The organism is Cryobacterium sp. TMB1-7, from assembly GCF_004402435.1.
Lineage (GTDB): Bacteria > Actinomycetota > Actinomycetes > Actinomycetales > Microbacteriaceae > Cryobacterium > Cryobacterium zongtaii.
Genome location: NZ_SOFZ01000015.1, coordinates 1 through 41,567 on the forward strand (window position 1 = coordinate 1; position 41,567 = coordinate 41,567).

The following is a 41,567-nucleotide window of genomic DNA, read 5'->3' on the forward strand; positions in this document are numbered from 1 at the left end:
ACACGTTACCGCCGGTCCACACCACCAAGCCATTGGCCGTCAACTCACCATGCAGCCGAGCGATATCCGCCCGCACACGCGCGATCGCGACCTCGATCTGCGGGCCGAAGGTGCTCATACCGACACCGCGGCAGCTGCAGGGTTGCCGATTCCGGAGGCGTAAGACTCGTCTGCAGCTGCGGCCTGTGCGGCGCGCTGCGCGGTGGACGTGCTCACAGAATCGACTCCCTTGTCTGAGGTGCTACGGGTGAAACTCCAAATGTGAACGGTCACATTGCTGACCTCATGTTAGTCGCATCTGGGAAACATCTGTCAAGTTCGGATTATCACCTTTGGGTAACAGCCTTGATCAGGGGCCCGACCTGGCGCCAGATGGTGCCGGTCAGAACGCCGGCGGGCCCGTGGACGCCCGCACGACGAGCTCGGGGATGATGGCGCCGCGGCGCTCTGGGGAGACGGCGCTGATGTCGTCGAGCAGCAGCGCCATGCAGCGTCGACCGAGTTCGGGGAAGTCTTGCCGCACCGTCGTGAGCGGCGGCCAGAAATGTGCCGCTTCCGGAATATCATCGAAGCCGACCACGCTGACATCGCCCGGGATGCTCAGTCCGGCATCCCTGATGGCATGCATCAGACCGAGCGCCATCTGGTCGTTCGACGAGAAGATGGCGGTGAAATCGCGCACCCGCAACAGCTCGCGGCCGGCGTAGTAGCCGAAGTCGGCGGTCCAGTCGCCCAGGATGGGCGCCGTGGTCGGCACATCCATCGCCCCCATCTCGTCGAGGAAGCCGCGCATGCGGGCCTCGGCCTCGATCCAGTCCTGCGGACCGGCCAGATGGTAGATATTGCGATGACCCAGGTCGATGAGGTGCCGGGTCGCGGCCCGGGCACCGGAGATCTGGTCGAAAGACAGGCCGTGTTCATTCAGCTTCCCGGTGGACTGCAAGGTCACGTATGGCACGGCGATGGAGAGCTGTTCGAGGACGTCGAAGACCCGCATCTGCGGGGCGATGACGACGATTCCCTCCACGGACTGCAGCATCAGGTGGTCAAGGGCGGCCTCGATGGTGTCCGGGTCGACGGAGGTGAGATTGGCGGTGTTGACGTAGTAGCCGGCTTCGCGGGCGGCATCCTGGATGGCGGCGATGCTGCTGGCCGGTCCGTATTGCGAACTCGACGCCGCGAGTACCCCGATGGTGCGCGACGTGCCGCGGGACAGGGCACGGGCCGCCCGGTTGGGGCGGTACTGCAGGTCCTCCATGACCTGCTGCACGCGGGCCTTGGTCGAATCACGGATGCTCGGGTGGTTGTTGAGCACTCTGGAGACCGTCTGGTGCGACACGCCGGCAAGGCGCGCGACATCCCGGATGCTGGGTGCGCGACTCTTGGGCAGATCAGCTGGCACGGGAGGAGGCCTCGTTCGAATGTGCACGGTCACAATTGTGGACGCACCCCAATTATGCACGCGACGCGCCTTGACGAAGTGCACGATGTGACGGTCACATGCCCCAGCAATGGAGCCATGTGACAGTCACAAGGGCACCTTGTCGCGGAAGCGCACTCGACTCAGGCGCTCTCGCGCACCACCAGATCGGTGGGCAGTACGATGGCGGCGGGCCGTTCACCATCGATGACTCGCAGCAGCAAACGCACCATTTCCTCGCTGATCCTCTCGAACGGCTGGTGCATCGTGGTCAGACCCGGAATGGTCATGGTCGCCACTGGGGCGTCGTCGAAGCCGCCGACGGCGACGTCGTCAGGTACCCGGCGGCCGGACGCCAGCAACACGTCGATGGCGCCGGCCGCCATCATGTCATTCGCCGCGAAGACGGCGTCGAGGTCGGGCTGGCTCTCCAGGAGCTCGGTCATCGCCAGCGCCCCACTGACCCGGCTGTAGTCGCCGCGGGCCACGAAACTCGGGTCGAAGGCCGCCCCGAGTTCGTCGGCATATGCCTCGAACCGACGCATGCCTCCAGAGGTATCTTCCGGTCCGGCGATGGTCGCGATACGGGAACGGCCGAGCCCGTGCAGATAGCGGACCATTTCCCTGGCTCCCTCGTAGTCGTCCGCGGCGACGTAACCCATCTTCCTCTCAAAGCCCAGCGGCACGCCGCAGGCGATGGCCGGCACGTTCGCGGCGATGATCTCGGAGATCAGGCCGCGCCGGCCGCTGTGCGAGGACACGAGCAGCACCCCGTCGACGTGACCGGCGGTGATGAACTCGGTCGCCCGGCGCTGTTCGTCCTCGTTACCGGCCATGATCAGCACGAGCGAGATGTCGTGTTCGGACAGCGCCTTCGACGCCCCGCGCATCAGCACCGCGAAGTTCGGGTCTTCGAAGAGGCGGTCGTGTGATTCGGTGAGCAGGAACGCCACCGAATTCGCCCGGCTGGTGGCGAGGCTGCGGGCGTGCGGGTTGACCCGGTAACCGGTCTTCTTGATCGCGCTGTTGACAGAGGCCAGCGAATCCGGACTCACCCAGTGGCCGCCGTTGAGCACCCTGGACACCGTGCCCCTGGACACGCCGGCAGCGGCGGCCACATCATCGATGGTCGGCCGGCGCTTGGCGGGTGGCGGGGTCACGAGTGAAGCCTAGCGACCGTCAGGCCTTGACCGCACCGGCCGCGAGGTCAACCTTCCAGTAGCGCTGCAGAACGAGGAACAGGATGATCAGGGGGATGATCGACAGCAGCGCGCCGGTGATCACGAGGGTGTACATCGACGGTGCGGATGCGCCCTGGTTGAGCAGGCCGCTCAAGCCGACGGTCACCGGGAACAGTTTGTCGTCGCCGAGCATGATGTAGGGCAGCATGAAGTTGTTCCAGACCGCCACGAACTGGAACAGGAAGATCGTCACCAGGCCCGGGCCCATCATCGGCAGGGCGATGCGGTTGAAGATGTACAGCTCGCCGGCGCCCTCGGTGCGGGAGGCCTCGATGACCTCGGTGGGTACGGAGGCGGCGGCGTAGATGCGAGCCAGGTAGATGCCGTACGGGCTGATGATCTGGGGCAGCAGCACCGACCACATGGTGTTGGTCAGGCCCACCTCGGCCAGCAGGAAGTACTGCGGGATGGCCAGGATGACGCCGGGAACCAGCACGCCCATCAGAAGGATCGAGAAGACGACCTTCTTGCCGGGGAATTCGAACTTGGCCAGCACATAGCCGGAGATCGCCGAGATCCAGGTGGAGGCCAGGGCGCCGACGCCCGCGTAGATCGCGGTGTTGAGCACCCAGCGCCAGAACAGGCCGTCGCGGTACTGGCTGAGCTGCACGATGTTGTCCCACAGGTGGGTGCTCGGCAGCAGCGTGAAGGTGGAGAACAGTTCGGAGCTGTCCTTGCTCGACGCCATCAGGACCCAGAAGACCGGGAACAGGCAGTAGATCGCACCGATGATGAGGATGCCGGTGGACACCGGGCTGGCCTTCTGCCGGAAGGTGCGGGCCGAGGCCCGCTCGGCCTTGCGCTGGGCGCGGTCGGGCCGGGTGGGCGTGAGTGTGGTTGTCATGGGTCAGTCCTCCTGGCCGAAGGCGCGTTTCTGCACGACGCGCAGGAACAGGAATGAGAAGGCGAAGGTCACCAGGGCGATGACGATCGAGGTGGCGGCGGCGGAGTAGATGTCGTCGCGGGTGAACGCATCCCGGTAGACCAGCATCAGCGGCGACCAACTGGTGGACAGCGAGTTGGTGAGCGGGCGGAGCGTGGTGGGCTCGGCGAACACCTGCAGGGTGGCGACCATCGAGAACAGCGCGGTCATCACGATCGCCGGGGCGATGATGGGGACCTTGATTCGCAGCGCGATCTGGATCTCGCTGGCTCCGTCCAGTTTGGCGGCTTCGTAGATGTCGGACGGTACCGACTTGAGGGAGGTATACATCACGATCATGTTGAATCCCACGCCGCCCCAGAGGGCGATGTTGGCGATCGCGAAGGTGACCCCGCCGGAGGAGAGCAGCGAGGGCACGTCCCAGCCGAGCTTGTCGAAGACGAAGTAGAACGGGCTCACGGCGGGGAGGTAGAGGAAGCCCCAGAGCAGGGAGCTGATCACGGCCGGAACGGCGTACGGCAGGAAGATGGCGGTGCGGGAGAAGCCGGCGGCGCGGGTGCGGCGGGAATCCAGCAGCAGGGCGAAGAGCAGCGCGAGGCCCAGCATCAGTGGGATCAGGATGAAGCCGTAGACCAGCACTCGTCCGACGCTGGCGCCGAATTCGGTGTTCGTGAGGGTCGTGACGTAGTTGTCGATGCCGGCGAAGACCGTGCTGCGAGCGCCGGAGCCGAGGCCGAGGCCGGACACCTTGGTCTTCTGGAAGCTCAGGAAGAGCGTGTAGACGATGGGCGCGGCCATGAAGGCCACGAACAGGATGATGCCGGGGGCCAGCATGGCGTAGGGCACGAGCACCCTCGAACGAAAGGTGCCGCGTCCCCGGCGAACCGTCGGGGTGCTGCTCCGGGTGGCCACGGGGGCCTCTGTCACTGTCACGGGTTGTCCTCAATCGACACGATCTGGGGTGGTGATGGATGGTGGAGGGAGTCCGCCGGCCGGTGGGCCGGCGGACTCTCCGGGGCGAGACGCGACGGTACCCGACCGCGTCTATTCGACCGCGTCTATTCGACCGTGAAGCCGCTCTTCTTCATGTCGTCGGTGGTGATCTTCTGCATGGCAGTGACGGCATCGAGGAAGGCGCTCTGGGTTTTGGCGTCGGCCGCCTTCGCGAACTCGTCGTTGTAGGCGCTGTAGGCCACGTTCACGTTCGGTCCGTAGGTGAACGGGCTCACGGTGTCGGCCACCTCCGCGGCGACCTCGTAGAAGTCCGGCTGGTTGCTGAAGAACTCCGGCGGGGAGGTCAGCGCGGCCTTGGCCTGTTCGGCGTCGGCGGGGTAGATCCCGGCCGTGGTGACCAGGGCCTGGACGGCTTCGGCGTCGGTGTTCAGCCAGGTGGCGAACTTGGCGGCCTCCTCCGGGTGGTCGGACTGCGTGGTGACGGCCGTGGACGATCCGCCCCAGTTGCCCGTCGCGGGCGCGTCGACATCCCACTGCGGCATCGGCGCGGCCTTCCAGAGGCCGGCGGTGTCTGCAGCGTTGCCGCCGAGCACGCCGGGTGCCCAGACGGCGCTCAGCCAGCCCACCTGTTCGCCGTTGTTCAGGCCGGCGTTCCACTCGGGCGTGTACATGGGCTTGTTGTCGATGACGCCCTCTTCGACGAGGCCGCCCCAGTAACCGGCAACGGTCTCGGTGGGGGTTTCGGCGATGTCGACGCTCCAGGCCTCACCGTCGATGCCCCACCAGGAGGCACCGGCCTGCTGGGCCATGCCCGTGAACCAGCCGGCGTCATTGGACGAGAAGGTGCCCAGGTACTTGGCCGGGTCAGCAGCGTGCACGGCGCGGGCGACGGCGGCGTATTCGTCCCAGGTGGTGGGCACGGCCAGGCCGAGCTGCTCGAGGATGTCGGCCCGGTAGAAGAACATCATCGGTCCGCTGTCCTGGGGGATCGCGTAAATCGCGTCGGATCCGAGCGTGACGGAGTCCCAGACGCCGTCGGCAAAGGCATCCTGGACGTCGCCGGCGCCGTACTCGGACAGGTCGGCGAGAGCGTCGGAGGAGACCAGGGTGGGGATCTTCTGGTACTCGGCCTGGATCAGGTCGGGTGCACCGCTGCCGGCCTTGATGGCCGTGAGCAGTTTGGTGATGGCGGGGTCGCCGCCGTCCTGCTTCTGCACGGTGACCTGGATGTCGGGGTTCTCCGCGTTCCAGATGTCAACGACCTCTTCGAGGTTCGGGGCCCAGGCCCAGTAGTTCAGTTCGACGGGGCCGTCGTCACCCCCGCCCGTGTTTGCCGAACAACCTGACATGAGCAGTGCGGCGGCCGTGGCCATGGCCACTGCCCCTACCCGAATTGACGTGCGCATTCGTCCTCCTTGATGAAAGCTGGGTGCTGTGTGGTGGCGCCCAGCTGTCGTATCGAGAAAACTCGGGCTCGACTGGGAGCGGTACTAGTAATTCACACATTTCTAGCCGTGTCAACATGCGGTCTTGATCTGGATTCTGCCAATCGGCTGTGCTAGAACTGGGAGCGCACACAGTTGAAGGAGCCTTAGACCAATGTCGATCCACACCCCATTCCCCGCCAGAGCGCCCGCGACAGACCGGTGGTTGAAGGGCACGACCGGGCTTCGTTACGGTGGCGACTACAACCCGGAGCAGTGGCCCCGCGAGACCTGGCTGGAAGACATCAAGCTGATGAAGCAGGCCGGGATCAACCTGGTCAGCATCGCGATCTTCGCCTGGGGCATCCTGGAGCCACGCGAGGGCGAATACGACTTCAGCAAGCTCGACGACATCTTCGGCCTGCTGCACGAGGCCGGCATCGACATCGACCTCGCCACGCCCACCGCGGCCCCGCCGGCCTGGTTCTGGAAGAAATACCCGGACTCCCGGCCGGTCACCCGGGACGGCATCACCCTGGGCAACGGTTCCCGCGGCATGGTCAGCCCGTCGAGCCCCGACTACCGCCGGGCCGCCGCGGCCATCACCGAGCAGCTCGCCCGCCGGTATGCGAACCACCCCGCCCTTGTGCTCTGGCACGTGCACAACGAGTACGGTGCGCCCATCAGCGACTCCTACGACGACCACTCCGTCGCCGCCTTCAGGGTCTGGCTGCAGAAGCGTTACGGCACCCTTGACACCCTCAATGAGAAGTGGGGCACCACCTTCTGGGGACAGGTGTACGGCGAGTGGGACGAGATCGACGCGCCCCGCCAGTCGGCCTCGGTGAGCAACCAGGCGCAGCGCCTGGACTTCCACCGGTTCACCTCCGACGCGTTGCTCGAGTGCTACATCAACGAGCGCGATGTCATCCGCCGGTTCACCCCGGACATCCCCGTGACCACCAACTTCATGGCCACCAATTGCCTCTCCCCCGACTACTGGAAGTGGGCCAGGGAGGTGGACATCGTCGCCAACGACCACTACCTGGTGGCCGAACGCGCCGACAACCATGTGTTGCTGGCCATGGATGCCGACCTGTCCCGGTCGCTGGCCGGCGGCGCCCCGTGGATCCTGATGGAGCACTCCACCGGCGCCGTCAACTGGCAGCCCCGCAACATCGCCAAGCGTGCCGGCGAGATGGCCCGCAACTCACTCTCCCACCTGGCCCGCGGCGCCGACGGCATCCTGTTCTTCCAGTTCCGGGCCTCCAGGTTCGGCGTTGAGAAGTTCCACTCCGCGATGCTGCCGCACGCCGGAGCCGAGACCCGGGTCTGGCGCGAGGTCGTCGCCCTGGGCGAAACCCTCGGGTCCCTCGAGGCCGTGCGCGGCTCCCGCGTGCAGGCTCGCGTCGCGCTGCTCTGGGACACCGAGTCGTTCTGGGCACAGGACTTCGAATGGCGCCCGAGCGCCGAACTGGGCCACCGCGAACGCCTCGAGGCCTTCTACACGGCGCTGTGGAACCGCAACGTGTCGGTGGACTTCGCGCATCCGCGCGACGACCTCACCGGCTACGACCTCGTTATCGCGCCCAGCCTCTACCTCGCCGGTCCGGCGGCCTCGGAGAACCTCACCGGCTACGTGCGGGACGGCGGCCACCTGGTCGTCTCCTACTTCTCCGGCATCGTCGACGAGAACGACACCGTCTACCCGGGAGCCGCGCCCGGCGCGCTCCGGGAGGTGCTCGGCCTGACCATCCCGGAGTTCCTGCCCCTGCACGAGAACGAGACCGTCACCCTCAGCGATTCCCGCACTGGAACCGCCTGGACCGACGACATCGAGGTCTCCACCGCTGAGGTGCTGGCCCGGTACGTGGACGGCCCGGCCGCCGGCGGACCGGCCCTCACCCGCAACGCGTTCGGTGCGGGGTCGGCCTGGTACATCTCGACCAAGCTCACCGGAACCGACCTGGACTCCCTGCTGCTGGACGTTCTCAACACCGCCGGCATCGAGGCGGCCCGCGGCATCGACGGCGTCGAGACCATCATCCGGTCCACCGACACCGACGAGTTCCTGTTTGTGATCAACCACACGGATGCCGACCAGTCCTGGCCGGCCTCCGGCACCGAGTTACTCACCCAGGCCACGGTCGACGGCACCGTCCTGGTACCGGCCGGACTCACCCGCGTGGTGCACAGCGTCCGATAGCGGCTAACTGTTCCCCGTGCGGACAACTGTTCCCGGCGCACCGGGCGCACGTGTCCGCACGGGGAACAGTTGCAGGGTCAGGGCAGCCGGGCGAACGCCCGCACCGGGAAGGTGCCGAAGTCCCGCACCCGCGGTGGCACGGCGGTGAATCGGGCTCCCCGGTCGGGGAGCCCGCCGAGCCCGGTGAGGTGCTCGACCACGGGGATCCCCGCGGCCAGCAGAAGTGAGTGCGCCGGCCGCTCCCCGCCGGACTCGGTGTCGTCGATGTTGAGGGAATCGATTCCCACCAGGGTCGCGCCGGCGGCCACCAACGCCCTGGCGCCGTCCCCGGTGAGGAACGGCGCACTGCTCGCGTAAGCTGCCGTGCCAAAGTGGCGGTCCCACCCTGTGTGCAGCAGAACGGCGGTTCCACCGAGGTTCAGGCCGTCGAAGGCAGCCGCCGGGATCCCTCGCTCCGACGCCTGCTCGCAGCGGAACACGTGTGCGGGCAGGTCGGCGAGAGCCTCGAGCGGCAGCCCGGCCAGGTCGACCCCGCCCTCGTACCGGTGGAACGGGCTGTCGAGGTACGTTCCGGTGTTGCCGATCATCGTGATGGTGTCCATGGCGAACTCGGTGCCCTCCGCGTAACGGCTGCGCGAATCCGCCCTGGTGAGGTGCGGTGTGATCACCGGCGCCGGCAGTCCGGGGTAGGTCACCAGCCCCGCGCTGATCTCGTGGCTGAGGTCGACGAAGCTGGAGGCGGAAGCCGGCATAGGAGTTCTCTCTGATCGGTCACGGGGAGGGGAAAAAGACCTGGTTGGGAGTAAAACCGCTCCCTTGGGTCCAGTGTGCCCGATCCGCGCGGCCCCGCCAATGGCAGAACTGACATGGTTCATCGACTTCCCGCCACCCCGGAGTGACCGCGTGCTGCCACAGCACCACCCGGCGCCGGCCTCAGGCGCTGGGCAGGGCCTGAGCGAGGTCGGCCAGCAGGTCGTCGATGTCTTCGATGCCCACCGACAGGCGCACGATGTTGGTGGCCACTTCGAGCTCGGTTCCGCGCACCGAGGCGTGGGTCATCTCGGACGGGTAGTTCACCAGCGATTCGACGCCGCCGAGCGATTCGGCCAGCTGGAACAGGTGCATCGACTCGGCGAACCGCCGGGCCGCGGTTTCGCCGCCGCGGAACGCCAGGGAGAGCATGCCGCCGAAGGCACTCATCTGTGCCTTGGCCAGCTCGTGGCCGGGGTGGCTTTCCAGGCCCGGGTAGTAGACCTTCTCGATGGCGGGGTGGGTCTGGAGGTACCGGGCGATGGTGAGTGCGTTGCTGCTGTGCCGGTCCATCCGCACCGCGAGGGTCTTGATGCCGCGCACGGTGAGCCAGGCGTCCAGCGGCGCGGACACCGGGCCGGCCGCGAACTGGATGAACTTGACCTTCTCGGCGAGCTCGTCATCGTTGATGACCAGGCCGCCGCCGATGACGTCGGAGTGTCCGCCGAGGTACTTGGTGGTGGAGTGCACGACGACGTCGGCGCCGAGGGCGAGGGGCTGCTGCAGGGCGGGGGACGCGAAGGTGTTGTCCACGACCACGAGCACGCCGTGGCGGTGGCCGATCTCGACGAGGCCGGCGATGTCGCTGATCTTCATCAGCGGGTTGCTCGGCGTCTCCACCCAGAGGATCTTCGTTTCGCCGGGGAGGATCGCGGCCTCGACAGCGGTCAGGTCGCTCATCTCCACCGTCGTGTTGCGCACACCCCAGGCGCCGTGCACCCGGTTGATCAGCCGGTGCGTGCCGCCGTAGACGTCGTTGCCGAGCACCACGTGATCACCCGGAACGAGGACCGCGCGCAGCAGGCTGTCCTCGGCGGCGAGGCCGCTGGCGAACGACAGCCCGTGCCGGCCGCCTTCGAGTGCGGCGAGCATGGTTTCCAGTGACGTGCGGGTGGGGTTGCCGCCGCGGCTGTACTCGTAGCCGCCGCGCAGTCCCCCGATGCCGTCCTGCACGTAGGTGGAGGTCTGGTAGATCGGCGGGATGACGGCGCCGGTGGTCGGGTCGAATTCCTGACCGGCGTGGATGGCGATGGTGTTGAACTTCTGGTTCTCGGACTGGCTCATGGTGTTATCGCTTTCAGACGCTGAGGTAGGTGAGGAGGTCGTGCCGGGTGATCACGCCGAGCGGCTTGCCGCCGTCGGTGACGAGCAGCGCATCGTGTTCGGCGAACGCGGCGCGCGCCGAACCGACGGGCTCGTTCACGCCGATCAGTGGCAGGGCGTCGCCCACGATCGAGCCGACCTTGTCGGTGAGCTGGGCTTCGCCGGAGAACACCCGGCCCATCAGGCTGCGCTCGTCGAGCGCACCGACAACCTCGCCCATCACGACGGGCGGCTTGGCCGTCAGTACGAGCAGCTGTGACACGCTCGCCGAGGTCATGGTCTCGATGGCGTCGCGCACGGTGTCGTTCGGGTGCACATAGACGAACGCCGGAAGGGTGCCGGTCTTGGAGTGCAGCAGGTCGGCGACGGTGTGACCGGCGGGCGCATTCGAGAAGCCGTAACTCCGCATCCAGCCGTCGTTGAAGATCTTGCCCAGGTAGCCGCGGCCGCCGTCCGGCAGCAGCACGACCACGACGGCGTCGGCGGGCAGGTCCTTCGCGGCCCGCAGCGCCGCGACGACCGCCATGCCACTGGAGCCGCCGACCAGGATGCCCTCTTCGAGGGCGAGACGGCGGGTCATGGCGAAGGAGTCGGCGTCGGAGACCGCGATGATCTCGTGCGGAACGGCCGGGTCGTACGCGCCAGGCCAGAAGTCCTCGCCGACGCCCTCGACGAGGTAGGGCCGACCGGTGCCGCCGGAGTAGACCGACCCCTCGGGGTCGGCGCCGATGATGCGCACGGCTTCGTTCGACACCTCCCGCAGGTAGCGGCCGGTTCCGGTGATGGTGCCGCCGGTGCCGACGCCGGCGACGAAGTGGGTGACCGTTCCGTCGGTGTCGCGCCAGATCTCCGGGCCGGTGGACTCGTAGTGGCTGAGCGGGCCGTTCGGGTTGGCGTATTGGTTGGGCTTGAAGGCGCCGGGGATCTCGCGGGCGAGGCGGTCCGACACGCTGTAATACGACTCGGGGTCGTCGGGGGCAACGGATGTCGGTGTCACGACGATCTCGGCGCCGTAGGCGGTGAGAACGTTGCGCTTGTCCTCGCCCACCTTGTCCGGCAGCACGAATACGCACTTGTAGCCGCGTTGCTGGGCCACCAGGGCCAGGCCGACGCCGGTGTTACCGGAGGTCGGCTCGACGATGGTGCCGCCCGGCAGCAGTTGCCCGTCACGCTCGGCGGCGTCGATGATGCGGGTCGCGATGCGGTCCTTCGCGGACCCGCCGGGGTTGAGATATTCGAGCTTGACCAGAACGGTGGCGGACACGCCCTCCGTGACCTTGTGCAGCTTGACCAGCGGCGTGTTGCCGATGAGGTCGAGAATGGTGTCGGCGATTTTCATGATGGGATCCTTACGTCGATCGACGTGTCGCGGGACGATGCAGGCGTGGCCGCTGGCCTGGGTGGGCGGTCCTGGTACCGAGAGTGTGAGTGTGCGGGTCGGCTAGCGAAAGCAGCAACAGGGACACGACGTCAGGGTGATCACTCCTTCACTCTAGTCGCCGCCCGGGAGTCGCGGCCAGCCTGTGAAGCATCTGTGAGATCACAAACCGAGGAAGCCCACGCACCGGTGCATGCGTTCGAATAAGTGCACAGCAAACGAAAGAGGCCCCTCGTGACCCCTGCCCCGCCCACCGGCACATCCGGATCTTCGTCGCCCAAGCCCGGCGTCAAGCAGCAACGGGCGGCGCAGCGCGCCCAGAAGCTCGAGCAGTACCACCGCGATCAAAAACGCAGCGCCCGCAACCGGCGCATCGGCCTGATCAGCGGGATCACCGTGGCCGTCGCGGTCATCGGCCTGCTGATCACCTCGATCGTGCTGACCCCGCAGAGCGCGAGCTACTCCGCCGGTGGCGACGGTGCCGACATCGACGGTGTGGAAACGTTCGAGAACGCCTCGTTGCACGTGGAGACCCCCGTCTCGTACCCGCAGACTCCGCCCGCCGGCGGCGACCACAATCCCACTTGGCTGAATTGCGGCGTCTACACCGAACCAGTGCCGAACGAGAACGCCGTGCACTCCCTCGAGCACGGTGCCCTCTGGGTGACCTACGACCCCGCCATGTCCGATGACGAGCTGGCCACGCTCAAGCAGGCGCTCCCGTCCACCTACGTGATCCTCTCGCCGTTCGACGGCTTGCCCGCCCCCATCGTGGTGAGCGGCTGGAACGTGCAGCTGCAGGTCGACTCGGCCGACGATGAGCGCATCGCCGCGTTCTTCGAAGAGCACTGGAAGAGCAACAACGTTCCCGAACCCGGCGCGCTCTGCACCGGCGCCTACGATGCCCCCGGAAAGGCGTAGCTCGGCCCGGCGTGCCGCGCTGGTCGTCACGGCCGCGATTGCGGCCGTCGCGATCGGCCTGGTCGGCTTCTCCGTCGGCCGGTTGAGCACCATCGACAATCCCACGCCCACATCGACCAGCGCCGAGGCCGGTTTTGCGCGCGACATGCAGGTGCACCACCTGCAGGGGGTCGAATTGGCCATGATCATCCGCGACCGCACCGAGGCGGCGGATGTGCGCCTGCTCGGCTACGACATCGCCACTACCCAGGCGCAGCAGGCCGGCCAGCTCTACGGCTGGCTCACCGAGTGGGACCTGTCCCAGGCTGGCCCCGAACCCTCGATGACCTGGATGACCCGGCCCGGCCGTTCGGACACCTCTCACGCGCACCCCGAGGGAACCCACACCCCGGGCGCCCCGATGCCCGGGCTCGCCACCGACGAGCAGATCGCCGGCCTCACCGCGTCGACGGGAGTCGACGCCGAGCGCCGGTTCCTCACCCTGATGATCGCCCACCACTTGGGCGCCGTCGAAATGGCCGAGTCGGTGCAAGATCGCGCCAACAACACCTCGGTGCTCGGTTTTGCGAACTCGGTGATCATCTCCCAGGAGGCCGAGATCACCCTCATGGAGTCCATGCTCGCCGACCGCGAGCCGTGACCTCAGCACCAGAAACTCGAGGTTTTCTGGGCCTATCTCACAGTTCGCGAGCCTGCACGGGGGTCTGCTCGGCGTAGAGGGATGCGTAGGTGCCACCCTCGGCGAGCAACTCCTGGTGGGTGCCGGCCTCGACGACGCGACCGTGGTCGATGACGAAGATCACGTCGGCGGTCACAATCGTCGACAAGCGGTGGGCGATGGCGATGGTCGTGCGCCCCCGGGAAGCGGTATCGAGGGCGGCCTGCACCACCCGCTCGGAGATCGCGTCCAGGGCGCTGGTCGCCTCGTCGAGGATCAGCACCTCAGGGTCCTTCAGCAGCACCCGGGCGATGGCCACCCGCTGCTTCTCGCCGCCGGAGAGCCGGTAGCCCCGCTCGCCGACCACGGTGTCATAGCCGTCCGGGAAAGACGCGATGGTGTTGTGGATGTTCGCGGCCCGCGCGGCGATCTCGAGCTCGGCATCCGTGGCCTCGGGTTTGGCGTACCGGAGGTTCTCGGCGATGGTCGCGTGGAAGAGGTAGGTTTCCTGGCTCACGATGCCGATGTGGGAGACCAGCGACTCCTGCTCGAGGTCACGCACGTCGACCCCGGAGAACAGCACCCGGCCGCCCGTCGCCTCGTAGAAGCGCGGGATCAGGTACGACACCGTGGTCTTGCCCGCGCCGCTGGGCCCGACGAAGGCGGCGAACGCGCCGGGTTCGATCGTGAACGAGACCGCGTCGAGGGTCGGCCGGGCGTCGGCGTCGGCATCCGGGTAGGCGAAGGTGACGGCGTCGAACTGCACCCGACCGGTGACTGCGGGCACCGGGCGGGCTCCGGGAGCGTCGCTGATGGCGGGGGTGAGGTCGAGGTATTGGAAGATGCGCGCGAAGAGTGCGCTGGAGGTCTGCAGGTCCAGGGCCACCCGCATCAGCCCCAGCAAAGGGAAGAGCAGCCGCGCCTGCACCGTGGTGAAGGCCACGACGGTGCCCGCGGTGATGTCGGTGGCGCCGTTCGTGAGGAGGAGGCCGGCCACCAAGTAGACGATGGCCGGGATGCTGGACAGGAAGATGCTGACCATGGCGAAGAACCACTGGCCGCTCATCTGCTGGCTGACCTGCAGGTGCACCTGGTTGTCGTTCTCGTGCGCGTACCGGGCGATCTCGGCCTTTTGCCGGGTGAAGCTCTTGGACAGCAGGATGCCGGACACGCTCAGGGTCTCCTGGGTGATCGCCGTCATGTCGGAGAGGGACTCCTGGGTCTTGCCCGCGATGCGGGCCCGGACCCGGCCCACCCGGCGCTGTGCGAAGACCAGGATCGGCATCAGGATCACGGCCACGATCGTCAGCTGCCAGTTGAGCAGCAGCATTGCCACGAACGCGGCGATCACCGTGACGGCGTTGCCGAGCACACTGGAGACGGTGTTGGTGAGCACGCTCGCCACCCCGCCGACATCGTTCTGCAGCCTGGACTGGATCACGCCGGTCTTGGTGCGGGTGAAGAAGCTCAGCTCCATCGCCTGCAGGTGGGTGAACAGCCGCACCCGCAGTTCACCCATCACCGAGTTGCCCACGGTTGCGGTGAGCCAGGTCTGCCAGACGCCCAGCAGAGCGGTGGTGAGATAGGCCGCGATCATCAGCGCCACCAGCACGGTCAGCCGCTGCAGGTCCGGGCCGCCAGAGGGCGGGAACAGACCCTCGTCGAACGCGCGCTGGATCAGCAGCGGCGGAAGCACCGACAGTGCCGCAGATATCAGCACCAGGATGACGGTGACGGTGAGCTTCCGGGCGTGCGGGGCGAACAGCGCCCTGATGCGGCCGAACAGGTTGGGAATCTCGGGCGCTTCGGCGTTCTGCGCCTTCTGGGCGGCCGGGTCGTCACCGCTGACGCGGTTGCGGCGGCCACGAAACTCTTCAGGGGGACGTCCGCCCGTGCCGTGCGATCCGCTCATGGTCTCACTCTAAGACAGCGGACCGGCCCCGGAAATCCGGGACCGGTCCGTCACAGCCGAGTCCAGTGCCGGCCCGGCCAGGTGAGGAAGTTAGCCCTTCGTGGAACCGGCCAGCAGGCCGCGCACGAAGTAGCGCTGCAGGCTGAAGAAGACGATCAGCGGAACCAGGATCGAGATGAACGCGCCCGCTGTGAGCAGGTGCCAGTCCTGGCCCCGGCTACCGGTGATCTCGGCCAGCAGCTTGGTCATCGGTGCCACCGCGCCATCCGCGAAGATCAGCGCCACGAGCAGGTCGTTCCAGACCCAGAGGAACTGGAAGATGGCGAAGGACGCGATCGCGGGCATGGTCAGCGGCAGCACGATCCGGAAGAAGATCTGCCCGTGACCGGCGCCGTCGACCCGCGCCGCCTCGATGACGTCGGCGGGGATCTCAGACACGAAGTTGTGCAGCAGATAGATGGCCAGCGGCAGAGCGAACATCGTGTGTGCGATCCACACCTGCGAATAGCCGCCGGCGTCACTGATCGAGGAGACCACCGGGAAGCCGAAGATCTCACCCCGTGAGAAGAACTGCAGAAGCGGCACCAGGGCCATCTGCAGCGGAACGATCTGCAGCGCGAAAACCGCGATGAACAGCACGTTCTTGCCGCGGAAGTTGATCCACGCGAACGCGTAGGCCGCGAGACTGGCGATGATCAGGGGCAGCAGCGTGGCCGGCAGGGTGATCGCGATCGAGTTGATGAACGCGCCGGCCAGGTTCAGCTGGCTGTTACCGGCCTGGAGCACCTCGCTGTAGTTGTCGAGGGTGAGGCCCCAGTTCGAGAAGAGCGTCCACCATCCGGTGGTGCGCACCTCCTGGGCCGGGCGGAACGAGGAGACGAAGAGACCGAAGGTGGGCACCGTCCAGAGCACAGCGATCACGAGTGCCGCGATCGTGGCGCCCCGGCTGGTCAACCGCTTCTTGGTGCGCTTGGCCGCGGTGAACTCCCCGCGGCGTTCGCCGCGGCGGAGCTGGTTTTTGGTGTTCTTGTCGACGGGGAGCTCCACCGGAAGAATCGCGCTCATCGGATTTCCCTCTGCTTCTGAATCTGGCGGGCGTTGTAGACGACGATCGGAAGGACGAGCAGGAACAGGATCACGGCGAAGGCGGCGGACCGGCCCTGCTCGAAGTTCTTGAACTGCGTGTACATCTCGTTCGCGATGACGCTCGTGTCGTTGGAGCCTGCCGTCATGGTCCGGACGATGTCGAAGACCTTGAGGGAGGCGATGGAGATCGTCGTCAGGACAACGATGAGGGCGCTGCGGATGCCGGGAACCGTGACGTTGGTGAACTTCTGCCACGCGTTGGTGCCGTCGAGTTCGGCGGCCTCCAGCTGCTCGGCCGGCACACCCTTGATGGCCGCGGAGAGCACCACCATGGCGAATCCGGTTTGCACCCAGATCAGCACGACGATCAGGAAGACCGTGTTCCAGGGTGCGACGGCGAGGAAGTCGACGGGGTTGCCGCCGAGCCACACCACGATCTGGTTGAGCAGGCCGATCTGATTCTGGTCGGCCGGACGCGCCGTGTAGATGAAGCGCCAGATGATGGACGCCCCGACGAAGGAGATGGCCATGGGCATGAAGACCATGATCTTGAAGTACTTCTCACCGCGGCTCTTGTCGATGAAGACCGCGTAGGCCAGGCCGGCGATCGTCGATACGAGCGGGGTGATGAGCACCCAGACGATCGTGTTGAGTACGGTGCGGATGGCCTCGGGCTGCGTGAACACCCAGATGAAGTTGTCGAAGCCGATGAACTCGGTTCCCCGCGAGTTCATGAACGCCTGCACCGTGGTCTGGATGGTCGGAATGACGAGGCCGACGATCAGGAGCAGGATGGCCGGCGCGAGAAAGCCGAAGAGTTGGAAGAGGTAGCCGGCGCCGGAGCGCGAGCGGTAGTCGACGATGAAGAAGACCCCACCGAGGACGGCAGCCGCGGCGATGGCCCACCAGTACGATCCGGCAGCGACCAGGATCAGCAGGGGTGCGGCGATGCAGACGGCGAGACGGATGACGGTGTAAACGGTGCCCGATCGCGGGGCTATTTCGACGAAGAACAGGATCGCGGCCACCAGGGCCACGAACGCGAGAATGATGATGGGGACTTGAACCAGGGGCGGCAAGTCAGCCAGCCAGGCAAGGAATGCCGACATGTGAAACCTCTCGAGTACGACTGCGGACTCACAGTGTTTTGCTGGTGGGGCGGAATACCACCGCCCCGGTACACCAGTAGGGGGTGCGGGTCGCCCTCCTCAGAGGACGACCCGCACGGTTGGGCTGTTAGACGAGCCGGTTGTCGAACCAGACTAGTTGGAGGGCCAGCCGGCTTCGATGCTCGTGAGCACCTCACCCGTCGGGGCTCCATTGATCCAGTTGACCATTCCCTTCCAGAAGGTGCCGGCGCCAACGGAGCCGGGCATCAGGTCGGAGGCGTCAAAGCGGAAAGTGGTTTCCGAGTCCTGAAGGATCTTGATGGCTTCCTGCAGGATCGGGCTCTGCGCGTTGGCCGGGTCGAGACCCGAGTTGGCGCTGATGACCCCGCCGAGGCTGACGCGGCTGTTCGCCCAGTCATCGCTGGAGAGGTACGTCTGCACGGCCTGGGTGTCTGCGTCGTCCGAGAACGCTCCGACAATCTCGCCACCACCGGTGACTGCCTGGCTGCCGGCCTCCTGGGCCGGGGTGATGAAGGCCCACACGTCACCGTCGGGACCGACCTCGCCGCCGGCATCCGTGATGAAGCCGTCGAAGAAGGAGGCCTGGTGGTGCAGGGCGCAGGTGCCCTCGGCGAGCGGCGTGGCTACGTCACCGAACGCGATGCTGTTGATCGAGCTCACATCGCCGAAGGTGGCGTTGACGTAGGACGGGTTCAGCAGGATCTCGCCGACGGAGTCGAATGCGGATGCAATCGCCGGGTCCGTGAACGGAATCTCGTTGGCAACCCACTTGTCGTAGGTCTCAGCGCCGGCCTCACGCAGAACGAGGTCCTCGACCCAGTCCGTGCCCGGCCAACCGGTTGCGTCACCAGAGCCGAATCCGGCGCACCACGGGGCGCTGCCGGTCTTCTCCTGGATGGTCTTCGTCACGGCGAGGAGCTCGTCCCAGGTCTCGGGAACTTCGACACCCCACTCGGTGAACTTGGCCGGGGAATACCAGACGAAGCCCTTGACGCTGGCCATCAGCGGAGCGCCGTAGAACGTGTCGCCGACGGTGCCGTATGCCTTCCAGTCGGACGACCAGAACTCGTCGACGTTGTCTTCAACGGACGAGGGGGCCGGCTTGAGGAAGTCGCGACTGGCGAGGTCGGCCATCAGGCCGGGCTGCGGGAAGATCGCGAGGTCTGGAGCGCTGCCGCCCTGAGCACGGATGGCGATCTGAGCTTCGAATTCCTTCGACGCCTCGTACTGGATGTCGATGTCGTTCTCTTCTTCCCAAGCCTTCCAGGACTCTTCGAGAAGCTCGGCCTCGGTGTCAGCGATGGTGCCGTAGACGGTGACGACACCGTCACCCTCGGCTCCGGCTTCGGCGCTCGTGCTGCCGGGACCACCGGAACAGCCGGCCAATGTCAGCCCGGCAATCGCGACCATGGCGATGGGTGCTGTGATTCGGCGGTGGAATGACCGCATTCTTCCTCCTCGTTGAGTGGTTGCGGTGCGCCGGGATCCCCCGGACAAACACCAAGGTGCTGCAGGAACTGCTCGTCGTGCTGGAAACGGTTGCACAAGGAACCGGTTCCACACCACAAAGTACGGCACGGATTCGTTCGACACAAGCCCAATATGGTTACAGATTGACAAAGATCGCGCTCTCATGCCAACGACGCTTCAAACCGGTCACACTTCGGTGTCGAATTTCTGGAACCGATTCCAGCCCGGCCGCCGAGGAGATATGGTGGCCAGAGCGGTTCCAACGACGGGGAGGCTGGCATGAGCGCGATCGCGGATGTAGCACGCATGGCCGGCGTCGCCAAGGCCACGGCCTCCCGGGCGCTCAGCGGCCGGGGCTACGTGTCGGACGAAACGCGTCAGAAGGTGGTCGACGCCGCCGCCCTGATCGGCTACGTCGCCTCGCCCAATGCGGCCAGCCTGGTGACCGGCCGGACCAAGAGCATCGGCGTGATCATTCCCTTCATCAGCCGCTGGTTTTTCTCCGAGATCCTGGAGAGCCTCGAGCAGTCCCTGCTCGCCGAGGGCTACGACATGACGCTCTACAACCTCCCCGCACATTCGGCCGAACGGGAGCGGGTCTTCGATTTCTTCCTCGCCCGCAAGCGGTTCGACGGTGTCATCTCCGTGGGCGTCGAGCTCAGCGATGCCGAGGTGGAGCTCCTGCACCGGCTGGGCCGTCCTCTGGTGGGCATCGGCGGTGAGATCCCCGGTGTGCATACCATCGCGATCGACGACATCGCGGCCGCGCGCCTGGCCACCGAACACCTGATCAGCCTCGGGCACACCGACATCCGTCATGTCGGCGGTGATCAGGTGGACCAGATGGACTTTGCCGTGCACACCAAACGGCTCACCGGTTTCAACTCGGCCATGCACGCCGCCGGCCTGTCCAGGGATGGCCGCTTCGCCCCCTGCGCCTTCACGGTTCCCGGGGGGTACGAGACCGGCCTGGCGTTGTTCGGTAATCCGCACCGGCGGCCGACGGCGGTCTTCGCGGCGAGCGACGAGATCGCGTTCGGCCTCATTGTCGCGGCCAGGGAGCTCGGCATCCTGATCCCGTCCGAGCTCTCGGTGATCGGCATCGACGGCCATCCGTATGCCGAGATGTTCCGGCTCACCACCATCGAACAGCACCCGCGCAACCAGGCCAGGATGGCCGTTGAGTCCCTTCTGGGTGCGCTCGAGCAGCCGTCGGCGCCGGTCACACCCGGGCTCACCAGGGCGCCGACCAACCTGGTCATGCGCTCCAGCACCAGCGCACCCCGGTGACCCGGTGACCCGGCTCCGCAACTGTTGCCCGTGCGCAACAGTTGGGGTGGTCGCCCCAGACCGTCAGCGGCGCGGGTTAGCCTCGAGGGGATGATTTCCGACCCTTCAGACGACGCCAGCGCCGGCACGGACCGGGATGCCACCCCCCGGGCATCCACCCGGTACGCACCCCGGCGCCCGTTCGACCTGGCGGCCACCATGGCCCCGCACAGTCGCGGTCGCGGCGACCCCACCGCCCGCGCCGATGCCGCCGGGCTCTGGCGCACCCAACGCACCCCGCTCGGACCGGCGACCCTGCTGCTTCGGCAGGCCGCCGACGGCGGCGTCGACGCCAAGGCCTGGGGACCGGGCGCCGAGTGGTGCATCGCCCAGGTACCCGCCCTGCTGGGCGACGGCGACGACTGGACCGGACTCGACCTCGGCGGCCACGGTGTTCTTGCCGAGGTCCGCCGCCGTAACCCCGGCGTCTGGCTGGGCAGCTCCGGGCTGGTCTTCGAGGCGCTGATCCCGGCAATCATCGAGCAGAAGGTCACCACTCTCGAGGCCCACCGTGCCTGGTACCGGCTCATCCGCCAGCACGGCGAGGCGGCCCCGGGCCCCGCACCAGCGGGGATGATGGTCTCCCCCGGACCGGAACGCTGGCGCCTGGTGCCGTCGTGGGACTGGCACCGGGCCGGCGTCGATCCGCGCCGCTCACGCACGGCCGTTTCTGTTGCGGCCGTGGCGGCATCCCTCGACCGGCCCATCGACGCCGTCACGGCCTCACGACGGCTGCAGTCCCTGCCCGGCGTCGGCCGCTGGACCGCCGCGGAGGTGACCCAGCGCTCGCACGGTGACCCCGATTCGGTGAGCGTGGGCGACTACCATCTGGCCGCACAGGTGGGCTGGGCCCTGACCGGATCCCCCGTCGACGACGACGGCATGCTCGAACTGCTCGATCCCTTCGCGGGACACCGCCAGCGTGTGGTGCGCCTCATCCTGGGCAGCGGCTACCGCGCCCCGCGCCGCGGCCCGCGCATGACCATCCAGGACCACCGCTCGCACTAACCGGGCCGGCCGCACACGCTGAATGGGCGGTCACCGGGGCTCGGAGGCCGGGCGGGGCGGCGCCGCCATCCGGTCCGGCGGCGCTACGCGGTGCGGTGCGGCCATCCGCTCGCCGACCTCCACCCTGTCGCGCAGGATGGCGACGGCGCGTTCGAGGGTGCCGACATCGTCGATGGGCAAGTCGGCGAAGTAGGGCAGCAGGGCGGCGACCAGCTCGGTCCGCCAGGCGATCAGAGCCGCGACACCCGCCGGGGTGCTGGCGATGAGGCTGGCCCTGGCATCGTCGGGGTCGCCGGCGCGTTCGACCCAGCCTCGGTCGACGAGGCTGCCCACCAGCTTGGTGGCGGTGGGCTGCGAGACCCGGCTGCGCTCGGCCAGGTCGCCCAGGCGGATCGGGCCGCTGGAGAGCAGCACGCTGAGGGTGCGCCACAGAGCGGGCGATTCCGTGCCGCGCGCTGCGCGGGCCGCGACGCGGGTGAGCCGGTGGTTGACGGACACGAGGTCCCCGAGGATGTCAGGAAGTGCTGCGGGCATCCCCCCACCATATACAGGCCGAATCGCCCGCGACCCGTGAGGAAAGCCCCAGAAACTCGAGAGTTTTGGTGCTTTTCTCACGGTTCGCGGGTTAACGGCAGCGGGCGCCGCATCCAATGGATGCGACGCCCGTGCGAGCAACTAACCCCTTGCGGGGCGAGATTACTTGAGGGTGACGGTGGCGCCAGCGGCCTCGAGAGAAGCCTTTGCCTTCTCGGCAGCTTCCTTCGCAACGCCCTCGAGGACGGCCTTCGGCGCGCCATCGACAACGGCCTTGGCCTCGCCGAGGCCCAGGCTGGTGAGCTCGCGCACAACCTTGATGACCTGGATCTTCTTGTCGCCAACGGCGTCGAGGATGACGTCGAACGCGCTCTGCTCTTCGACCTCTTCGGCAGCGGCGGCGGGGCCAGCGGCTCCGGCGACGGCGACGGGTGCAGCCGCGGTGACCTCGAAGGTCTCCTCGAATGCCTTGACGAACTCGGAGAGCTCGATGAGGGTGAGGCCCTTGAACTGCTCGAGCAGCTCTTCAGTGGAAAGCTTTGCCATGATTTTTCTCCTATTAGTTTCTTAGTTACTCACCGCGGTACAGGCAGATGCCTAGTTCGCGGACTCCTGCTTTTCACGCAGCGCTTCGATGGTGCGAACAGCCTTCGACAGCGGTGCGTTGAACAGATATGCGGCTCCGAACAGCGAGGCCTTGAAGGCGCCGGCAAGCTTGCCGAGCAGAACTTCACGGGACTCGAGGTCGGCGAGCTTGCCTACCTCTGCGGCGGTCAGGGGGTTACCGTCGAAGTAACCGCCCTTGACAACCAGGAGAGGGTTTGCCTTGGTAAAGGCACGCAGCTTCTTCGCGACGGCGACAGGGTCACCGTGTACGAAAGCGATAGCGGACGGACCAACGAGCTCCTCGTCGAAAGACGTGATGCCGGCGTTGTTGGCCGCGATCTTGGTGAGCGTGTTCTTTACCACGGCGTACGTGGCGTCCTCACTGATGGACGTGCGCAGCTCCTTGAGCTTCGCAACAGTGAGTCCGCGGTACTCGGTGAGCAGAACGGCGGTCGAGCTCTGGAATTTCTCCTGCAGCTCGGCGACCGTTGCTTCCTTGTTCGCCATGGCGCTCCTCTAAATATTCATGTGCCGGTAGCCCGGGGCGCAGACATGAAAAAAGCTCCAGCGCAAGCGCCGGAGCTGAGGCCAGTTTGACTGGCTAACTTCGAACACCTGCGCGGGCCGTTCACGTGAATGAACCTTCGATCGCTTTTCCATTTCTGGGCAGCGACAACCGGCGGTCTTTGGCTGTTCCCCACCATACGGGATCCCCCTGGCGGTGCGCAAATCGGGCCAACGCCCACCCGGCTTCGCAAACTAGTTGACAAAGGTCCACTATGTATTTATAGTTGACATCTGTCAATTATCTAGCTGGAGATTCATGTCACGCCGTTCTCGCACCACCACTCCCCCGAACCGGGCCATCACGGCCGACGGTTCCATGACCAAGCGCCAGGTTCTCGAGGCCCTGTCCGGCCTGCTGCTGGGCATGTTCGTGTCGATCCTCGCCGGAACCGTGGTCAGCACCTCGCTGCCGATCATCATCTCCGACCTGAAGGGTGACCAGTCCGCATACACCTGGGTCATCACCGCCACCCTGCTCGCCACCACGGTGTCCACGCCCATCTGGGGCAAGTTCGCCGACCTCTTCAACCGCAAGTTGCTCATCCAGCTGGCCCTGGCCACCTTCGTGATCGGCTCGGCACTGGCCGGCTTCTCGCAGGACACCGGAACCCTCATCGGCTTCCGCGTGCTGCAGGGCCTCGGCGCCGGCGGTCTCGCCGCGCTCAGCCAGATCATCATGGCCGACATCATCAGCCCCCGGGACCGCGGCAAGTACGCCGGCCTGTTCGGCGGCGTCATGGCCCTCGGCACCGTCGGCGGCCCGCTGCTCGGCGGCGTGGTAACGGATGCCTTCGGCTGGCGCTGGAACTTCTTCATCGCCCTGCCCGTCGCCATCGTGGCCATCGTGCTCCTGCAGCGCACCCTGCACCTGCCCCCGCGGGTCAAGCGCGTGGTGAAGATCGACTACCTCGGTGCCGTGCTGATCGCCGGCGGCGTCTCGCTGCTGATGATCTGGGTCACCCTGGCCGGCAACAACTTCGAGTGGGCATCCGTCACCTCCTTCGTCATGGTCGCCGCCGCCGCGCTGCTGCTCATCGCCGCCGTGATCGTCGAGTTCACGGTGCCGGAGCCGATCATCCCGCTGACGCTGTTCAAGAACCGCACCTTCACCCTCGCCACCGTCGCCAGCATCTCGGTGGGCGTGTCGATGTTCGGCACCTCCGTCTTCCTCAGCCAGTACATGCAGCTGGCCCGCGGGGCCACGCCCACCCAGTCCGGCCTGCTCACCATCCCGATGATGGGCGGCCTGCTCATCTCGTCCACGTTGTTCGGCACCCTGATCAGCCGCACCGGCAAGTGGAAGGCCGTCATGGTCTCTGGATCGGTCCTCGTCGTCGCCGGACTCCTGCTGCTCGGCAGCCTGCAGTACGACACCAACCTGATCCTGGTCGGTATCTTCATGTTCGTGCTCGGCGCGGGCCTGGGCATGGTCATGCAGAACCTGGTCCTGGTCGTTCAGAACTCGATCGAGGTCACCAACCTGGGTGTGGCCACCAGCGCTGTCACGTTCTTCCGCAGCCTCGGCGGCACGATCGGTGTCTCGGTTCTCGGCTCGGTGCTCGGCACCGTCGTGGCCCAGAACATCAAGGACGGCATCGGCACCCTCGCGCCGGCCGACCAGGCCATCGCGGTGAAGACGCTGGGCTCCGGCGTCATCCCGCACGTCAACACCCTGCCTGACGCCATCCGCGTCGTCGTCGAGTCGGCCTACGGGACCGGCGTCGGCACGGTCTTCCTGCTCGGTGTGCCGCTTGCCGTGATCACCCTGGTGATGGTCGCGCTGATGCCCAACGCGTCGCTCGGTACCCAGACCGCCATCGCCCTGACCAAGGCCCAGGCGACGAAGAAGGCACCCGAAAACCTCGAGGACAACGACCTGCGCGAACTCGAAGACGCCGAGGACATGCTGATCGAAGTGGGCGCTGCCGCCGCCGGCCTCACCCCGGTGGGCCTGGCCCACCCGACCGGCTCGATCCGCGTGCAGCCCGGCACCGACCCGTCGGAAAACCCGAGCACCGGTCGCTAGTGTGATGGTCATGACCGACCACGGCGAGCTTCCCCCGGTCCCCGAGCCCGGCGTCACGGCCGCCCTGTCCCCCGACACCGCGACCGAGGCCGCCGAGGCCTTGGCCGACGTCGAGGAGCAGATGATGCAATTGGCGGCCTATGTGCGCGGCGCCCTGCGCGATTCGGCCCTGCGCATCGACCCGGCGCTGCAACCGTTCGGCCTCAAGATCCTGCGCACCCTGCGACGCTGCGGACCCACGCACGCCAGCGCGCTGGCCGAGTTGCTCGAGGTGGACCGCAGTGTGATCAGCCGTCAGGCCCGGCTGCTCGAGGACCTCGGCCTGCTCGAGCTGGCCGCGGACCCGGCCGACGGGCGCGCCAGGTTCCTCGCGGCAACCCCGTTGGCGATGGAGAAGATGGCGGCCGTGCCGGGAGGCGACAAGAGCCTGCTGCACGGCCGGCTGACCGCGTGGCCCGAAGCCGACCTGCAGCAGTTCGCCCTGCTGCTGAAACGGCTGAACTCCCCCGACGGCGCACGGTAGGTCAGGCCAGGGGCAGCGCCACGCGGAAGCTGGTGCGCCCCGGCCGACTGTCCACCGTGACTTCGCCGTCGTGGGCCAGAACCACGGCCTGCACGATGGCCAAGCCGAGACCGGTACTGCCGCCGGTGCCGCGGAACCTGGAGCTGTCGCCGCGGGCGAACCTCTCGAACAGGGTCTCCTGCAGGTTCTCCGGGATGCCGGGACCGTCGTCGGTCACGGTGACCACGGCGTCTGGCCCCTCGACGCTGAGCGCCACCTGCACCCGGGTGCCCGCGTCGGTGTGCACGCGGGCGTTGGCCAGCAGGTTGGCGAAAACCTGGTGCAGGCGCGGACCGTCGCCGGCCACCAGCACGGGCTCTTCGGGCAGGTCGAGGTCCCAGCGGTGGTCCCGGCCGGCCGCATGGGCGTCGCTGACCACGTCGACGAGCAGCATGGTGAGGTCCACGGGTTCCCGTTCCAGCTCGCGACCCTCGTCCAGGCGGGCGAGCAGCAGCAGGTCTTCGACGAGACCGGTCATCCGCACCGACTCCGACTCGATGCGCCCGAGAGCGTGGATGGCGTCGGGCGGCAGTTCCTGGCCGCTGCGCCGGGTGAGCTCGGAGTAACCGCGGATCGACGCGAGCGGGGTGCGCAGTTCGTGGCTGGCATCCGCCACGAACTGGCGCACCTTGTTCTCGCTGGCCTGCCGGGTTTCCAGTGCGATATCGACGTGGTCGAGCATCCGGTTGAGCGCTGAGCCCACCCGGCCGACCTCGGTGCGGGGGTCGGTGTCTGCGGCCGGAACCCTGTCGACGAGCAGCACCTCGCCGCGGTCCAGCGGCAGTTCGGAGACCCGGGTGGCCGTGGCCGTCACCCGTTGCAGCGGACGCAGGGCCAGACGCACGATCGCGGTCGCGAGGAATGCCACCAGCACAATGCCGGCCAGCGACACGATCGCGATGATGAGCGCCAGCTGGGTGGCCGTTCCGGTCACGCTGGCGACCGGCAGGCCCACCAGGTACAGGGCACCGGAGCGCGCCGTTTCGGCCAGTACCCGGTACTCGCCGACGTCGCCGCCGAGGTTCACGCTGAACGGAACGGACGTGCCGCCCTTCTGCACGGCGGTATCGAGTTCGGTGATGAGCTGGGTGACCTGGTCGCTACTCAGCGCCACGACGGCACCGGTGTCATCGGTGTAGCCGGCTGTGACGGTCGTGCCGTCGTAGACCAGCGCGAGGGTGCCAGGGGGTTGGGAGGGCCCATTCAGAACATCACTGGCCGTGGGCGTGGCGAGGGTGAAGTCGCCGTTCGGCCGGCGGTCGAAGAAGACGCTGGAGCGTTCCGCGGCGCCCTTGACCTGCTGGTCGAGGCCGTCCATCAGGTTGGCGCTGAGGATGGCCACGCTCACCACCCCGATGACCAGGCTGACAAGGGCAAGCAGTCCCACCACGGCCACAACCAGTCGGCGGCGCAGGGTCCAGGGCGCCCGGCCGCTGCGGGTCGGGATGATGGGGGTGTCGCCGACGGGTGCTCCGGGTTTCATCAGGCGATCTTCAGCATGTAACCGGCGCCGCGCACGGTATGGATCATCGGTTCGCGACCGGCGTCCACCTTCTTGCGCAAATAGGAAATGTAGATCTCCACCACCGACGACTTGCCGCCGAAGTCGTAACTCCAGACCCTGTCGAGGATCTGGGCCTTGCTGAGCACCCGGCGCGGGTTGCGCATCAGGAAACGCAGCAGTTCGAACTCGGTCGCGGTCAGCTCGATCTGTTCGCCCGCGCGGAACACCTCGTAGCTGTCCTCGTCGAGGGTGAGGTCGCCCACCGTGATGCGGGGATCGCTGGAGTCGGAGACGGCCATCGTGGAGCGCCGGATGAGGCCGCGGAGCCTGGCGACGACCTCTTCCAGGCTGAACGGCTTGGTGACGTAGTCGTCGCCGCCGGCGGTGAGACCGGCGATGCGGTCGTCGAGCGAGTCCTTGGCGGTGAGAAAGAGCACCGGCGTTTGATAGCCATCCGCCCGCAGCCGCTGGAGCACCTGCAGACCATCGATGTCGGGCAGCATGATGTCGAGCACGATGGCGTCCGGCCGGAACTCCCGCGCCAGGGTGAGCGCGGCCCGGCCCTCCCCGGCCGTGCGCACCTCCCAGCCCTCGTAGCGGAGGGCCATCGAGAGCAGGTCGGTGAGGGTGGGTTCGTCGTCGACGACGAGCACCCGGATCGGGGAGCCGTCGGCCTTGCGAAGGCGTGGTCCGTGGGCCGGCTGCTCGTTGGTTCGGGTGCTCATGCTCCGAAGTATCCCCGCCTTTCCTATGAACCGGCTATGCGCCGCCCACGACGATCCTGAGAGAGCGGGACCCTGCGGACTCCTGGGCTAATTCATAGGCAGGCCATAGTGCAGCCATAACCGGGCTCCTTAGCTTCGAAGGCAACGGCGGGAACCTCCCTGCCGCCGGACTGGAGAATCGATGTTTGTCACGTATCTGCGACGAGAGCTGGCGGGTCGCCGCAAGCAAACCGCCATCGTCGCCATCGGCATGGCCCTCGCCATCGCCCTGGTCATTATCGTCAACGCAGTGTCGAGCGGAGTACAGCTGGCACAGTCCACCGTGCTGGCCTCGGTCTACGGCGTCGGCACCGACATCACCGTCAGCCAGACCCCGGCCGCGCCCACCGAGGGCGAAGCAGGCGCCGGCGGGCCGGCGAACTTCGACTTCGGCGCGGATGCCGGCGCCACCGCCGACGGGACCACCACCGTCAGCCAGTCCAGGCTCTCCGTCGACCGGGGCACCACCGCGTTCGACGCCACGGCGCTGGACACCGTCGGCGGCATCGACAACGTCTCCGCCGCCGCCGCGACCCTGTCGCTGAGCAACACCACCTTCGACGGCGCCCTGCCCGATTTCTCCGCCGGGACACCGCAGACCGGGGACGACGCGGCCGGCGGAACCCCGCCCAGCGGTGGACCCGACGGTGCCGGCGGCAGCTCCTTCAGCGTCGATTCCTTCACAGTGCTGGGCCTGGACCCGGCCGCTGAGGCCGTCGGGCCCCTCTCGGCCGTGAGCCTCACGGACGGACGCAGCCTGGAGACCACCGACGCCGGCACCAATGTCGCCGTCCTCGACGCCGACTACGCCACCACCGCCGAACTCGTCGTGGGCGACACCGTCGCCATCGCCGACACCGACTTCACCGTGGTCGGCCTGGTCACGGCCTCCTCGGCGGATGCCGCCACGGCCTCCAACGTCTACATCCCGCTCGACGTCGCCCAGACCCTGTCCGGCCTGACCGATCAGGTCACCGACATCTACGTGCAGGCCGCGTCCTCCACCGACATCGAGCAGATCCAGGCCGACGTCGAGACCGCCCTGCCGGAGGCCACGGTGCAGACCCAGTCCGACCTCGCCTCGAGCGTGTCAGGGTCGCTCTCCAGCGCCGCCGACCTGGTGAAGAACCTCGGCCTTTGGCTGTCGCTCATCGTGCTCGCGGCGGCGTTCCTGATCGCCATCCTGTTCACGATCTCCGGCGTCACCCGGCGCACTCGGGAGTTCGGCACCCTCAAGGCGATCGGCTGGTCGAACGGCCGGATCGTGCGCCAGGTGGCCGGTGAATCCCTGGTTCAGGGCCTGATCGGCGGCGTCGTCGGCATCGCGGTCGGCCTGGCCGGCATCCTGGTGATCAACCTCGCGGCCCCCACGCTCACCGCGGGCGCGGCCACCGCCGACCCGGCATCCGCCATGGGCGGCCCCGGCGGCAGTGCCGGCGGATTCGGTCAGGCCATGGTGGAAGCGACCACCTCCGACATCGTTCTGCAGGTGCCGGTGACCCTGTCGGTCATCCTCATCGCCGTCGGCCTCGCCGTGCTCGGCGGTCTGCTCGCCGGCGCGATCGGCGGCTGGCGCGCCTCGCGCCTGAGCCCCTCCGAGGCACTGCGCAGCATCGCGTGACCCCCTCCGTCGAATTCATCACCAGAAGTGAGCTCCCATGTATGAACTGACCAATGTCACCAAGAAATACGACCAGGGCAAGCGCTCGGTCACGGCCCTGAACAAGGTCACCCTGTCCATTCCGGATGGACAGATGGTCGCCATCCAAGGGCCGACCGGCGGCGGAAAGTCCACGCTGCTGCAAATACTGGGCGCCCTCGACCGGCCCACCGAGGGCACCATCGAGTTGGGCAGTGCGGATCTGTCCAAGCTCGGCCAGGGGCCGTTGGGGCAAATCCGGGCGCGCGAGATCGGCTTCGTGTTCCAGGGGTTCAACCTGATCCCCACCCTGACCGCGCAGGAGAACGTGGAGACCGCGCTGGCGCCGCTCGGGGTTCCCACGGCGGAGCGCATCTCGCGGGCCGCGGCGGCGCTCGACTCCGTCGGGCTCGGCGAGCGCGGCAGCCACCTGCCCGCGGAGCTCTCCGGCGGCCAGCAGCAGCGCGTCGCGATCGCCCGCGCCCTGGTCAAGGAGCCCACGGTGCTGCTGGCCGATGAGCCCACCGGGAACCTCGACGAGCAGACCCGTGACGAGATCATGGACTTGCTCGAGGGCCTGTGGCGGGCGAAGGGGCTGACCCTGATCGTGGTCACCCACGATTCGGCTGTCGCGAAGCGTGCGCAGAGGCGCCTCTTGATCAAGCAGGGTGTGGTCAAGGACCTCGGCTGAGGTCCGTGCCGAGCGATCGCGCTGAGTCGGCGGATGCCATCTGGAATCCGCCGGCTCGGCGTCAGGCCGGTGGGACCACCGTCGGGCGCCCGTCGACCCAGTCAAGCTGCAGAACGCTCATCCCCCGGTAGACGTAGGCCGGATCCCAGGAGTGCAACACGATCTGGTCACCACCGGGCTGGTCCGGGCCCGGGGAGACCACGTCCTGACCGCCAGGGCCGAGATAGCGGTCGCCGGAACTCTCCGTACTGAAGAGCGGTTCGGCACCGTTCGTGTAGGGCCCCTGGAGTGTCGGCGCCGTGGCGAAACCCATGGCGTAACTGTCATCGGCGTAACTGTTCGCCGAGTAGAAGAGCACGTACTCGTCGTCATGACGGATCAGGATCGGGGCCTCCACCACGGTGCCGTGCCACTCCTCCGACTGCTTGATGAGCCTGGTCGGTTCGCCGGTCAGTGTGCGGCCGTCGGGCGAGAGCGGTGACAGCTGCAGCCAGGTATCCAGGGAGCAACAGTTGCCGTCGTTCTTCCAGAGCAGCCATCTGCTCCCGTCCGCATCGACGAATGCGCCGGCGTCGATCGCGCCTCCCTCGCCGGTCGGGCAGATCAACGGCAGCGTCGATGTTGCCACGAACGGGCCGGTAGCCGATGCGGCGCTGGCGACGCCGATGCACTGCAGGCCTGAGGCCCTGTCGGCGGCGGTGAAGTAGAGCAGGAAGGTGCCATCCGGACCAGAGGTCACCTCCGGCGCCCAGGTCCTCCCGGTGTCGGCCCAGTCCGGGAGGTCAGGCAGAACGTCGCCATCCTGCACCTCCCACGACTGGAGATCGGTGGAGGTGGCGAATTGGACATTTGCGGTGAGCGAATTGGTGGCGTACGCGTAGTAGGTGTCACCGACCAGCAGCACATCCGGGTCGGGAAAATCCTGGTCTATCGCGAAGGCTGCCGGCACGTCGGTTGCGGCGGCATCCAGAGACCCGGCCGGCCCACAACCGCCGAGGAACGCCACCGCCGCACACACGAGGACAGAGGCGCCGGCCCGCCGCAGACTCACCCCTTCACGCCCGAGCTGGCGACACTTTCAACGATTTGCTTCTGGGCCAGCGAGAACAGCACAAGCACCGGGACCGAAGCGATGACCGCGCCGGCCATGACGATACTGAAGTGGGTGGAATAGGCGCCCTGCAATTGGGACAGGCCGGGCTGCAGGGTGAGGTTCTCCGGGCTCAGCAGAACGTAGATGGGCCACAGGAAGTCATTCCAGTTGCCGAGAAAGGTCAGAATTGCCAGCGTCGACAACGCGGGCTTGGCCAGCGGCAGCACGATCTGGAGGAAGATCCTGATATCCCCGGCCCCGTCGATACGCGCGGCTTCCTCGATCTCGGTCGGCAGCCCGACGAAGAACTGGCGCAGGAAGAAGATGCCGAAGGCACCCGCCGCGCCGGGGACGGAGACAGCCCACAGGGTGTCGAGCCAACCGAGGTTCTGCACGATCAGGTAATTGGGAATGAGGAAGATCACCGGCGGCACCAGGAGGGTGCCGATGATGAGCCCGAAGATGAACTTCTTTCCCGTGAATTCCAGCCGCGCGAGCGCGTAGGCGCCCATCGAGGCGGTCACCAGCACGATCACGGTCTGCAGCGTGGCCGCGACGAGGCTATTGAGCAGCCAGCGGAAGATCGGCTGTTGGCCGCTGGCCAGAGTCCCGTACGCGTCGACTGAAAACGGGTTCGGAAGGATTGAATACGGATTCGAGATGACATCGGTGTCGGTCTTGAATGAGGTGATCACGATCCAGACGAGGGGCAGGATGATCGTGAGGGCGACGACGATCAGCGCGGCGTAGAGGGCACCACGCCGAAGGCGTGCGGGTCCCGACACCCGTCGCGGAGTGAGAGTAGTCATCGATGATCCTTAGGGTTTGTCCCGCTGAAGGCGGAAGTTGATCACGCTGATGATCGCCAGGAAGGCGAAGAGCACGTAGCTCATGGCCGCCGCCGCCGCCATGTTGTTCTGCGAGAGCCCCTGGTCCGAGATGTACATGATCGCCGTGCGGGTCTGGTTGGCCGGCCCGCCCTTGGTGAGCAGGTAGGACTGCCCGAACATGTTCGCGGACGCCAGGATCGTGGTGGTGCTGACGAAGAGCATCACCGGCCGCAGTCCAGGCAGGGTGACGTTCCAGAACTTGCGGATCGCCCCCGCCCCGTCGAGCGCGGCCGCTTCGTAGAGGTCGGTGTTGATGCCCTTGAGACCGGCGAGCAGGATGACGGCGTTGAACCCCAGAGTCCACCAGACGGTCACGCCCACCAGCGAGACCCACGCCCACGGCACGTCGACGGTCCAGGGGATGTCGGAGGGGAGACCGATCAGGCCGAGGAGGTGGTTGATCATGCCCGACTGCGTGTCGAGCATGTACTTCCAGATCACTCCGATCACCGCGACACCCAGAACGAACGGTGCGAAGAAGATCGCCCGGAACACGGTTCCGCCGGCAATTTTCTGGTTGAGCAGCAGCGCCACACCGAGGGGGATCACGAGCAGGAAGGGAACGCTCGCCACCGTGAAGATCCCGGTGGCACCCAGGCTCTGCCAGAAATCGCCGAAGAAGACCGAACCCGGCGTGACGAGATCGATGTAATTCTGCAGCCCGATGAACGACTGCTCGGTCTTATAGGGGCTCCAGTCGGTGACGCTGATCCAGACTCCGAAGACCGCGGGACCGACCACGAAGGTAGCGAAGAGAACGAGGAACGGAGCCAGGAAGGCATAGGCCGTCCAGGTTCGCCTGCGGGTCCCCGACCCCCCGGCGCTCGCGCGCCGAGGGGCAGGGGTCGGGGTCGCCACGGCGGTCGGGGGGAGGGGCGCCAGACTAGTCACCGTACTTCGCCTCGTTCTGCTTCAGGATCGCGTCGGCCTGCTTGGCCGCGTCGTCGAGAGCATCCGCGGGTGATTTCTTGCCGGTCAGCGCCTCGTTGAGCGCGGTGGTGATGAGCGCGTTCGCGGCGGTGATGCCCGGCGCACTGGTCTCGTAGTGCGCGTAGGGAAGCTCATCGATGAAGGTCGCGAGGTTGGGGTACGCCTCGATCAGGGCGGGGTCGTTACGAACGTCATTTGCTGCGGGCAGCTCACCGGTTTCGGCCCAACCGCTGGAGTTCTCGTTCATCCACTTGACGAAGGTCGCTGCCGCGGAGGTCTTGTTGGCGTCCTGGCCCTTGTTGTTCAGGAACATCCAGTGGGTCGAGCTCGACCAGACGGCCTTCTCGGTTCCGATCTGGGGAACCGGTGCCGCTGTCCAGTCCAGCGCGTCGAACGCCTCATTGGTCGTTTGCCAGACGCCATTCCAGTTGTAAGCGGTCTGCCCGGAGAGCAGGCCCTTGATGTTGCCGTCCTGGGCCACATTCGCGGGGCTGTAGCCCTGGTCGATCAGGTCGGTCATGTGAGTGAGGGCCTGCACGCCGGCCTCGGAGTTGAAGGTCGCCTTGGTCACATCGTCGTTGTACAGGTCGCCACCGAACTGCCAGAGCAGGGACTGGAACTCGAAGGTGCCGGTGAAGACGTAGCCGTCGACCCACTCGCCCTGGATGCCTGCTGCCTTGAGTGTCTCGAGTGCGGCCATGTAGCCGTCCTTGTCGGCGGGTACCGTCGCGGGGTCGATTCCGGCGGATTTCAGGACATCGTTGTTGACGTAGAGGCCAAGCGGCGTCACGCTCCAGGGAATCCCGTACTGACTGCCGGAGTATGCGCCGGCGTCCATCAGGCCCTCGGGGAAGTCATCGGCGGAGTAGCCGAGATCGTCGATGATGGCGTCGGCCTCAAGGAGGAGGCCCTGCGCCGCGTAGGTGGCGACATCGTCACCGTGGGCGACGGCCACGTCGGGGCCCTTGCCCGCCTTGATGGCCAGCGGCATCTTCTTCGAGATGTCCCCCCACTCCATGGGAACGTTCTTGACCACGATGTTCGGGTGCTCAGAGTTGAACTCTTCGACGAGTTTCGGTACGAGAACGGGGGCGGCGCCGCCCGTCCACCCATTCCAGAAGCTGATCGTCACGTCGGGACCGGTGTAGTCCGCGCCGGACACGGCTCCACCACCGGCGCTCGTGCCTCCAGTGCTGCAACCGGCGAGGGCAACCCCCATTCCAACCGCCAAGGTTGCGGCAATCGCGCGACGCGCGAATCCTTCCTTCATGGTGCTCTCCTTTGAGTAGTCGCCGACTCGCGGCGATGAATGAGTCGGATCAGGTGCCCGGCCGGTGCCGGACCGGGTGATGTGTTCATTCCGGCACGGCTTCAGAAAGCGGATGATGCGACGGGATAAATTTACAGCGCTAGAAAGTCATCCGTCAAGCTTCCTTCGCATCACGAAGCAGACGGGCACGAAGGCTAGAGTCATGGATGAAACCCTCACGCGCCCCCGCAGCGCCGACCCAAGGAGCAGCAATGGCCGGAGTGCGACTCCAGGACGTCGCCGTTCACGCCGGCGTGTCGATGAAGACAGTGTCGAACGTCGTGCACGACCATCCCCACGTTTCCGCGGCGATGCGGGAGCGGGTTCAACGCGCCATCGATGATCTGGGCTACCGGCCGAACGCCCTCGGCCGACGCCTGGCCACGGGACGCACGGGCCTCATCGCACTCGCGTTCGCCGATGTGCGCCTGGCCTACTTCTCCGAGCTGGCGAGTCTGGTCTCAGCGGCAGCCGCCTCGACGGGCGCCGGCTACCGACTGCTCCTCGAGGAGACATCCGGCACCATCGCCGGCGAGCGGGCCGTCCTCTCGTCGAGTGAGGCCGGCCTCGTCGACGGCATGCTCTTCCAACCCTCGATGATGACGTCCACCGAAGTGGCCCAGCGCCGCAGCGACATACCCATGGTGCTGCTGGGCGAGGGCGCGGCGCCGATCGGTGTCGACCACGTAATGATCGACAACGTCGCCGCCGCCAACCGGGCCACGCGCCACCTCAGCGCCCTCGGACGGACCCGAATTGCCTTCGTGGGTCACGAGGAGAGCGGCCAATCCGCTACGTCCACGCAGCGACTCATCGGATACCAGCAGGGGATCGAGGAATCGGGGCTGGTCCTGGATATGTCCCTGCTCATCCCCACCCGGGCCATCGCTCCAGCCGAGGCCGCCCGTGCCGTCGGAGCAGCCCTGGATCGCGGTCTGCGATTTGACGGCCTGGTGTGCCGGGACGACCTCGCAGCGATCGGCGCCTTGCGCGCTCTCCAGGAACGCGGCATCCGGATTCCCGACGACGTGGCCGTCGTGGGCTGGGACGACATCTCCTTCGCAGCCGTCACCTTCCCGAGCCTCACCACGATCGCCCCGGACATGCCCGCGCTGGCCCGCGTCGCCCTCGAAATGCTGGAAGAGCGCATCATGGGCTACACCGGCCTGGGGCGCCATCGCCTGGTGGATTTCGACCTCGTCATTCGGGAAAGCGCGCCAGCAGTACCCCACGGTTGAACCGACCGGGCCGGCTGCGACGGCATCAATTCAATTTGCGGATTTACAGCGCTGCAAATTCAGTGCATGATGGAGGACATGAGTAGCACCGTCGATCTCGCGCCCGCCGTCTTTCGCGCCAGCCAGCAGGACGGGCGCTACCCGCGCCCCCAGCTCGTCCGCCCCGCTTGGACCGAACTGTCCGGGGACTGGGGCTTCGCCTTCGACGACGCCGACATCGGTTTGGCAGCCCGTTGGTTCGCCGACGCGCGATTCGATCGAACCATTCAGGTTCCGTTCCCCTTCGAGTCCGCCGCCTCGGGCATTCACGACACCGGGTTCCACCCGGTGGCCTGGTATTCGCGGTCCTTCGACGACAACGATCTGGCGCGGGCCGGCTTCTTCACGGGCCAGCGTCTGCACGTGCACTTCGGCGCGGTCGACTATCGCGCCAGCGTTTGGGTCGACGGAACGTTTCTCGGTCAGCACGAGGGTGGGCACACCCCCTTCTCCTTCGACATCACCGACGCGGTCGTGGCCGGTGTGGCCGAACACTCCATAGTGGTCAGGGCTGAGGATGATCCCCTCGACGTGACTCAGCCGCGCGGCAAACAGGATTGGCGCGTCGAACCGCACTCAATCTGGTATCACCGCACCAGCGGCATCTGGCAGCCGGTCTGGCTCGAGTCCACGAACCCCTTGGCCGTCACTCTCGTGCACTGGATACCGGACCTGCCGAATGCGACGGTTCGTGTTCGGATCGATGTCAGTCGACGGCCCACGGCCGGCACGACGGTGTCCTTCAGCCTGAGTGTCGACGGTGATCCCCTGACCCAGGCGACGGTAGCCGTCACCGCGACGACCCAGGTCTTCACCATCGCGCTCCCGGCTCAGGTGAACGGTCAAGCCTACGAAGAGCTGCTGTGGACCCCAGAGTCGCCACGGCTGATTGATGCCACTTTGACGGTACGCACCGGTTCCTCAACGAACACGCAGGGGACGGCTGTGGATGTCGTACATTCCTATTTCGGCCTTCGCTCGGCGGCGATCGCTCGCGGCCGGTTCCTTCTGAACGACCGGCCCTACTATGTGAGGTCTGTTCTGCAACAGGGATACTGGCCCCAGTCGCATCTCGCCAGCCCCTCGCCGGAGGCCCTGCGCCGGGACGTCGAGCTCATCAAGGAACTCGGTTTCAACGCGACTCGTGTGCACCAGAAGATCGAGGACCCCCGTTTCCTCTATTGGACGGACCGGCTCGGCCTCCTCGTCTGGGGCGAGACCCCCGGCGCCTTCGAATTCGGCGCCACGGCCGTGCGGCGGATGTTGGCGGAGTGGACCGAAGTCGTGGAACGGGACCTCTCGCATCCCTCTCTCGTGACGTGGGTGCCGCTGAACGAGAGCTGGGGCGTGCAGCACATCGCCCATGACCCCGCGCAGCAGAACTACGCGCGGGCACTCGTCGCGCTCACCCGCACACTGGATCCGTCCCGCCCGGTGATCTCCAACGACGGTTGGGAGCACATCGACTCCGACATCCTCTCGGTGCACGACTATGAATCGATCGGCGACACCCTCCGCGAGCGTTACAGTGACGACGACGCAAAACGCAGGCTTCTCAGCGACCTCGGGCCCGCGGGGCGCCGTCTCCTTCTCGCCGGCCAGGAGATCGGTGAGCGGCCCGTCATGCTCACCGAATTCGGCGGCATCTCCTTCGCCACCCACTATGCGGACAGTGACGCCTGGGGCTACTCGAGCGCCCAGACCGCGGACGATTTCCTCGAGCGTCTGGACGCCGTCGTGGCGGCAATCCACTCCAGTTCGTTCCTGGCCGGGTTCTGCTACACCCAACTGACCGACACCCTCCAGGAAACCAACGGACTGCTCGACGACAACCGCAGGCCCAAGGTGCCCATGCACCTGCTTCGCGCCATCATCACGCAGACCGCACCCGACGGGCCCCCGCTCGGTTAGCGGGCCGCCTGGCCGCAGGTGCTCGAGAGTACGACAGAACGCCTCGGACGATTCCTCGTCCGGGGCGTTCTCGGGGGTTGTGCCGGGTTATGCGCGGCGGAACCGGCGGGCCAGCAGCAGGCCGGCGCCAAGGAGCATCGCGAGGACGCTCGCCGCAACGGCCGGAACGCTCCAGGTCGAGACGCCGATTTCGGCAAGCTCACGCGTCGACGCCGCGGGGGTGGGCGCCGGCGCCGTTACGGCTGCCGGCGTGACGGCAGTCGCCGTCGGGGTGGGCGTGGCGTTCACCGGCGGCACGATCGGTGCGGGCGTCTCGCTCACCGAAGGCACGATCGGCGTGGGCGTCGGCGGCACTGAGGGCGTCGGGGTCGGGCAGGCGACAGTCGTGTCGGCGAAGGTGCGGTCATACCCGTCGTGCGTGCCGAGAACCACCGAATAGGTGTGCGACGTCTGGCCGTCCAGTGCGATCGTCGAGGCATAGGTCTTGCCGAACTTCACCGGCGCCGAGGCGACGCCGTCGATGGTGACGGTGACCGTGTTCGGCGTGGCGTCGGCCGCAACGGCCGGTTTGCCGCCGCTGGCCGGCTTCGCGGCGATCACGTTGTAGCTCTCGAATTTCATCGACAGCGACGTGCAGTCAGTGGTCACGGCCGGAGTGTGGGCGAACGCCGGCACGGCAGTCAGTCCGAGTCGGCTTGGGATTTCCAACCCATCATCCGTTCCTTCGGGCATCGGCCCGGCCGCACAAATCCGGCCTCTGCGTGCGGCAGAATGGGCAGGTGCCCCATGACTTGCTCGCCCTGTTCGACCTGGGCGAGGAGACCGGCGACATGCTCGCAGCGCCGGCGCCGGCCGCGCCCGCCGCACGGCCCGTGAGCGCCCATTTACTGCGCATCGTCGCCGACTCCACCGACAGGGTCGCCTGGCTGCGCGCTCGCAGCCAGGGCATCACCGCCACGGATGTCGCCAAGCTCGCCACCGAGAAATCCGTGCACAACGCGGCGAGGGAGAAGATCAACGGCAGCGGCTTCGGCGGTAACCCGTACACCGACCACGGTCGGGCCCGGGAACCCGAGATCGCGGCGTGGGTGCTGGCGAACTACGGTATCGAACCGAGCACCAACCTTTTCCACGCCGCGGGTCAACCCCGCCACCTGGCCACTCCCGACGGCCTGGGCCTGGCGGGCAACGGGGTCTTCGAACTCGCCGAGATCAAGACCACAAGCAAGCCCTGGCGCAGCATCCCCCGCTCCTACCTGCGGCAGATCTGGTGGCAGCAGTACGTGCTCGGTGCCGACCGCACCCTGCTGGTGTGGGAGGAGCACGATAATTTCGTGCCTCGCAACGCTGTGCCGGAGTGCCGCTGGATCGACCGGGACGACGACCAGATCAGGATCCTGGTGGGTTTTGCCGACCAGCTGATCGATTTGCTCAACCACCAGCGCGAGCGCGAGCGTGCCGCCGCCCCGCCACCCTACGACTACGGCCGCTGAGCCGGCCGGGAAGACGCCAGGATAGTGGCGCAGAATAGGCACATGCCCTTTTCCCCGGTTATGCCCACCTCCATGCGCGCCCTGGTCATCGACCGCACGGGCGGCCCCGACGAACTACACGTGGCCGAGCTGCCACTGCCCATCGCGGTAGGCGACGAGCTCCTCGTGCGCGTGGTGGCCGCGGGCATCAACCCCATCGACGCGAAGACCAGGGCCGGGTCCGGCGCCGCAGCCGCAATCGGCGGTTACCCCACGGTGCTCGGCAACGACTTCAGCGGGGTCGTCGTGCGCGCCCCCTACGACACGTTTGAGTTGCAGCCCGGCGACGCCGTGTACGGCATGGCCCGGCCGCCGCGGATCGAGGGCAGCTACGCCGAATACCTCGTGGTGTCGAGCCTGTCCGTCGCCCGCAAGCCCGCCGCGGTGAGCCATGTCGAGGCCGCCGGCATCCCGTTGGCCGCGATGACCGCCTGGGGCATGGTGAACCTCGCCGAGGCCGGGCCCGGCCAGCGGATACTCATCCACGCCGGCAGCGGCGGCGTCGGCCACTTCGCCGTGCAGTTCGCCAGGCACCTGGGCGCCCACGTCATCGCGACGGGCTCCACGGCCTCGATCGAGTTCCTGCAGCGCCTCGGCGCGCACGAGGTGATCGACTACAGCACCACCCGATTCGAGGAGAACCTCACGAACCTCGACAGTGTCATCGACCTGATCGGCAATGTGCACGATGACACCGGCACCCGCTCGCTCGCGGTGCTGCGACCGGACGGCCTGCTCGTGAACGCCCCCACCGGCAGCTGGCCCACCATGCAGGCCGACGCCGCCGCCGCGGGCGTGCGCGCCACCGGCTACAAGGTCGCCGCCGACGCCCGGGTGCTCGACACCATCACTGCACTGATCGACAACGGCAGCGTGCGGGTGAACATCGACTCGGTCTTCGATCTCGAGGACGGCGCCGCCGCACACCGGGCCATCGAGGGCGGCCACACCCGCGGCAAGATCGTGTTGCGGGTCTCCGACGTCGACGAGAGTGCCGCGTGACCGGCGCAGGCGGTTCCGCGGCCCACACAGCCCCGGCCCATCCCGACGGGCCTTCGCTGGTCTGGTTGCGTGATGACCTGCGGCTGGGTGACAACCCAGCCCTCACCGCCGCGGTCGACCGCGGTCGGCCGCTCACGCTGGTCTATCTTCTCGACGAGGTATCCCCCGGCATCCGCCCGCTCGGCGGCGCCGCCCGCTGGTGGCTGCACCAGAGCCTGGTGTCCCTGGCCGCCGACACGGCGGCCCTCGGCGGCCGCCTGGTGCTGCGCCGCGGTGCCGCGGCGACCGTGATCGCCGAGCTCGTCGATGAGCTCGGCGCCGGCGCGGTGTTCTGGAACCGGCGGTACGGCGTCGCCGAGCGCGACCTGGACACCCAGATCAAGGCGAGCCTCACCGAGGCCGGCGTCGTGGCGCACAGCTTCGCCGGCTCCCTGCTCTTCGAACCGTGGACCATCCGCACCGGCGGCGGCACCCCGTACACGGTATTCACCCCGTTCTGGCGGGCCTGCACCGCCGGCCCACCGCCACGGACGCCCTACCCCGCACCGGCATCACTCGATCTGCCCGGCGACACCGACGCAGCCAGCCCAGCGCGCAGCGCCCCCGCCACCCTGCCCTCCGACGACCTCGACTCGTGGGAGCTGGAGCCGCGCCACCCGGACTGGGCCGACGGGCTGCGCGAGGCCTGGACCCCCGGCGAAGGCGCCGCGCAGCAGCTGCTCGCAGCCTTCCTCGACGACGCCCTGCCGCGGTACGGCACCGAACGCGACCTGCCGGCGCAACAGGCCACCTCGAGGCTCTCGCCGTACCTGCGCTGGGGCGAGATCAGTCCGCACCAGATCTGGCACGCCACCGACGTCGCCCGGCGGGGCCTCACCGGCGCAGCCGCCAGCAGCGCGACCCGGTTCCTCACCGAGGTCGGCTGGCGTGAGTTCGCGTACCACGTGCTCTTCCACGCACCCGATCTGGCCACGGCCAACCTGCGCCCCGGCTTCGACGCCTTCCCCTGGCCGCCGCTGGACGAGCGCGCCCTACAGGCCTGGCGGCAGGGCCGCACCGGCTTCCGGTTGGTGGATGCCGGCATGCGTGAGCTGTGGCGCACCGGCAGCATGCACAACCGGGTGCGCATGGTCACGGCGTCGTTCCTGATCAAGAACCTGCTCATCGACTGGCGGTTGGGCGAGCAGTGGTTCTGGGACACCCTCGTCGACGCCGACCCGGCCAGCAACCCGTTCGGCTGGCAGTGGGTGGCCGGGTCGGGGGCGGATGCCGCGCCGTACTTCCGGGTGTTCAACCCCGAACTGCAGGCGGCGAAGTTCGATCCCGCCAACGAGTACGTGCGACAGAACGTGCCCGAGTGGGGCACCGGGGCCTACCCGCAGCCCATCGTCGACCTCGGCGAAACCCGCCGGGCCGCCCTGGCCGCCTACGAGCAGGTCAAGAACTCGCGACCTGTGAGTTAACCCCCGGAATCTCGAGGCAAAGTCAAGCGGTCTAAGCAACGCCGGTGGTTTGTGCTGCTGTGAGCAGCTGGGCTAGCCGGTTGGCTGGGGTTTCGAGGCCGAGGGTGGGTCGGG

36 protein-coding genes are annotated in these 41,567 nt (G+C 67.2%); 14 read left to right on the plus strand and 22 right to left on the minus strand.

The annotated features are described in order from the left end of the window. Window positions 1-382: 382 nt before the first annotated feature. The 5 genes from E3O60_RS05200 to E3O60_RS05220 all read right to left on the minus strand — a co-directional run bounded on the left by E3O60_RS05200 (window position 383) and on the right by E3O60_RS05220 (window position 5,904). Window positions 383-1,402, minus strand: coding sequence for a LacI family DNA-binding transcriptional regulator (locus E3O60_RS05200; protein WP_103460502.1), 1,020 nt, complete (start codon window positions 1,400-1,402; stop codon window positions 383-385). Window positions 1,403-1,563: 161 nt separating this feature from the next. Beyond that, window positions 1,564-2,580, minus strand: coding sequence for a LacI family DNA-binding transcriptional regulator (locus E3O60_RS05205; RefSeq protein ID WP_088455056.1), 1,017 nt, complete (start codon window positions 2,578-2,580; stop codon window positions 1,564-1,566). Between the two features lie 19 nt (window positions 2,581-2,599). Beyond that, the gene (locus tag E3O60_RS05210) at window positions 2,600-3,505 is read right to left on the minus strand and encodes a carbohydrate ABC transporter permease (protein ID WP_134497326.1); all 906 of its coding nucleotides are present in this window, start codon (window positions 3,503-3,505) and stop codon (window positions 2,600-2,602) included. A gap of 3 nt (window positions 3,506-3,508) precedes the next feature. After that, window positions 3,509-4,378, minus strand: coding sequence for a carbohydrate ABC transporter permease (locus tag E3O60_RS05215; protein ID WP_088457822.1), 870 nt, complete (start codon window positions 4,376-4,378; stop codon window positions 3,509-3,511). A gap of 224 nt (window positions 4,379-4,602) precedes the next feature. After that, window positions 4,603-5,904, minus strand: coding sequence for an ABC transporter substrate-binding protein (locus tag E3O60_RS05220; RefSeq protein ID WP_134408358.1), 1,302 nt, complete (start codon window positions 5,902-5,904; stop codon window positions 4,603-4,605). A gap of 193 nt (window positions 5,905-6,097) precedes the next feature. Here E3O60_RS05220 and E3O60_RS05225 point away from each other — a divergent pair, with 193 nt between their 5' ends. Continuing rightward, a complete protein-coding gene (locus E3O60_RS05225; RefSeq protein WP_088455053.1) occupies window positions 6,098-8,128 on the plus strand; it encodes a beta-galactosidase in 2,031 nt (676 codons plus the stop codon). A 77-nt stretch (window positions 8,129-8,205) separates the two neighbouring features. On the opposite strand, the gene E3O60_RS05230 is transcribed toward E3O60_RS05225, so the two are convergent. The 3 genes from E3O60_RS05230 to E3O60_RS05240 all read right to left on the minus strand — a co-directional run bounded on the left by E3O60_RS05230 (window position 8,206) and on the right by E3O60_RS05240 (window position 11,600). Next, complete coding sequence (locus tag E3O60_RS05230) at window positions 8,206-8,880, minus strand: cyclase family protein (protein WP_241980044.1); 675 nt, start codon at window positions 8,878-8,880, stop codon at window positions 8,206-8,208. A 181-nt stretch (window positions 8,881-9,061) separates the two neighbouring features. Beyond that, window positions 9,062-10,222, minus strand: a complete 1,161-nt coding sequence (locus E3O60_RS05235; RefSeq protein ID WP_088455051.1) for a cystathionine gamma-synthase — start codon at window positions 10,220-10,222, stop codon at window positions 9,062-9,064. A gap of 13 nt (window positions 10,223-10,235) precedes the next feature. Further along, window positions 10,236-11,600: a cystathionine beta-synthase gene (locus E3O60_RS05240; protein WP_088455050.1), complete on the minus strand. Its 1,365-nt coding sequence runs from the start codon at window positions 11,598-11,600 to the stop codon at window positions 10,236-10,238. Window positions 11,601-11,873: 273 nt separating this feature from the next. Between E3O60_RS05240 and E3O60_RS05245 the strand changes: the two genes are divergently transcribed. Then, window positions 11,874-12,560, plus strand: coding sequence for a DUF3105 domain-containing protein (locus tag E3O60_RS05245; RefSeq protein ID WP_088455049.1), 687 nt, complete (start codon window positions 11,874-11,876; stop codon window positions 12,558-12,560). After that, window positions 12,541-13,200 carry a DUF305 domain-containing protein gene (locus E3O60_RS05250; protein ID WP_134408361.1) on the plus strand — a complete coding sequence of 220 codons (660 nt, stop codon included), beginning with the start codon at window positions 12,541-12,543 and terminating at the stop codon, window positions 13,198-13,200. The genes E3O60_RS05245 and E3O60_RS05250 overlap by 20 nt, the downstream gene beginning before the upstream one ends. Before the next feature lie 37 nt (window positions 13,201-13,237). Here the strand turns inward: E3O60_RS05250 and E3O60_RS05255 are convergent, their stop codons facing one another. The 4 genes from E3O60_RS05255 to E3O60_RS05270 form a co-directional block, all read right to left on the minus strand. Further along, the gene (locus tag E3O60_RS05255) at window positions 13,238-15,130 is read right to left on the minus strand and encodes an ABC transporter ATP-binding protein (protein WP_134497330.1); all 1,893 of its coding nucleotides are present in this window, start codon (window positions 15,128-15,130) and stop codon (window positions 13,238-13,240) included. A gap of 90 nt (window positions 15,131-15,220) precedes the next feature. Further along, window positions 15,221-16,195, minus strand: a complete 975-nt coding sequence (locus E3O60_RS05260; protein ID WP_088455046.1) for a carbohydrate ABC transporter permease — start codon at window positions 16,193-16,195, stop codon at window positions 15,221-15,223. After that, window positions 16,192-17,325, minus strand: coding sequence for a carbohydrate ABC transporter permease (locus E3O60_RS05265; RefSeq protein ID WP_134497331.1), 1,134 nt, complete (start codon window positions 17,323-17,325; stop codon window positions 16,192-16,194). Before E3O60_RS05265 ends, E3O60_RS05260 begins: the two co-directional genes overlap by 4 nt. 153 nt (window positions 17,326-17,478) lie before the next feature. Continuing rightward, a complete protein-coding gene (locus E3O60_RS05270) occupies window positions 17,479-18,795 on the minus strand; it encodes an ABC transporter substrate-binding protein (RefSeq protein ID WP_088455044.1) in 1,317 nt (438 codons plus the stop codon). A gap of 300 nt (window positions 18,796-19,095) precedes the next feature. Here E3O60_RS05270 and E3O60_RS05275 point away from each other — a divergent pair, with 300 nt between their 5' ends. Further along, entirely contained in the window at window positions 19,096-20,106 is a 1,011-nt protein-coding gene (locus E3O60_RS05275; protein ID WP_088455043.1) for a LacI family DNA-binding transcriptional regulator, read from the plus strand. Between the two features lie 90 nt (window positions 20,107-20,196). Next, window positions 20,197-21,153, plus strand: coding sequence for a DNA-3-methyladenine glycosylase (locus E3O60_RS05280; protein ID WP_134497333.1), 957 nt, complete (start codon window positions 20,197-20,199; stop codon window positions 21,151-21,153). Window positions 21,154-21,183: 30 nt separating this feature from the next. Here E3O60_RS05280 and E3O60_RS05285 read toward each other — a convergent pair whose 3' ends face one another. The 3 genes from E3O60_RS05285 to rplJ all read right to left on the minus strand — a co-directional run bounded on the left by E3O60_RS05285 (window position 21,184) and on the right by rplJ (window position 22,800). After that, window positions 21,184-21,687 carry a MarR family winged helix-turn-helix transcriptional regulator gene (locus E3O60_RS05285; protein ID WP_134497335.1) on the minus strand — a complete coding sequence of 168 codons (504 nt, stop codon included), beginning with the start codon at window positions 21,685-21,687 and terminating at the stop codon, window positions 21,184-21,186. A 162-nt stretch (window positions 21,688-21,849) separates the two neighbouring features. Beyond that, window positions 21,850-22,233 carry a 50S ribosomal protein L7/L12 gene (gene rplL, locus E3O60_RS05290; RefSeq protein ID WP_066592329.1) on the minus strand — a complete coding sequence of 128 codons (384 nt, stop codon included), beginning with the start codon at window positions 22,231-22,233 and terminating at the stop codon, window positions 21,850-21,852. 51 nt (window positions 22,234-22,284) lie between these two features. Next, the gene (gene rplJ / locus E3O60_RS05295) at window positions 22,285-22,800 is read right to left on the minus strand and encodes a 50S ribosomal protein L10 (RefSeq protein WP_088455040.1); all 516 of its coding nucleotides are present in this window, start codon (window positions 22,798-22,800) and stop codon (window positions 22,285-22,287) included. A gap of 316 nt (window positions 22,801-23,116) precedes the next feature. On the opposite strand from rplJ, the gene E3O60_RS05300 reads away from it, so the two are divergent. Next, window positions 23,117-24,886, plus strand: a complete 1,770-nt coding sequence (locus E3O60_RS05300; protein ID WP_370028213.1) for an MDR family MFS transporter — start codon at window positions 23,117-23,119, stop codon at window positions 24,884-24,886. Between the two features lie 10 nt (window positions 24,887-24,896). Continuing rightward, window positions 24,897-25,409 (plus strand): MarR family winged helix-turn-helix transcriptional regulator, encoded by a 513-nt coding sequence (locus tag E3O60_RS05305; RefSeq protein WP_240632342.1) that lies wholly within the window; start codon window positions 24,897-24,899, stop codon window positions 25,407-25,409. 1 nt (window position 25,410) lies between these two features. On the opposite strand, the gene E3O60_RS05310 is transcribed toward E3O60_RS05305, so the two are convergent. Further along, window positions 25,411-26,931, minus strand: a complete 1,521-nt coding sequence (locus tag E3O60_RS05310; RefSeq protein WP_134497337.1) for a cell wall metabolism sensor histidine kinase WalK — start codon at window positions 26,929-26,931, stop codon at window positions 25,411-25,413. After that, window positions 26,931-27,677, minus strand: coding sequence for a response regulator transcription factor (locus E3O60_RS05315; RefSeq protein WP_088455038.1), 747 nt, complete (start codon window positions 27,675-27,677; stop codon window positions 26,931-26,933). Before E3O60_RS05315 ends, E3O60_RS05310 begins: the two co-directional genes overlap by 1 nt. 181 nt (window positions 27,678-27,858) lie before the next feature. On the opposite strand from E3O60_RS05315, the gene E3O60_RS05320 reads away from it, so the two are divergent. Beyond that, a complete protein-coding gene (locus E3O60_RS05320; protein WP_088455037.1) occupies window positions 27,859-29,337 on the plus strand; it encodes an ABC transporter permease in 1,479 nt (492 codons plus the stop codon). Between the two features lie 37 nt (window positions 29,338-29,374). After that, entirely contained in the window at window positions 29,375-30,046 is a 672-nt protein-coding gene (locus tag E3O60_RS05325; protein ID WP_134497339.1) for an ABC transporter ATP-binding protein, read from the plus strand. 61 nt (window positions 30,047-30,107) lie between these two features. On the opposite strand, the gene E3O60_RS05330 is transcribed toward E3O60_RS05325, so the two are convergent. The 4 genes from E3O60_RS05330 to E3O60_RS05345 form a co-directional block, all read right to left on the minus strand. After that, window positions 30,108-31,097, minus strand: a complete 990-nt coding sequence (locus E3O60_RS05330) for a glycoside hydrolase family 43 protein (RefSeq protein WP_134480899.1) — start codon at window positions 31,095-31,097, stop codon at window positions 30,108-30,110. Further along, on the minus strand, window positions 31,094-31,948 hold the full coding sequence (locus tag E3O60_RS05335) for a carbohydrate ABC transporter permease (protein WP_088455034.1): 855 nt from the start codon (window positions 31,946-31,948) through the stop codon (window positions 31,094-31,096). The genes E3O60_RS05330 and E3O60_RS05335 overlap by 4 nt, the downstream gene beginning before the upstream one ends. A gap of 9 nt (window positions 31,949-31,957) precedes the next feature. Continuing rightward, window positions 31,958-32,770, minus strand: coding sequence for a carbohydrate ABC transporter permease (locus E3O60_RS05340; RefSeq protein ID WP_240632341.1), 813 nt, complete (start codon window positions 32,768-32,770; stop codon window positions 31,958-31,960). A 142-nt stretch (window positions 32,771-32,912) separates the two neighbouring features. Then, entirely contained in the window at window positions 32,913-34,229 is a 1,317-nt protein-coding gene (locus E3O60_RS05345; RefSeq protein WP_088455032.1) for an ABC transporter substrate-binding protein, read from the minus strand. 251 nt (window positions 34,230-34,480) lie between these two features. Here E3O60_RS05345 and E3O60_RS05350 point away from each other — a divergent pair, with 251 nt between their 5' ends. Both E3O60_RS05350 and E3O60_RS05355 read left to right on the plus strand, forming a co-directional pair. Continuing rightward, complete coding sequence (locus tag E3O60_RS05350) at window positions 34,481-35,506, plus strand: LacI family DNA-binding transcriptional regulator (RefSeq protein WP_088455031.1); 1,026 nt, start codon at window positions 34,481-34,483, stop codon at window positions 35,504-35,506. Between the two features lie 78 nt (window positions 35,507-35,584). After that, a complete protein-coding gene (locus tag E3O60_RS05355) occupies window positions 35,585-37,456 on the plus strand; it encodes a glycoside hydrolase family 2 protein (protein WP_134497341.1) in 1,872 nt (623 codons plus the stop codon). Between the two features lie 87 nt (window positions 37,457-37,543). Here the strand turns inward: E3O60_RS05355 and E3O60_RS05360 are convergent, their stop codons facing one another. After that, a complete protein-coding gene (locus E3O60_RS05360; RefSeq protein WP_134497343.1) occupies window positions 37,544-38,104 on the minus strand; it encodes a hypothetical protein in 561 nt (186 codons plus the stop codon). Between the two features lie 182 nt (window positions 38,105-38,286). Here E3O60_RS05360 and E3O60_RS05365 point away from each other — a divergent pair, with 182 nt between their 5' ends. From E3O60_RS05365 to E3O60_RS05375, 3 genes are read left to right on the plus strand one after another with little or no spacing between them, the layout of a single operon-like run. Next, window positions 38,287-38,949 carry a YqaJ viral recombinase family protein gene (locus E3O60_RS05365; protein WP_088457818.1) on the plus strand — a complete coding sequence of 221 codons (663 nt, stop codon included), beginning with the start codon at window positions 38,287-38,289 and terminating at the stop codon, window positions 38,947-38,949. A 42-nt stretch (window positions 38,950-38,991) separates the two neighbouring features. Then, entirely contained in the window at window positions 38,992-39,990 is a 999-nt protein-coding gene (locus tag E3O60_RS05370; protein ID WP_241980045.1) for an NADP-dependent oxidoreductase, read from the plus strand. Then, window positions 39,987-41,453, plus strand: a complete 1,467-nt coding sequence (locus tag E3O60_RS05375; protein ID WP_088455028.1) for a deoxyribodipyrimidine photo-lyase — start codon at window positions 39,987-39,989, stop codon at window positions 41,451-41,453. Before E3O60_RS05370 ends, E3O60_RS05375 begins: the two co-directional genes overlap by 4 nt. The last annotated feature ends 114 nt before the right edge of the window (window positions 41,454-41,567 follow it).

Excerpts from the sequence above, each read along its gene's own strand:
- E3O60_RS05210 (WP_134497326.1), bottom strand. The coding sequence starts at position 3,505 with ATGACAACCACACTCACGCCCACCCGGCCCGACCGCGCCCAGCGCAAG.
- E3O60_RS05215 (WP_088457822.1), bottom strand. The coding sequence starts at position 4,378 with ATGCTGGCCCCCGGCATCATCCTGTTCGTGGCCTTCATGGCCGCGCCC.
- E3O60_RS05220 (WP_134408358.1), bottom strand. The coding sequence starts at position 5,904 with ATGCGCACGTCAATTCGGGTAGGGGCAGTGGCCATGGCCACGGCCGCC.
- E3O60_RS05225 (WP_088455053.1), top strand. The coding sequence starts at position 6,098 with ATGTCGATCCACACCCCATTCCCCGCCAGAGCGCCCGCGACAGACCGG.
- E3O60_RS05230 (WP_241980044.1), bottom strand. The coding sequence starts at position 8,880 with ATGCCGGCTTCCGCCTCCAGCTTCGTCGACCTCAGCCACGAGATCAGC.
- E3O60_RS05235 (WP_088455051.1), bottom strand. The coding sequence starts at position 10,222 with ATGAGCCAGTCCGAGAACCAGAAGTTCAACACCATCGCCATCCACGCC.
- E3O60_RS05240 (WP_088455050.1), bottom strand. The coding sequence starts at position 11,600 with ATGAAAATCGCCGACACCATTCTCGACCTCATCGGCAACACGCCGCTG.
- E3O60_RS05250 (WP_134408361.1), top strand. The coding sequence starts at position 12,541 with ATGCCCCCGGAAAGGCGTAGCTCGGCCCGGCGTGCCGCGCTGGTCGTC.
- E3O60_RS05255 (WP_134497330.1), bottom strand. The coding sequence starts at position 15,130 with ATGAGCGGATCGCACGGCACGGGCGGACGTCCCCCTGAAGAGTTTCGT.
- E3O60_RS05260 (WP_088455046.1), bottom strand. The coding sequence starts at position 16,195 with ATGAGCGCGATTCTTCCGGTGGAGCTCCCCGTCGACAAGAACACCAAA.
- E3O60_RS05265 (WP_134497331.1), bottom strand. The coding sequence starts at position 17,325 with ATGTCGGCATTCCTTGCCTGGCTGGCTGACTTGCCGCCCCTGGTTCAA.
- E3O60_RS05270 (WP_088455044.1), bottom strand. The coding sequence starts at position 18,795 with ATGCGGTCATTCCACCGCCGAATCACAGCACCCATCGCCATGGTCGCG.
- E3O60_RS05275 (WP_088455043.1), top strand. The coding sequence starts at position 19,096 with ATGAGCGCGATCGCGGATGTAGCACGCATGGCCGGCGTCGCCAAGGCC.
- E3O60_RS05280 (WP_134497333.1), top strand. The coding sequence starts at position 20,197 with ATGATTTCCGACCCTTCAGACGACGCCAGCGCCGGCACGGACCGGGAT.
- E3O60_RS05285 (WP_134497335.1), bottom strand. The coding sequence starts at position 21,687 with ATGCCCGCAGCACTTCCTGACATCCTCGGGGACCTCGTGTCCGTCAAC.
- rplL (WP_066592329.1), bottom strand. The coding sequence starts at position 22,233 with ATGGCAAAGCTTTCCACTGAAGAGCTGCTCGAGCAGTTCAAGGGCCTC.
- rplJ (WP_088455040.1), bottom strand. The coding sequence starts at position 22,800 with ATGGCGAACAAGGAAGCAACGGTCGCCGAGCTGCAGGAGAAATTCCAG.
- E3O60_RS05300 (WP_370028213.1), top strand. The coding sequence starts at position 23,117 with ATGTCACGCCGTTCTCGCACCACCACTCCCCCGAACCGGGCCATCACG.
- E3O60_RS05305 (WP_240632342.1), top strand. The coding sequence starts at position 24,897 with ATGACCGACCACGGCGAGCTTCCCCCGGTCCCCGAGCCCGGCGTCACG.
- E3O60_RS05310 (WP_134497337.1), bottom strand. The coding sequence starts at position 26,931 with ATGAAACCCGGAGCACCCGTCGGCGACACCCCCATCATCCCGACCCGC.
- E3O60_RS05315 (WP_088455038.1), bottom strand. The coding sequence starts at position 27,677 with ATGAGCACCCGAACCAACGAGCAGCCGGCCCACGGACCACGCCTTCGC.
- E3O60_RS05320 (WP_088455037.1), top strand. The coding sequence starts at position 27,859 with ATGTTTGTCACGTATCTGCGACGAGAGCTGGCGGGTCGCCGCAAGCAA.
- E3O60_RS05325 (WP_134497339.1), top strand. The coding sequence starts at position 29,375 with ATGTATGAACTGACCAATGTCACCAAGAAATACGACCAGGGCAAGCGC.
- E3O60_RS05335 (WP_088455034.1), bottom strand. The coding sequence starts at position 31,948 with ATGACTACTCTCACTCCGCGACGGGTGTCGGGACCCGCACGCCTTCGG.
- E3O60_RS05345 (WP_088455032.1), bottom strand. The coding sequence starts at position 34,229 with ATGAAGGAAGGATTCGCGCGTCGCGCGATTGCCGCAACCTTGGCGGTT.
- E3O60_RS05350 (WP_088455031.1), top strand. The coding sequence starts at position 34,481 with ATGGCCGGAGTGCGACTCCAGGACGTCGCCGTTCACGCCGGCGTGTCG.
- E3O60_RS05355 (WP_134497341.1), top strand. The coding sequence starts at position 35,585 with ATGAGTAGCACCGTCGATCTCGCGCCCGCCGTCTTTCGCGCCAGCCAG.
- E3O60_RS05365 (WP_088457818.1), top strand. The coding sequence starts at position 38,287 with ATGCTCGCAGCGCCGGCGCCGGCCGCGCCCGCCGCACGGCCCGTGAGC.
- E3O60_RS05370 (WP_241980045.1), top strand. The coding sequence starts at position 38,992 with ATGCCCTTTTCCCCGGTTATGCCCACCTCCATGCGCGCCCTGGTCATC.